48 protein-coding genes (2 of these 48 running past the window's edge) are annotated in these 57,671 nt (G+C 48.1%); 23 read left to right on the forward strand and 25 right to left on the reverse strand.

Annotated features, from left to right (window positions below):
* Positions 1 to 569 carry the 3' portion of a MalM family protein gene (locus BLS03_RS04205; protein ID WP_176765516.1) on the forward strand. The gene continues 259 nt to the left of window position 1, outside the view, so the window shows 569 of its 828 coding nt (coding positions 260-828); its start codon lies off the left edge, out of view; its stop codon occupies positions 567 to 569.
* A gap of 89 nt (positions 570 to 658) precedes the next feature.
* Here the strand turns inward: BLS03_RS04205 and malZ are convergent, their stop codons facing one another.
* From malZ to nagB, 3 genes are all read right to left on the reverse strand, one after another.
* Positions 659 to 2,509, reverse strand: a complete 1,851-nt coding sequence (malZ, locus tag BLS03_RS04210) for a maltodextrin glucosidase (protein ID WP_176765517.1) — start codon at positions 2,507 to 2,509, stop codon at positions 659 to 661.
* Positions 2,506 to 4,290, reverse strand: coding sequence for an alpha-amylase family protein (locus BLS03_RS04215; protein ID WP_093270134.1), 1,785 nt, complete (start codon positions 4,288 to 4,290; stop codon positions 2,506 to 2,508). The genes malZ and BLS03_RS04215 overlap by 4 nt, the downstream gene beginning before the upstream one ends.
* Before the next feature lie 189 nt (positions 4,291 to 4,479).
* Positions 4,480 to 5,280, reverse strand: coding sequence for a glucosamine-6-phosphate deaminase (gene nagB, locus BLS03_RS04220; protein WP_093270137.1), 801 nt, complete (start codon positions 5,278 to 5,280; stop codon positions 4,480 to 4,482).
* 443 nt (positions 5,281 to 5,723) lie between these two features.
* Here nagB and BLS03_RS04225 point away from each other — a divergent pair, with 443 nt between their 5' ends.
* Positions 5,724 to 6,914 carry a tetratricopeptide repeat protein gene (locus BLS03_RS04225; RefSeq protein WP_093270142.1) on the forward strand — a complete coding sequence of 397 codons (1,191 nt, stop codon included), beginning with the start codon at positions 5,724 to 5,726 and terminating at the stop codon, positions 6,912 to 6,914.
* A gap of 82 nt (positions 6,915 to 6,996) precedes the next feature.
* Here BLS03_RS04225 and sstT read toward each other — a convergent pair whose 3' ends face one another.
* The 5 genes from sstT to BLS03_RS04250 form a co-directional block, all read right to left on the reverse strand.
* A complete protein-coding gene (gene sstT / locus BLS03_RS04230) occupies positions 6,997 to 8,208 on the reverse strand; it encodes a serine/threonine transporter SstT (protein ID WP_093270147.1) in 1,212 nt (403 codons plus the stop codon).
* Between the two features lie 306 nt (positions 8,209 to 8,514).
* On the reverse strand, positions 8,515 to 8,979 hold the full coding sequence (locus tag BLS03_RS04235; protein WP_093270150.1) for a copper chaperone PCu(A)C: 465 nt from the start codon (positions 8,977 to 8,979) through the stop codon (positions 8,515 to 8,517).
* 23 nt (positions 8,980 to 9,002) lie between these two features.
* Positions 9,003 to 9,617: an SCO family protein gene (locus BLS03_RS04240; protein ID WP_093270153.1), complete on the reverse strand. Its 615-nt coding sequence runs from the start codon at positions 9,615 to 9,617 to the stop codon at positions 9,003 to 9,005.
* Positions 9,614 to 10,042 (reverse strand): hypothetical protein, encoded by a 429-nt coding sequence (locus tag BLS03_RS04245; protein WP_093270158.1) that lies wholly within the window; start codon positions 10,040 to 10,042, stop codon positions 9,614 to 9,616. The genes BLS03_RS04240 and BLS03_RS04245 overlap by 4 nt, the downstream gene beginning before the upstream one ends.
* 163 nt (positions 10,043 to 10,205) lie before the next feature.
* On the reverse strand, positions 10,206 to 10,838 hold the full coding sequence (locus BLS03_RS04250; protein ID WP_093270161.1) for a DUF2057 family protein: 633 nt from the start codon (positions 10,836 to 10,838) through the stop codon (positions 10,206 to 10,208).
* 526 nt (positions 10,839 to 11,364) lie between these two features.
* Here BLS03_RS04250 and BLS03_RS04255 point away from each other — a divergent pair.
* From BLS03_RS04255 to BLS03_RS04270, 4 genes are all read left to right on the forward strand, one after another.
* Entirely contained in the window at positions 11,365 to 13,908 is a 2,544-nt protein-coding gene (locus BLS03_RS04255; RefSeq protein WP_093270164.1) for a glycosyl hydrolase family 18 protein, read from the forward strand.
* Between the two features lie 179 nt (positions 13,909 to 14,087).
* The gene (locus tag BLS03_RS04260) at positions 14,088 to 14,459 is read left to right on the forward strand and encodes a GntR family transcriptional regulator (protein ID WP_093270167.1); all 372 of its coding nucleotides are present in this window, start codon (positions 14,088 to 14,090) and stop codon (positions 14,457 to 14,459) included.
* Positions 14,456 to 15,328 carry an ATP-binding cassette domain-containing protein gene (locus BLS03_RS04265; protein ID WP_093270170.1) on the forward strand — a complete coding sequence of 291 codons (873 nt, stop codon included), beginning with the start codon at positions 14,456 to 14,458 and terminating at the stop codon, positions 15,326 to 15,328. Before BLS03_RS04260 ends, BLS03_RS04265 begins: the two co-directional genes overlap by 4 nt.
* Positions 15,325 to 16,155 (forward strand): hypothetical protein, encoded by an 831-nt coding sequence (locus tag BLS03_RS04270; RefSeq protein ID WP_093270173.1) that lies wholly within the window; start codon positions 15,325 to 15,327, stop codon positions 16,153 to 16,155. Before BLS03_RS04265 ends, BLS03_RS04270 begins: the two co-directional genes overlap by 4 nt.
* Positions 16,156 to 16,242: 87 nt before the next feature.
* Here the strand turns inward: BLS03_RS04270 and BLS03_RS04275 are convergent, their stop codons facing one another.
* From BLS03_RS04275 to BLS03_RS04300, 6 genes are all read right to left on the reverse strand, one after another.
* Positions 16,243 to 18,687, reverse strand: coding sequence for a molybdopterin guanine dinucleotide-containing S/N-oxide reductase (locus tag BLS03_RS04275; protein ID WP_093270319.1), 2,445 nt, complete (start codon positions 18,685 to 18,687; stop codon positions 16,243 to 16,245).
* A gap of 21 nt (positions 18,688 to 18,708) precedes the next feature.
* Positions 18,709 to 19,803, reverse strand: coding sequence for a NapC/NirT family cytochrome c (locus BLS03_RS04280; protein WP_093270176.1), 1,095 nt, complete (start codon positions 19,801 to 19,803; stop codon positions 18,709 to 18,711).
* A gap of 303 nt (positions 19,804 to 20,106) precedes the next feature.
* Positions 20,107 to 22,248 carry a type I secretion system permease/ATPase gene (locus tag BLS03_RS04285; RefSeq protein WP_093270179.1) on the reverse strand — a complete coding sequence of 714 codons (2,142 nt, stop codon included), beginning with the start codon at positions 22,246 to 22,248 and terminating at the stop codon, positions 20,107 to 20,109.
* Positions 22,249 to 22,270: 22 nt separating this feature from the next.
* A complete protein-coding gene (locus tag BLS03_RS04290) occupies positions 22,271 to 24,181 on the reverse strand; it encodes a bifunctional diguanylate cyclase/phosphodiesterase (RefSeq protein ID WP_093270182.1) in 1,911 nt (636 codons plus the stop codon).
* An 8-nt stretch (positions 24,182 to 24,189) separates the two neighbouring features.
* Positions 24,190 to 24,849: a transglutaminase-like cysteine peptidase gene (locus BLS03_RS04295; RefSeq protein ID WP_093270184.1), complete on the reverse strand. Its 660-nt coding sequence runs from the start codon at positions 24,847 to 24,849 to the stop codon at positions 24,190 to 24,192.
* A gap of 48 nt (positions 24,850 to 24,897) precedes the next feature.
* The gene (locus BLS03_RS04300; protein ID WP_093270187.1) at positions 24,898 to 26,289 is read right to left on the reverse strand and encodes an HlyD family type I secretion periplasmic adaptor subunit; all 1,392 of its coding nucleotides are present in this window, start codon (positions 26,287 to 26,289) and stop codon (positions 24,898 to 24,900) included.
* A 199-nt stretch (positions 26,290 to 26,488) separates the two neighbouring features.
* Between BLS03_RS04300 and pdxH the strand changes: the two genes are divergently transcribed.
* Positions 26,489 to 27,124, forward strand: a complete 636-nt coding sequence (gene pdxH / locus BLS03_RS04305; protein WP_093270189.1) for a pyridoxamine 5'-phosphate oxidase — start codon at positions 26,489 to 26,491, stop codon at positions 27,122 to 27,124.
* A 22-nt stretch (positions 27,125 to 27,146) separates the two neighbouring features.
* Here the strand turns inward: pdxH and BLS03_RS04310 are convergent, their stop codons facing one another.
* The 3 genes from BLS03_RS04310 to BLS03_RS04320 form a co-directional block, all read right to left on the reverse strand.
* The gene (locus BLS03_RS04310; RefSeq protein ID WP_093270191.1) at positions 27,147 to 27,893 is read right to left on the reverse strand and encodes a helix-turn-helix transcriptional regulator; all 747 of its coding nucleotides are present in this window, start codon (positions 27,891 to 27,893) and stop codon (positions 27,147 to 27,149) included.
* A gap of 341 nt (positions 27,894 to 28,234) precedes the next feature.
* On the reverse strand, positions 28,235 to 30,058 hold the full coding sequence (locus BLS03_RS04315; RefSeq protein ID WP_093270194.1) for an SUMF1/EgtB/PvdO family nonheme iron enzyme: 1,824 nt from the start codon (positions 30,056 to 30,058) through the stop codon (positions 28,235 to 28,237).
* 138 nt (positions 30,059 to 30,196) lie between these two features.
* Positions 30,197 to 31,300, reverse strand: coding sequence for a PEGA domain-containing protein (locus tag BLS03_RS04320; RefSeq protein ID WP_093270197.1), 1,104 nt, complete (start codon positions 31,298 to 31,300; stop codon positions 30,197 to 30,199).
* Between the two features lie 431 nt (positions 31,301 to 31,731).
* Here BLS03_RS04320 and BLS03_RS04325 point away from each other — a divergent pair, with 431 nt between their 5' ends.
* The 6 genes from BLS03_RS04325 (at position 31,732) to BLS03_RS04350 (ending at position 39,187) form a co-directional block, all read left to right on the forward strand.
* Positions 31,732 to 32,559 carry an AraC family transcriptional regulator gene (locus BLS03_RS04325; RefSeq protein WP_093270323.1) on the forward strand — a complete coding sequence of 276 codons (828 nt, stop codon included), beginning with the start codon at positions 31,732 to 31,734 and terminating at the stop codon, positions 32,557 to 32,559.
* A 187-nt stretch (positions 32,560 to 32,746) separates the two neighbouring features.
* Positions 32,747 to 35,866, forward strand: coding sequence for a bifunctional proline dehydrogenase/L-glutamate gamma-semialdehyde dehydrogenase PutA (gene putA, locus BLS03_RS04330; RefSeq protein ID WP_093270200.1), 3,120 nt, complete (start codon positions 32,747 to 32,749; stop codon positions 35,864 to 35,866).
* Positions 35,867 to 35,890: 24 nt separating this feature from the next.
* The gene (locus tag BLS03_RS04335) at positions 35,891 to 36,589 is read left to right on the forward strand and encodes a 1-pyrroline-5-carboxylate dehydrogenase (protein ID WP_093270203.1); all 699 of its coding nucleotides are present in this window, start codon (positions 35,891 to 35,893) and stop codon (positions 36,587 to 36,589) included.
* Positions 36,590 to 36,659: 70 nt separating this feature from the next.
* Positions 36,660 to 38,150: a sodium/proline symporter PutP gene (gene putP, locus BLS03_RS04340; protein WP_093270206.1), complete on the forward strand. Its 1,491-nt coding sequence runs from the start codon at positions 36,660 to 36,662 to the stop codon at positions 38,148 to 38,150.
* A gap of 189 nt (positions 38,151 to 38,339) precedes the next feature.
* The gene (locus tag BLS03_RS04345) at positions 38,340 to 38,573 is read left to right on the forward strand and encodes a hypothetical protein (RefSeq protein ID WP_093270209.1); all 234 of its coding nucleotides are present in this window, start codon (positions 38,340 to 38,342) and stop codon (positions 38,571 to 38,573) included.
* 137 nt (positions 38,574 to 38,710) lie between these two features.
* Positions 38,711 to 39,187, forward strand: a complete 477-nt coding sequence (locus tag BLS03_RS04350; RefSeq protein WP_093270211.1) for an Lrp/AsnC family transcriptional regulator — start codon at positions 38,711 to 38,713, stop codon at positions 39,185 to 39,187.
* A gap of 81 nt (positions 39,188 to 39,268) precedes the next feature.
* On the opposite strand, the gene BLS03_RS04355 is transcribed toward BLS03_RS04350, so the two are convergent.
* Together BLS03_RS04355 and BLS03_RS04360 are read right to left on the reverse strand one after the other, a co-directional pair.
* Complete coding sequence (locus BLS03_RS04355; protein WP_093270214.1) at positions 39,269 to 40,036, reverse strand: siderophore-interacting protein; 768 nt, start codon at positions 40,034 to 40,036, stop codon at positions 39,269 to 39,271.
* 92 nt (positions 40,037 to 40,128) lie between these two features.
* Entirely contained in the window at positions 40,129 to 40,716 is a 588-nt protein-coding gene (locus tag BLS03_RS04360) for a LysE family translocator (RefSeq protein ID WP_093270217.1), read from the reverse strand.
* 124 nt (positions 40,717 to 40,840) lie between these two features.
* Between BLS03_RS04360 and BLS03_RS04365 the strand changes: the two genes are divergently transcribed.
* Positions 40,841 to 41,281 (forward strand): Lrp/AsnC family transcriptional regulator, encoded by a 441-nt coding sequence (locus BLS03_RS04365; protein ID WP_093270220.1) that lies wholly within the window; start codon positions 40,841 to 40,843, stop codon positions 41,279 to 41,281.
* 17 nt (positions 41,282 to 41,298) lie between these two features.
* Here BLS03_RS04365 and BLS03_RS04370 read toward each other — a convergent pair whose 3' ends face one another.
* Positions 41,299 to 42,636: an MATE family efflux transporter gene (locus tag BLS03_RS04370; protein WP_093270222.1), complete on the reverse strand. Its 1,338-nt coding sequence runs from the start codon at positions 42,634 to 42,636 to the stop codon at positions 41,299 to 41,301.
* A gap of 206 nt (positions 42,637 to 42,842) precedes the next feature.
* On the opposite strand from BLS03_RS04370, the gene BLS03_RS04375 reads away from it, so the two are divergent.
* Positions 42,843 to 43,823 (forward strand): sensor domain-containing diguanylate cyclase, encoded by a 981-nt coding sequence (locus tag BLS03_RS04375; protein ID WP_093270224.1) that lies wholly within the window; start codon positions 42,843 to 42,845, stop codon positions 43,821 to 43,823.
* A gap of 107 nt (positions 43,824 to 43,930) precedes the next feature.
* Here BLS03_RS04375 and BLS03_RS04380 read toward each other — a convergent pair whose 3' ends face one another.
* A complete protein-coding gene (locus BLS03_RS04380) occupies positions 43,931 to 44,542 on the reverse strand; it encodes an HAD family hydrolase (protein ID WP_093270227.1) in 612 nt (203 codons plus the stop codon).
* 40 nt (positions 44,543 to 44,582) lie between these two features.
* Positions 44,583 to 44,942: a glutaredoxin family protein gene (locus BLS03_RS04385; RefSeq protein ID WP_093270229.1), complete on the reverse strand. Its 360-nt coding sequence runs from the start codon at positions 44,940 to 44,942 to the stop codon at positions 44,583 to 44,585.
* 427 nt (positions 44,943 to 45,369) lie between these two features.
* Between BLS03_RS04385 and galE the strand changes: the two genes are divergently transcribed.
* The 4 genes from galE (at position 45,370) to galM (ending at position 49,838) form a co-directional block, all read left to right on the forward strand.
* Positions 45,370 to 46,380 carry a UDP-glucose 4-epimerase GalE gene (galE, locus tag BLS03_RS04390; RefSeq protein ID WP_093270232.1) on the forward strand — a complete coding sequence of 337 codons (1,011 nt, stop codon included), beginning with the start codon at positions 45,370 to 45,372 and terminating at the stop codon, positions 46,378 to 46,380.
* A gap of 84 nt (positions 46,381 to 46,464) precedes the next feature.
* Positions 46,465 to 47,544, forward strand: a complete 1,080-nt coding sequence (locus BLS03_RS04395) for a UDP-glucose--hexose-1-phosphate uridylyltransferase (RefSeq protein WP_093270235.1) — start codon at positions 46,465 to 46,467, stop codon at positions 47,542 to 47,544.
* A 72-nt stretch (positions 47,545 to 47,616) separates the two neighbouring features.
* A complete protein-coding gene (galK, locus tag BLS03_RS04400) occupies positions 47,617 to 48,771 on the forward strand; it encodes a galactokinase (protein ID WP_093270238.1) in 1,155 nt (384 codons plus the stop codon).
* Positions 48,772 to 48,785: 14 nt separating this feature from the next.
* Complete coding sequence (gene galM, locus BLS03_RS04405) at positions 48,786 to 49,838, forward strand: galactose-1-epimerase (protein WP_093270241.1); 1,053 nt, start codon at positions 48,786 to 48,788, stop codon at positions 49,836 to 49,838.
* Positions 49,839 to 49,943: 105 nt separating this feature from the next.
* On the opposite strand, the gene BLS03_RS04410 is transcribed toward galM, so the two are convergent.
* The 3 genes from BLS03_RS04410 to BLS03_RS04420 all read right to left on the reverse strand — a co-directional run bounded on the left by BLS03_RS04410 (position 49,944) and on the right by BLS03_RS04420 (position 53,401).
* The gene (locus BLS03_RS04410; protein ID WP_093270244.1) at positions 49,944 to 50,951 is read right to left on the reverse strand and encodes a substrate-binding domain-containing protein; all 1,008 of its coding nucleotides are present in this window, start codon (positions 50,949 to 50,951) and stop codon (positions 49,944 to 49,946) included.
* Between the two features lie 188 nt (positions 50,952 to 51,139).
* Positions 51,140 to 52,141: a substrate-binding domain-containing protein gene (locus BLS03_RS04415; protein ID WP_093270247.1), complete on the reverse strand. Its 1,002-nt coding sequence runs from the start codon at positions 52,139 to 52,141 to the stop codon at positions 51,140 to 51,142.
* 141 nt (positions 52,142 to 52,282) lie between these two features.
* Entirely contained in the window at positions 52,283 to 53,401 is a 1,119-nt protein-coding gene (locus BLS03_RS04420) for an ABC transporter ATP-binding protein (protein WP_093270250.1), read from the reverse strand.
* Positions 53,402 to 53,678: 277 nt separating this feature from the next.
* Here BLS03_RS04420 and BLS03_RS04425 point away from each other — a divergent pair, with 277 nt between their 5' ends.
* The 4 genes in view from BLS03_RS04425 to BLS03_RS04440 are tightly spaced (at most 59 nt apart) and all read left to right on the forward strand, a layout consistent with a single transcriptional unit that may run on beyond the window.
* A complete protein-coding gene (locus BLS03_RS04425) occupies positions 53,679 to 54,914 on the forward strand; it encodes an extracellular solute-binding protein (protein ID WP_093270252.1) in 1,236 nt (411 codons plus the stop codon).
* 59 nt (positions 54,915 to 54,973) lie between these two features.
* Entirely contained in the window at positions 54,974 to 56,284 is a 1,311-nt protein-coding gene (locus BLS03_RS04430) for a sugar ABC transporter permease (RefSeq protein WP_281241227.1), read from the forward strand.
* A gap of 9 nt (positions 56,285 to 56,293) precedes the next feature.
* A complete protein-coding gene (locus tag BLS03_RS04435; RefSeq protein WP_093270255.1) occupies positions 56,294 to 57,136 on the forward strand; it encodes a sugar ABC transporter permease in 843 nt (280 codons plus the stop codon).
* Between the two features lie 4 nt (positions 57,137 to 57,140).
* Positions 57,141 to 57,671 carry the 5' portion of a glycoside hydrolase family 53 protein gene (locus BLS03_RS04440; protein ID WP_176765519.1) on the forward strand. Its footprint extends 702 nt past the window's final position, so 531 of the gene's 1,233 nt are visible here — the first part of the coding sequence; it begins with the start codon at positions 57,141 to 57,143; its stop codon lies beyond the right edge, outside the window.

Genomic DNA, 57,671 nt, shown 5'->3' on the forward strand with positions numbered 1-57,671 from the left:
CCGTGGCTTTAATTCTGCGTAGTAAAATGGCAGAAGGTCATGTAATAGCTCCTTATGTGCAGTTTTTTGATCAAAAGTTTCAATTACAGAAAGAAATTGCACCGCAAGATTTTTTAATAAAACATTCGGATGCTCTGACCTATAACCGTTTTGAAATCCAGTTGGATATTGATGCTCAAAATACGCCTTATTTCGTTATTTTTACTAGAGATCAAAGTGTTGGGAAGAAAATTAGTGTCCCACATCCAGCTCGATTAAGAGCTCAGCAGTCGGGTGAGCCGATGCCAATGGTAACTGATCCGATTTATGTATCTGCAAATACTGGCCAATTTGAACTGACAGTAACGACGCGGACTTTTTCTAACCGTGCTGTTGCTAAGACCTCAAGCGATCAAGCGCAAAGTGCAATTAAGGTTCAACCTGATACGCAAAGTTATTATTTTAATGCCATTGAGCAAGCGGTGGCGGCCAATAACCTGCCAAAAGCCTTAAGTTTGCTTGATGAAGCTAAAGCGCTTGGTGTCGAAGGTGCCCAAGAAGTGTTTATCAAAGCGGTGAACAGTAAATAAGCTTATGAGTTTATTGGCTAAAAAAGGCGTTCATGATGAACGCCTTTTTTATTGGGCCGATGCTTTAGCTTGATTATTTCGGCACAGATTTAATCAACGGCGTGCCAAATTTCAAAACTGTGCGGTGCGAGGGTAAGTTCTAACTCACCGTCGATGACATGGTCTACACCGGGCTGCGCAAAGCGCGAAAATTGGCGGGCAGATGTGCCGATTTGCCAGATTGGCACATTATAAGTCACGGGTTTACTTGCCAAATTCATGGCAAAAATCACCCTATCCTCAGATGAGCGACAAACCCGGGCAAACGCCATACCTTGCTCGCCTTGAGCCAGCCATTGAAAATCGCCCTGTTGCAACGCAGGGTGAGATTTTCGCAGCCTAATCAACCGCTGAAACAGGGTGAAGTGCGGATTTCCTTCCACCTCATGCCAGGGCATGCAGCGCCGATTGTCAGGGTCAGCACCGCCCGCTAGCGCGACTTCCGTACCGTAATAAAGGCAAGGCGTTCCGACATAGGCAAACAGCAAAGCGCTGGCGATATGGAAACGCGTGACATCGTGTTTGACCATTTCGAAAAAACGTGGCGTGTCGTGGCTATCGAGTTGATTGAGCTGCGCCAGTTGGTTAGCCCAAGGAATGGTTGCGCGCGCCTGATCGAGCCAAAAGCAAAACTCGTGCATGTCGATTTCAATCGGATCGCTGCTGACATCCAAGTTCGCCAATAATGCGCGCAGTGGATGGGCAAAGCCAAAATAGTTCATCGAACCGTCTTCTTGCTCGCCTTGTAGCCACTGTGTGGCTTCAAAAAAGTGCTCGCCGAGAATGTAGCAGTCAGGGTTAACTTGCTTGGCTGATTGACGAAACGCTTTGACGTAATGGGCGTTATTTTTTGCCCCTTGTCCTTCGCCCAGCATATGAATGACGTCAAAGCGCCAACCGTCGATGTGGTATGGGGCTCTTAGCCAATGTTTGATGACCGCATCGTCACTAGCGTAAATAATGTCGCGAACGTCTTGGTTATGAAAGTTGAGCACTGGTAGGGAATCGATGCCTTTCCAACCGATATAGCGGTCCGAGTCGCCGTCAAAAAAATAATAATCGCGGTAGGGTGAATCCACAGCTTGATAAGCGCCGATGCTCGGCTGTTTGCCATCGCGATTAAACCAAGGGTGGTCGGTGGAGGTGTGATTAAACACCGCATCAAGCATCACCCGCATATCACGCTGGTGCAGGTCGGCGCACAAAGTGGCAAATTGCTGGTTGCCTCCTAGATGCGAGTCCACTTCGAAATAGTCGGTGGTGTCGTATTTGTGATTACTTGGCGCGCTAAAAATTGGGTTGAGATACAGCGCTGTGACGCCAAGGTCTTGCAGGTAATCCAGCTTTTGCTCTACGCCATACAAGTCACCGCCATAAAATTCACAGGCGCCACTGCTTAAGTGATTGCCAACCGGTGCGCCCCATGTTTTTGCGACCGAGGCTTTACCACCCAGCAGTGAATATTCGCCATCTTTTACTGAAATTTCAGCTTTACCATTGGCAAAGCGGTCAGGAAAAATCTGGTAAAACACTTGGTTTTTGACCCAGCTTGGCGGCTGCGATTCGGCGTTATATTTGAAATGAAATGCGCGCGCGGGAATTCGGCGATCGACCCCCTGACCGCTGAGCCAAAATTGCTTTAAGCCGCGCATCAGCTTAAACGTGTAATGGGTTAATGGACTATCCGTATTGAGGGCGATGGTGGCTTGCCAGTATTGGCAATGCTCGTCGTTGTCGATGGCAGACATTGCCACCAGATACTCTTCGTTATCCGGTTCATGACGAATCAATACGCGATCATAGTGATCTTCGCGAGCGGTCACTAGCGTCAGAGTCAAGCTGTGCTCGGAGCGTTTGACCCAGAAGTCACTTTGACCATGATAAACAAACGGTAAGCTCATAATGGTTCCTTGATAAGTTCGAGATAGCCACAGTAAAGCGGCGGTGCGCTTAGCGCAATGTCACCGCCTTGAGTGGTAACGATAAGTTGCTGCTGCGTATGATTGAGCGGATCGCTCAGTGCATAGGTTCCTTGGCCTAAGCCCCATTGGCTAAGCATTGTGCTGTTAATATGCAGCGCGAAATCCACGTGGCGTGACGGGTGGAAGTTGGCCACCACAATCACAACTTGTTCGCGGCTTGAGCGGGCAAATGCAAACAGAGAGTCTTGAATATCCAAGCGTTCGAGCTGTGGGTAATTGTCTGCGTAGAGATCATGATAATCGCCTTGGAGCGCGCTTGCGCTAACACTCAGATTCAGCAGGGTTTGGTAAAACTCGCGCAATTCGCGCTCAGCCTGGCTCAGCGCTTCGCCATCGAATTTGCCGTTGTTCATCCAACGCTGGTGGTTGGGTACGCCGATATAATCAAAAATCGAAGTCCGCGAGGGCTGGCCAAATCCCGCGTGTTCAGCGCCGGGTTCCCCCACTTCTTGACCAAAATACACAAGGTTTGATGAGTTGGATAAACAGCAACTGACCAACATTGCCGGCTTGCCAAGCGTTGGGTCGCCGGCAAAAGCTGGAGAAGCAATACGCTGTTCGTCATGATTTTCCATAAAATTGAGCAGATAAGGCGCGATCTCGCGTTGACGCCATTCAATATCACCGAGGTGGCGCGTCGAATCTCTGCCTTGAACAATGTCTCTAAGCAGGTCATATAGATCAACCTTGTTGTACAACAAATCCATTTTGCCGAGCTGAATATAATCGCGATAACGATCGGGTTGGTAGATTTCCGCAATCAGAAGCGTGTTGGGGTGGCGATGTTTGATTGTGCTATTGAGGTAACTCCAGAACTCGACCGGCACCATTTCCGCCATATCAAAACGAAACCCATCGACGCCTTGCGCTAACCAATACAGCGCAATATCGCGAAATTTCTGCCAAGAGTCGGGCACGGTTTGAGTCTGCCAAAATTGAAAATGCGCAGCGCAGTCTTGCACTCTAAATGTGTCATCGAGCTGAGTGAAATCGCAGCGACCATCTGGGCGCACGCCGTAATTGATTTTTACTGTCTCGTACCAGTCATCAAAATTTGGTCGCGCTTTGGCGGCGCCGTTGCCAGTCCATTTGGCGGGAAATTCGTAGTAAGGCGTATTGCTTAATGGGGTAGACGGTGGCTCAAAGCCTGTGGGAAACTGCGGCGGAGTAAAGGTTTGGCCGCCAAGATAGTAGAAATTGTTGTCGCGAGCATACTCTTGGCTGAGGTCGTCGCCTGCGCCAAAATCGCGCACTCCAGGTGGATTGTTAAGCCCTTGATACACGCGCGCGACATGATTGGGCACGATATCGATGATAACTTTTAGCCCGGCTTGATGGGTGCGCGCAATTAATTCGGCAAACTCTTGGTTGCGCTGAACGGGATTGGTGGCTAAATCCGGATCCACCGAATAGTAATCTTTTACTGCATACGGCGAACCGGCGCGGCCTTTCACCACGCTTGGGTGGTCGCAGCTGATGCCGATATGCCGATAATCGCTGAGCGTTGCGTGGTGCAGCACTCCGGTATACCAGATATGGGTCGCACCGAGGCGTTTGATGGCGTTAAGCGCTTGCGGGGTAAAGTCGCAAAACTTACCCACGCCATTTTGCTCTGGGGTTCCCCAAGCTTGGTTCGCGCAGCAGGTGTTACCAAATAGTCGGGTAAAGACTTGGTAAATCGCGTGTTTTGTTGCTGCCATGCGCTCGCGTACTCCTGTAGCCAATTTGCCATTCTGTTAGGTTAGCTGAGCTTGGCGTTGAAGTGGTCATCCTTTGAGCAACTTTTTGGGGCGTAGGAGTCAGGTGGTGAATATCTGGTGTTGAAACGTGAAAAAACCGAGCATTGGCTCGGCTTTTCATCTAATCAGTGAGTTAGCTTTTCGTAGTGATTAAAATCCAACAATATTTTGCGCTTCCAACTCAGAGAAGTATTTGACGGTTTTGACTTTCAATTCCTGAGTTGCTGGCTCGTCGCATACCATGATCGATTTTGGATGCAGCTGCAGCGCAGTGACTGTCCAAAGGTGGTTCACACAGCCTTCAACTGCGGCTTGTAGAGCCAAGGCTTTGTTATGACCTGTCACCAAAATGAGCACTTCTTCCGCTTCAAGTAAAGTACCAACACCGATAGTGAGTGCATACTTAGGAACTTGACTGATATCGCCATCAAAGAAGCGTGAATTCGCAATGCGTGTATCATGAGTCAGAGTTTTGATTCGAGTGCGTGATGACAGCGATGATGCTGGCTCGTTAAACGCAATGTGACCATCATTACCGACGCCACCCATAAACAGGTGAATTTTGCCGTAAGCTTTGATTTTCTCTTCATATTCACGGCACTCTTGGTCGTGATCCGCAGTATTGCCGTCAAGCAGGTTAACGTTCTGCTCTTGAATATCAACATGATTGAAGAAGTTGTTAAACATAAACGAGCGGTAAGATTCTGGATGATCCGCTGGCAAACCCACGTATTCGTCCATATTAAAAGTCACCACATGTTTAAAACTGACTTCTCCGGCATTATAGAGTTCAATCAAGGCTTTATAAGTGGTTAATGGGGTTCCACCGGTTGGCAAACCCAGTACAAAAGGGCGCTCAGCAGTGGGCTTAAACGCATTGATACGTTTCGCAATATGCGCTGCAGACCATTTACCTACTTGCTCGGCGTTGTTTAATGGGATAAGTCTCATGTGTTGCCCCTAATCGTTAAAATTGAACAATGCTATCTATTAATTCGCATTATAAAATAAGTTATCGTGCATGGCTAATATTTTTACAGCGTAACCGAATTTTTCTTCAGGATGAGGCTTTTTGTCGCAAATCTATGTGTTCAATTGGCTGTTGGTCTCACGTTTTCGTCATTAAATCGTAACGTAAATTTTTTATTCAAATTAAGCCCGTGTCGCGATGTATCAGTTAACAAGCTAAACTTTGCAGTGATATGACCGCCTTTGTATGTGACAGTGCTGCAAATTAAACCGATAGATGCTTGATGAGACTCAACGTGGGGCTTGAACCGTATAGCAGAATCGGGTTTAACTGAATGAATTCAAATCATAAAGCGGCGAATTTTGCTCAATTTTTTCACCTAAGTGCCGATAACTTAACTATTGCAGAGAAATAAGTATAAAGAATGGACATTATTGGAATGGCGATAGGCGCGACCGGGCTGGCATTACTTTCGATGTTTGCCTGGATGTTGGTGCTCTCGTTACGCAAAAAACGCCTTGAACAAGAGCGAAAAGAGCGCGAAGCTGCCTATCGTAAAACAATAGAAAAACATCGCCAAAAAGAGCGTGAAGAGCGCCTACTTAAAGCTGAAAACGGTCATGTTCCGACGATTCTATTTTTGGCCAAAGAAGCCGAGCGTACGAATATTCGCGAAGCGCTGCATTGGTATGGCCGCGCAGCGGCGCTGGATAACATCACTGGCATGTACGGTATTGTGCGTATCAGCGACAAAATGAAAGAAGATTTAGTCCTCAAAGAACAAGCCAAGTATTGGCGCACCTGCATTGCTGCTAGCGAAGGTAATCTCGATAAAAAATTTGAAATGGGTAAGTCGCTCTATTCTGGGCGCGGTACGGAGCAAAATGTCGAAAAAGCGGTGGAAGTGATCACCGAAGCCGCCGAGCGTGGTCATGTTGAGTCGATGCTATTTTTAGGCGATTGGCACCGTTCGAAAGAGAACCCGATGCCCGAGCATAGTTTATCATTGCAGTGGTACAAACGTGCCGCAACGCTAAAAAGTAATCCAGGGCGTTTGAAATATGGGCTGAATTTCCTTCAAGGTGTCGGAACGGCAGTCGATTTTAAACGCGGTATTTACTGGGTAGAGCGAGCTGCTGAAAAAGGCCATACCGAAGCCATGTATGAAGCTGGGATAGCATGGATTGACCAAAAACCGAATGGCAATGCGATTGCTTACATTTGGTTGTTTTTGGCCGCGCAGCTTGGTCACGACAAGTCGCGCCGCAGCCGTGACCAAGTCGCGTTAACCATCGGGGTCGACACCGTAGTGGGCTTGCAGTCGTTGTCCAAACCTATGTTGCGTAAGCTGCGTGAAAATAAAATTAACAAGCATGCTTTGATTCGCGCGTTGAACAAACTTTATAAGCGTGAGATTCCGCTATATGAAGCCACGCCGCTGAGTGGTCAACCTGCGCTTGACTTAGAGAGTGAAGAGGTTTTGCCGCAGACTTTGAATGAAGAGAATGTGCAGCCAATCAGCGAAGCCGAACAGCCAAACACCAAGCAAGAGATTCCCGCTGAAGCGAAATTGGATTTCTCCAATACGTCGATGGACAAACCTAAACTACCCTAGCATCGCGCGTTTGAAAGCAAGATCGTGAAAAAATAAAAAGGCTCGTCATTTGACGAGCCTTTTTAATCGAACCGACGGTTACTTACTTCAAATGCTCTGACTTACACACCGCTGCAGTAAAGACCACGTCGGTCGAGCTGTTAAGCGCCGTTTCCGCTGAGTCTTGAATCACACCGATAATAAAGCCAACACCCACCACTTGCATGGCGACTTCGTTTGGAATACCGAATAGACCACATGCAAGAGGAATCAGCAGTAGTGAGCCACCAGCTACGCCAGATGCGCCACACGCCGATACGGCAGCAACGATGCTAAGTAATAGCGCAGTAAGAATATCAACTTCAATGCCCATGGTGTTTACCGCGGCAAGGGTCAATACCGTAATGGTGATCGCTGCGCCTGCCATGTTGATGGTTGCACCTAGAGGAATCGACACTGAGTAAGTATCTTCATCAAGATCAAGCTTTTCGCATAGGTTCATGTTAACTGGAATGTTCGCCGCACTTGAACGGGTAAAGAAGGCGGTCACACCACTTTCACGCAGACATTGGAACACCAACGGATACGGGTTTTGGCCAATTTTGATAAACACAATCAGCGGGTTGACGATAAGCGCGATAATCAGCATTGCACTTAAAAGCACTGCTAGAAGGTGGGCGTAACTCGCCAGCGCTTCGAAACCTGTGGTTGCCAGTGTTGAAGCCACTAAGCCAAAGATACCAAACGGCGCAAGGCGAATGATGAAACGCACGATTTGTGATACGCCGTGGCTTAGATCTTCAAATACCGCCTTGGTGGTATCAGAGGCATGATGTAGCGCGATACCTAGGCCGATCGCCCAAGCCAAAATACCGATGTAGTTCGCATTCATCAGCGCACTGACTGGGTTATCCACCAGTTTAAACAGCAGGGTATGTAGAACTTCACCAATGCCTTGCGGTGGTGTCGCGCCTTGCGCGCCAGATACCAAGGTAAGCTCAGTTGGGAATAGGAAGCTCAGTACAACTGCGGTGACAGCAGCGCTAAAGGTACCGATAAGATAAAGCACTACGATTGGGCGCATGTAAGTGTGTTGGTTTTTCTTTTGATTGGCAATCGAAGCCGCAACCAAAATAAACACCAAAATTGGCGCGACGGCTTTGAGGGCGCCAACAAACAAGCTACCAAGTAGACCAACGCTGAGCGCAGTATCCGGAGAATAAGTCGCGAGTAATGCACCAAGTACAATACCGGCGAGGATTTGCAAAACGAGGTTACCTCGTGCAAATCGGGCGAAAATGTTGTTGCGTTGCATAGAATTATTCCTGCAGTGAATAGTTTTTCAATTTTTAGTTATCAGAGTCAGAAATGACTAAGGACGCTAATACTATCGTGCTGAAATAATGTGTCTAGATTTTCGTGATAATTAGTATGAAAAATTATCCAGTATTTAGATATCTGACAAATTGACCAAATGGAAAGTAATTATTGAAATCTAATTTTAATGCCTTAGTTAAGATTTTTATCTTATTGATATGCAGTGTTTGGCCGATTGTAAGTCATAAAAAAGCCGTTTGCAGTTGGCAAACGGCTTCGCATTATTAAGCACAGTGAATCTGTATTAATGGCTCATATGCATGTTGGAGTCCATCTTCATCCCTGCCATGACTTTTTTAATCGGCGCACTAAAGCGGTATTTCTCACCGTTGGCAAACGTCACTTCAACATTGACGGATTGGCCTTCTTTTAGCGCGTGTTTCAAGTCAAACAGCATGATGTGATGACCGCCTGGTTTGAGCATCAAACTGCCATGAGCCGGAATGGCAAAGTCGGCGATGTGACGCATTTTCATCACGTCACCTTGCTTAATCACATCATGCAATTCGGCTTTGCCGGCTACATCAACGTTCACGGCGACAATTTTGCGCATTTCATCGCTGCTGTTTTTGATCTCGCCAAATACGGCACTGGTGGCGGCATTCGGTGGAGTGGCGCGAGCATAAGGGCTGTGAACCATGATGTCCATGTGCGCGAACGCCAATGGGCTAATAAGAAGGCTGCTAAGTAGCAAGGCTTTAAGTTTCATTGACTTATCCTTATATTTTTTGCTTATTTTTCGGTAATGGTCTTAATTGCATCGATGATCGGCGCCGGTGTGAGCGTGTGCGGCACTTTAGTGATCAATGAACCATCGGGCTTTAGAAAGTAGAAATAAGAGCTGTGATCTAAGGTGTATTTCAGCTCAGAATCTTTGAGTTCAGTTTTACGAAAGATAACACCATATTGGTGAGCTAGCGGTGTGATGACATTAAGCGGTGCAGACAAGCCTTCAATCGCTTTATGAAAGTAGTGCGCGTATTCTGCTGACAGGTCGGCACTGTCGCGTTCAGGATCAAGCGTAATAAATACCGGTCTGATTTTTTCGATGGTCGCGGCGTCGAGTTGGTTTAAAGCGCCCGCCAGCATGGCGAGTTCGGTTGGGCAAACATCCGGGCAGTGAGTGAAACCAAAATAGACAATGCGCACGCGCGGGTCGGTTTCATCAAACAGTTTCACTGGCTGGTTATCTTTGCCAAACAAGGTGACAGACTCATCTTCTTTGCTGGTATCAACCTGTGCTTTATCTTTTGGTGCGTCAGTGTTTGGTTGAGTATCGAGATAGCTGTAAACGCCAAAGCCGAGTACGAAGGCGACGACCAAGATCAGAGACCAATTTTTACTCATCTTTCCATCCTAATTGCAGTCTTTACTGAGAGTGAACCATCGCTTAATTCACCAATCCAAGTCATTTCCCTGTTGGTGCAAACCGGGAGAGTAATCTTGCCGGTAAACTCTTGGTTGGCTGCGCGGTTCAATACAAACTTCACTGTTCCCATCTCCATCTCAAGTCCCTGCAGCGTTAACGTTAATTGTTGAGCTGAGTGTTGCGGCCAAGTGACTTGAAGTTGGGTAGGCACAAGCGGATGTACCCTAGCGGAATTTGCTTGAATGGTCACGTTTTGTTGTGTGCAAGCAGTATTTGATATTTGGCAATAGGCGCTTAAATCAATGGCATTTTGCGTTTGCCTAAGCTGTGAAAACCACTCAGCCGCAATAACGCCAAGTATCAGGGCAATAACAATGGAGCTTGTTTTGAAAAGGAGTGACATAGCTTTATCGCGCGGTAATTTAACTCGCGGCATTGTAGCATGACAGGTTTTGCGGTTAGGGCTGAGGCTTACAAAAATGAGCGCTAAGACAAATTGTAAATAAATGCTTAGTGAAGGTTCAAAACAGCAAAACGCCGGTCAATTCCGGCGCTTTGGCAAGCCATTATTGTTGATTAACAAAGCGTTTGAAGCGCGCTTTAGTATCGGCATCGGCTTTTTCATACCAGAAATGCAGCATCTCTTCGGCATCTTTAGCTGCGATTGGGGCGTTGGTCGCGGTCGTTGGTGTCACTGAACTGCTTGGCGCGGCAAATGCGGCAACGCCACCAGCTGCGTTATATTGCTGAGCTTCAGCGGCATAGTCGCGACCCACTTGTAAGCCATTTTTGATCAACTTATCTTGAGTCACACCGATTTCAAGGCCGGTTTGATCCACCAATTTCCAACTTAAATTGGCGATGTTTTGCTGTGCTTGCTGTTGGTTTTGATATTCAGGCAATACAAACTCGAGGTCGCTATCGGTGGCAGAAAACTTGGCAATGATGGCATTGCTGGGTACTACGATGCGTTCGTCACCTTGGTTGAAGTAGGCTTTATAACGGAACACAATTTGGTTTTCGCCGTCAGGCAAGGTTAAAGTTTTCGATGACGAAAATAGCCCGCCATCCAATTGAGGTTTTGCTTCGTTGGCGGCCAAGAGGTCGATTGAGTCTGGAACTTGAAGAGTGACAGCAGCTAGGCTCGAAAAGCTTAGTCCGCCAAGAAGTGCGCCAAGTACCATTTTTTTGATGTGCATCGCCTATTTCCTAGTAATAAATGAACTCGGCTCAAGAGTGCCTAGCTTAAATGGGCATTTCAACTGCCCAAAGTGAGAAGTTTGAAAAATAACGCTCAGCGGTTTACCCAAGCTTCGGGCGTGAGCCTATCGATCTTTCGCCTCTCAATACTAGTGGTTTATTCTTTTCGCGAATCAACATCCTTGTTGCGCAGAGTTGATAAGCACGGATGCTAGCATTGAATCGCTAAGTTATCCGGTTTAATTGATCGCGATAAAAGAGGTGTTTGGTGATTAACTTATTGATTACATAAACCATAAATTCGAGTTGTTCGACATTGTTTTGTCAATTTTGGCGAATTTTGACTGCATATCGAGTCTGCGATGTAACGGTGCGTACATCGGCATTATTTCTATTGAGTGACTCGAAAAAAGCTTTAATTTTTCGTGTTTAAAAAAAAGTCTCTTAAATACTAAGCAGCAAGTTCTTTCGTCATATCAAAGAGCTGTTTTCAGTAAAACCGATAAAGGAATGAGAGATAACAATATGAATCGTATGACTTTATGTGCTGCAAGTATCGCATTGGCGATAAGCGGTACAGCGCTGGCAGCACCCAGCGCACCGACCATTGACGTATCGGGTTCAAGCAATCTGATGTTTTCCAAAATTGAGTTAGCGATGGAAACCACCGCTGGCTACACCAGCATGGTGACTTATCACGACCAAGCGCCGATTGATATTATCTTCAATCAATGGAGCGGCGAAACCGGCGACACGTATAAGGTGTATTTGAATGGTGAGCAAGTAGCGACTGGCGCGATTTCTGGTGCGACGACGACGGCGAGTTTCACCTATCCCAATGGTGGTAAGTTTGATCTGGTGATCGAAGCGTGTGATGCGACGTCTTGTACTGCCAGCGCCAGCACCGAAATGGTGATCGCCGATACTGACGGTTCCCATTTAGATCCGCTGCCAATGAATATCGATGCTAATAATGGTAGCTACTCGACACCGGCGGATACTGTGGTTGGCGCCTATTTTGTTGAGTGGGGCATTTATGGCCGTGACTATACCGTTGATAATATTCCAGCCGATAATCTGACCCATATTTTGTACGGCTTCATTCCGATTTGTGGTCCAAACGAGTCGGTGCAGTCGGTTGGTGGTACCAGCTATTCAGCGCTGCAAACGGCCTGTCAAGGTGTGTCGGATTACGAGGTAGTGATCCATGACCCTTGGGCGGCGTTTCAAAAAAGTTTTCCCCAAGCTGGGCACGAATACGCGACGCCAATCAAGGGTAACTATGCGATGTTGATGGCGCTCAAGCAGCGTAATCCGGATCTGAAAATCATTCCGTCAGTGGGCGGCTGGACGCTGTCTGACCCGTTTTTTGACTTCACGACCAAAGCCAATCGTGACACGTTTGTCGCGTCGATGAAGCGCTTTTTACAGACTTGGAAATTTTATGACGGGGTCGATATCGACTGGGAATTTCCCGGTGGTGGCGGTGCAGCGACCGACCTCGGTGACCCGGTCAATGATGGCCCAGCATACGTTGCTTTAATGCGTGAACTACGCGCGATGCTTGATGAACTTGAAGCTGAAACTGGCCGCGTTTATGAGTTGACCTCGGCAATCGGTGTCGGCCACGACAAAATTGAAGATGTCGATTATGGTGAAGCGGTGCAATACATGGATTACATCTTCGCCATGACTTACGACTTTTACGGTGGCTGGAATAATGTGCTTGGCCATCAAACAGCGCTGTATTGCGGATCATTTATGCTGCCAGGTCAATGTGATGGTAGCGGCGTGGATGCCGACGGCGAACCGTTTAGTGGCCCAGCGTATACTGCCGATAACGGCATTCAATTACTGCTTGCTCAAGGCGTTCCGGCGAATAAGTTGGTACTTGGCGCTGCGATGTACGGGCGTGGCTGGGAAGGCGTCATGCAGGAATCGCTCAGTGATGCGAGCGATCCTATGACTGGCGTTGGTAATGGCAAATTAACCGGGACTTCAGCACAAGGTGTGTGGGAAGCTGGCGTTATTGACTACAAAGGTATTAAGGCCAATATGCTGGGGGACAATAATACCGGCATCAACGGTTTCGAATATGGTTACGATGCACTTGCCGAAGCGCCTTGGGTATGGAATCCAACCTCAGGTCAGTTGATCACCTTTGATGATAGTCGTTCAATCAAGGCCAAAGGCGCGTATGTGCGTTCACTTGGCCTTGCGGGGTTGTTTGCTTGGGAAATCGATGCCGATAATGGCGATATTCTCAATGCGATGCATGAAGGATTAGACAGCCAGCCGCCATCAAATTACGCACCAATAGCGCAAGCGGGTAGCGCGCAAAACGTCACCGCACCAGTTACCGTAACCCTAGATGCCAGCGCATCCAGCGACAGTGATGGTCAAATCGTTAGCTATGCTTGGGCGCAAACGTCAGGCAGTGCGGTCACATTGAGCGCGCCAGACAGCGTTCAAACTAGCTTTAGCCTTGATGACGTCAGTGAAGTGGAAACCTTAACCTTTACTTTGACCGTCACGGATGATGACGGCGCAAGTGCCAGCGATTCGGTCACAGTGACAGTCAATCCGGTTGGCTCTGAGCCTGAAAATAGTGCGCCAGTGGCAACGCTCACCAATGTAAGCTCGGCAAGCGCTGGGGATACAGTTGTCATCGATGCTTCAGGTTCATCGGATGCTGACGGCGATAGTTTAAGCTTTAGCTGGACAGTCCCCGCGGATATCGAAGTCAGTATCGAAGGTGCAACGCTAAGTTTTACTGCGCCGCAATATAGCCAAGATACGACGTTGACATTCACCGTTGAAGTCAGCGATGGGGTTGACAGCGCGAGTGCCACAACCACAGTGACGATCGCAGGTGAATCAAGCACTGGTGAGCTGTGTAGTAATCTTTGGGATGCAACGCTTGCCTACCCAACTGCGGGCACACAAGTCTCTTGGGCTGGGATTGTTTGGCAGAATAAATGGTATGCCAACCCAGGCGAGAATCCACTCGATTCTGGTGAATGGGGAGTGTGGGAGGAGGTTGCGACCGCAGAGTGTGCGACGCAATAACACCGATCAAAACATTTCATAACTCAGCGAGTATTTACTAAGTCAGACCCCGCCAGTTGGCGGGGTCTTTGTGTTTTTAACCTTGGTTGAGGGTTATCTCTTTGCGATTAATGACTTGCCGTTTGAATATTGTTATGGTGTTATACATAAATATAACACTAGTATGGCAGTGAGGCAGCGTGCAAGATTGGAGCGATGATCAGCCCATTTTTCGCCAATTGGCACAGCGGGTAAGCAAGCAGATTTTACAAGGCACATGGCCTGAAGGTAGCGCGCTACCTTCGGTTCGTAGTGTCTCAGCCGATCTCAAAATCAACCATCTTACTGTGCTAAAAGCGTATCAGCTGTTGGTCGATGATGGTCTGGTTGAAAAACGCCGCGGCCAAGGCATGTATGTGTGTGTTGGCGCGCAAGCGCAATTGCTCGCCGAGCAAAAACAGCAATTTATTGAAACACAGATTCCTGATATTGCCGCTACGCTGCGCCAAGTGCAGATGTCAATGGACGAATTTATCTCAAGACTTAGTCAACATATTGAAGGTGACGAATGAAGCCTGTAGTTCGTGTTCAACATGTCTCGAAACAGTATTCGGGACATCAAGCGGGCCAAGCCCATGCGCTGACCGATGTCAGTTTTGAACTTGGTGGTGGCCAAGTGCTGGGGTTGCTTGGCCATAATGGCGCCGGAAAATCGACCTTAATCAAAAGCCTGCTTGGCGCTCAAGCTTATCAAGGTCAAATCGAAATCAATGGTTGTGAGCCGCTTTCACAACGTGCCAAATTGATGGAAAACCTCGCCTGCATTTCTGATGTTAACGTGTTACCTGATTGGATGAGCGTTGAACAGCTGATTGACTACATCGCTGGCGTGCACCCCAAATTTCAGCCTTTGGTGGCACAGCAATTATTGGCACAAACCGATGTGACGCTTGGACGCAAGATCGGCGCTTTGTCTAAAGGGATGAAAGTGCAGCTGCATTTGGCGATTGTAGTTGCCACCGACGTGAATGTGTTGATCCTTGATGAGCCAACGTTAGGGTTGGATCTGGTTTATCGTGATACTTTTTATCGCCATTTGATCGAATGGTTGCAAGATGGCGAGCGTACGTTACTTATTGCCAGTCATGAGGTGGCCGAGATCGAACACTTGCTTACCGATGTATTGATCCTTAAACACGGTCAAGTGGTGTGGCAAAGCCCGATTGATGAAATTCAAAACGCATTCTTTATTCTCGATGCCAGCGATGAGCATCGCCAAGTACTGGATCAATGTCAGCCGCTAATGGTGCAACCAGGACTGGGCAGCAGTAAATGGCTATTGCCACGCGCCTGTTATGACCAAGTTTCAAGCCTTGGCCAAGTGATGAATGTCGGTCTGACCGAGCTATTTCTGGCGTTGCAAAAGGGAGTGCAATCATGAATCGTTATGTTGCGATGCTGAAAAAAGAGTGGATCGAATATCGTTACATTATGCGTATTCCTTTGTGGATTGGGCTATGTAGCTTGGCGCTGCTGGTGGCGTTATTTATGAATACCGCGCTGCAGGAAAATCTGTTGTTTGAAATGCGTTTTGGCGGCGATTTGACCAACTCTCATCTCAATTTTTCCAGTGGTATCAATACTCTGATTACTGGCGGGGCTGGGCTTTTGTCGATTCTGCTCTCAACCATGTACTTCCCCAAAACGCTGCGTAAACCGCGCCAAGAAGGCAGTTTGATGTTCTGGCGCAGCATGCCGGTTAGCGACGTCGAAACCCATATCATCAAGTTGGTTTTTGGTTTAGCCGTCATTCCTATGGTGTGCGCACTGCTGGTACTCGGCGCTGATATTTTGTTGTGGTTGCTGAATATGACATCCGGGCAGAAACTCACTTTGGCGCTTGAGCAAGCTTCGCTCTGTTACAGCTTGATTCACTGGCTGGGATTTTTGCTTCGAATGATCTGGGCCGGGCTGTTGTTAGTGCCGTTGGCTTTGGTCGCATTGGCGTTATCACAACGTATGAACTCGCCAATTTTGGTGATGTTTGTTGCTGTATATGCGCTGAAATGGGGGGCGATGGGGCTGTTTAATTACTACGGTGTCAGCGATTTCTTTTCGGCGGTGTTTGCGATCCCGATGAATGTGTTGCTTGAGGCGAATCCATTGAGCGTGTTTGCTTCTATGTCATGGCTTAGCTGGTTAATTTATATTGCGATTGGCGCAGGCGCAGCAATAGTTAGCCTGCATTACAGCAAAACATTAGAGTAGCGCGATTTACTCAAACTAGAGTCAATCAACAAAAAGGCGATGAGGATTCATCGCCTTTTCTTCTTGGAGCAGGGAGCGAGAAGTTAGTTAGCCGTTCTTTGGTGGATCAAACGCTGTTAATGTTAGCTCTGGACCGGTGTATTTTTCGATTTTAACCAGCGCTGAGTTAGCCGCGCAGCCATTGGCAAGCCTTGAGGTTGGAATGTCTAATGTCAGCACATTCGCGCCGCCGTTTTTACATATCCCTGTCGCTGGATCTAAATCAGGCCAGCCACCTTCGTGAATACACACCGAGCCTGGTTTAATGCGTTCGGTAATCAAAGCGCCAACCAAGACTTGGCCGCGTCCATTAAAGGCGCGCACCAAGTCACCATCGGCAATTCCGCGCGGTTTGGCATCTTGTGGATGGATCCAAATCGGTTCGCGATTGGCTATCGCATACCCGTCGCGAAGTTCGGCATAGTTAAATTGACTGTGCAGTCGGTCAGCGGCGTGAGCGGTCATCAGCTGCAATTCGTCTTGTTTGGCGCTGCCGGTGTATTCGGTTGGTTCAAGCCAAGTTGGGTGAGCAGGGCAGTCTGGCAACTCAAATCCAGCGATGGTTTTTGAGGTAATTTCAATCTTACCACTTGGCGTGCCAAGTGGGTTGACCACTGGGTCTTGGCGAAAATCGGCATAACGCACAAAGCCCGCCGCCTTGTCGTTATACTTCATTTCAATCAGCTGATTGTTAGCCCAAAATGTGTCAAAGTTTGGCATCGCAACACGTGCCGCGCGGCCACTTTTTTGCGCTGCAACGTAAAAGCCATAAAGCCACTCCATTTCGGTTTTCCCTTCGGTGTAAACGTCGTGCCCGCCGGGTTTTAGAAGCTCTGCCATATCCGCGAATACGTCAAAGTCGTTGCGCGCTTCACCTTGTGGCTCAACCACTTGTTTCATCGGCACCAAATGCTGATTACTGTAGTCGCCAGTCATGGTCAGGTCGTTGCGCTCAAAGGAGGTGGTGATGGGTAAAACCACATCGGCGTGTTTCGCTGCCGCGGTCCAATATGGCTCAGAAATCACCACTAATTCCGGTTTCTGCCAGGCTTTAATCAAGCGATTGGTGTCTTGGTGATGGGTGAAGTTTGCACCGCCTGCCCACCAGATCATTTTGATGTCAGGGAAGGTTAAGGTATGGCCATTGTGTGAATATTCGACGCCGGGATTTTCGAGTGCTTCGACGATACGCGCCACCGGAAAACTTTGTACCGCGCCGGAAATTGCCCAGTCGTTACCTGCCGATGAACCACCGCCAGGCGAAGCTGATATTGCTGGTAGTACGCCAGCATCACGAGTTGGGTTGCCGCCGTTTGAATAGTGATATGAGAAGCCAAAACCGCCGCCAGGCAAGCCGATTTGACCAAGCATGGCTGCGAGTGTTACCAGCATCCAATGGCGCTGCTCACCGTATTGCTGACGCTGCATGCCCCAACCCGCCATGAGCATGGTGCGATTTTCAGCGAAAATATCGGCGAGCAGATGCATCTGTTTGGCAGGTAAACCGCAGATGGTTGAAGCCCAATCCGCGCTCTTCTCAATGCCATCTTGTTTACCGAGCAAGTAGTCTTCAAAGGTTTGATAACCTTCGGTGTATTTTTGCAAGAACTCGATATTGTGTTTGTTGTTTTTGACTAAGGTATGGGCGATGCCGAGCATCATGGCCACATCGGTCATCGGGTGCGGCGCTACCCAAGTGGTATTATCACCGAAAAACTCTGCTGTTTCCGAGCGAATCGGGTCGATGATGATAACGGTTTTGCCTGATTTTTTAAGTTGGTGGAAAAACTCCAGCCCAGCGCAGTCAGTAGATGTCCAAGCGATTTTAAGGGTGTTGACCGGGTTAAGCCCCCAAAGCACCACCACATCACTGCTTTCTAAAATCACCGGGTAAGTAGTTTGCTGCTCATAGACTTCAATTGAGCCCACCACGTGCGGCATGATGATTTGTGCTGCCCCCGTTGAGTAGTCACCTAAATGGCCGGAATAGCCACCCGCCATACTCATATAACGTTGCAGCAAGGTTTGGGCTTTGTGCAGAATGCCACTTGAACGCCAGCCGTAAGAGCCTGCGAAAACCGACGCTGGTCCATATTGTTTGCGAATACGCATATGTTGCTCGTGGATAAGCTTATACGCCTCAGGCCAAGACACTCTTACAAATTCGTCACTGCCGCGAGTGCCTTGTGGCTGCTCTGGATTAGCGAGATAGCCTTTACGCACCATAGGGTATTTCACCCTTGCTTTAGTATAAACTTGGTCCGGGCCCGTCAGCTGTAAGCTATTAGGCATGGTTTGCGCGAGAGCATTTTTAGTCGCGACCAATTTACCATCTTTAACTTCACACAGTATTGGCCCCATTCGGCCAGCGGTTAGCACGCCAGAACCGCGTTCGTTGCTCGTTGCGGCCAACGGTGCAAACGAACTAAAAGCGACCGCACCAGCAGTGATACCACTGGTTTTTAGAAATCCGCGACGTGAAATATCAGTCATAGTCATAACCTTCTTAACTCCTTAGTGACTAACCACATCTTTGGCGTGGTGCTGGAAGAACTTGGTCAAAATTTCTAGGTTGGCATCCGAAATATCGGTACGACCACCCATACTTTTAGCCACTGGACCCCAAGCGTTCACGGTGAAATGCTCAGATGGAATTTTGGCGTGACAGGTTGAGCAGTAAACGTTGTCGAGCTCTTTGGCGTAATTCCAAATTGGCTCAAGTGTATCAAGCACTGGCTGATCGATACTGGCGTTTAAGCTCACCGCACGCCACTCGTTACCGTAACTGTCGGCTTCAAAATCATCGCCTTGAAGAGCTTGTTGGCCTTGCTCTGTAAGGGTTGCAACAATTGCGCGCTGACCTTTGCCCATATACAGCACTTGCTCAGCGCCTTTCATTTGGAAGGCATTGAGCGTGACTTGGCGTTTATCGCCGTCGTGGGAGGTCACACTCAGCTCAGTAGTTGGATTAACGCTGCCAAGTTCGCCCATGGCAATAGTGCTGATCGGATAAACCGTTTTAGCATCGGCTTTGGTACGTTTGGTAAAAGCAACCAGCGTGTCGTAGGCTTTGCTATCGAGTTCTGCTTCTGGCGCAAAATGCGCAACCCCTTTGTGACAGTCGATACAGGTTTGGTTGTTTTCTTTGCCGTAGGCGTGCATTTTGGCGGCATCTCGAGACTGAGCGTAGGTTTCCATCGCGTCACTGGTGTGACAAGAGCGGCAGGTGGCAGAATCGTTATCTTTCATCTGCTGCCAAACCATCTCCGCAAGCTCCTTACGATGCGCCTGATATTTTTCTGGCGTATCGATTTTGCCCGTCACAAACTCGTGATACACATCTTTAGAAGCACGGATTTTGGTGACTAAGTAGCTGACAGGATCTGAGGGAATGTGGCAGTCGGAACACTCGGCGCGAATCCCCTTAGCGTTACTGAAATGCACCGAACCTTGGTACTCTTCAAACGGGGTTTGCATGGTATGACAGGAGACACAAAACTCAGTGCTTGACGTGTAGTGCATCACTGCTGCAGTGCCGCCGAGTGTGAGCCAGCCGATACCAATACCGGCAGCCGCGATTAAGGCGATATAACGTTTTTTGATTGACATAGCTCAGAATCTTTTTGTTATGGGACGATGTCCGGGACTTCATTACCACTTTAGTGGTGATCTTGAGCTCTGTGGGCGTTACGCCTGTGTTTTGTATGCCTTTTCAACTATTGAGACAGGAGAGGCGGATTAAGTTGTAGAAACTTAGTGTTTTTATTTATTGATATTTATGAATAAATTACATGTTAATGATCACGGTGTTCAAAAGCGTGGCAGCCACTGCTTGCGTCACAGTACGTGTTACAAGCATCAGTTGTTATGCCTGATGGAACATTTAGTGGCTAGAAAAATTCACTTTGGTGATTATTTCACCGCTTCATGAGCGGATTGGCGTTTGACAGTGCGCAGCTTACCTTTTTTCAGATCGCCCAGCACCACAGATTTCGGTCCATCGGCGACGACAGCCCCTTTTTCCATCACGATAATGCGGTCCGCCAAATCGAGCATCGAAGGTTTGTGGGTGATAAGGATCAGCGTTTCACTTGGGCTTAACGAGGAGAGTTGCTGCTTGATGTGCAGCTCAGAGCGGTTATCCATGGCGCTGGTGGGTTCGTCCATGATCAATACTGGTGGACGACCCAGTAATGCTCGGGCTATGGTGATCGCTTGGCGCTGACCGCCGGAAATCAACATACCGCCTTCACCGACTTGGCGCTCAAGTCCGGCTGGATCGCTCTGAGAAAACGCGGTTACGCCAGCACGGTTGGCTGCATCAAGGATGTCACGATCGTCGGCCAACGGACGACCGAGGGTGATGTTGTCACGAATCGAGCCATAAAACAGCTGACTTTCTTGCGGTACACAACCGATGTTGCGTCGAATATCGATATGGTGGAGCTGCGAAATGTCAGTGTTGTCGATACGCACATGGCCCTCAGTGGGTTGATAGAGCCCCATAATCAGGCGCTCAAGAGTGGTTTTCCCTGAGCCAATGCGGCCAATGATCGCAACTTTTTCTCCCGGGCGAATGGTCAAATTCAGATTGCGAATCGCGGCTTGCTGGGAGTTGGGGTAATAGAAAGTGACGTTGTCGAGTTCGATTTTGCCGTGAATGATGGGGCGATGCAGATAGCGCTTGCCACTTTGCTGTTCATCCGGCATGTCCATCACCTGGTTGATGATGGTCATCGCCGATTTGGCTTGATTGTAGCGCGATGAAATTAACGACAGTTGAATCATCGGCGAAATTGCGCGGCCACTAAGCATGGTTGCGGCGATCAGACCGCCCATGGTCAAATTTCCTTCGGCAATCAGATACACGCCAAAAATAATAATACCGACGTTGGCCGACTGTTGCACAAACCCCGCAGCATTTTGAATGCCATCGGTAATTCGGCGACTTTTAATTCCCCAGTTCGCCATATAAGCCACGGCTTCTTCCCAGCGAAACTGAAACTGACTTTGGGCACCGAACAGTTTGACGGTTTCAAGCCCTGCTAAGCTCTCGATCAGGTTGGCGTACTTTTGTGAGGCGAGTCGCGAGCCTTCTTCAATCGCGCGGCGCAGCGGTTTTTGGATCAGTAGCGAATAGACCATCAATATCAAAACCCCGACGACCGGTACATAAACCAGCTCGCCGGCCATCAACCAAATGATCACCAAAAACAGAATCGAAAACGGTAGATCAATCAGTGCACTGATGGTGGCAGAGGTAAAAAATTCTCTTATGGTTTCAAATTCTTGCAAGTGACGTGCAAACGCACCGACCGATGGCGGTTTGGCTTCCATACGAATGCCCATCACTTTGCTGTAGATTTTGGACGAGATCAGAATGTCAGACTTTTTCCCCGCGACGTCGATGAAATAGCTGCGCAGCAGTTTCAGTACCAAATCAAACAGAAAGATCACCACAATGCCACTGGCTAGCACCCACAGGGTGTCAAACGCCAGATTCGGTATGACTTTGTCATAGACTAAGCGAGTAAACATCGGCGCCGCGATGGCAAACAGGTTAATCAGAATGGAAGCGATCAATACATCGCGATAAATGCGTTTACTTTGCCATATCGTGCCCCAAAACCAATGGCGATGATCTTGTTTGAGAATTTCAGGGGAACGTTCATCGTAGCGAAATTGCTTTTTGACCAAAAAGTAGCGACCAATGAAGAGATCGTCCAATTCGGAAAATGCCATGCTAATCGGCACAAACCCTGAGTCCGCGGTGACCACTTCCACTTGGTTATCATCAAGGTTGAGTTTGTTGAGCACGCAAGCGTCGCCATTACGCAGCAGTAAAACCACAGGCAATACCAAGGGTGAAATGGTTTTTAGCGCAGCGCGATTTTCTCTGGCAACCAAACCTGCTCGCTCGGCAGAACGCGGAAACAGAAATGGGGTTAATTTGCCGTCGCTAAGCGGCAAACCGTTGATCAGCGCCTCTGGAGAATTGGCCAATCCATAGTAACGACTAACATAAATAAGAGAATTGAGTAACGCGTCATGCATCATCGCACCCTTGGTTATTGAGTTATCTATCCACAATGAAACCTTGGAAAACATCGATAAAATGTTGAGACAAAAAGTTAAGTTGCGTCTGTGTTTCGACCCGCGAGGCGATAGTGACAATGCCAAGATCGTGCGCGGTACGGGAAATGGACGTTAGCGTGAATTTCTGTTTTTCATCGTCAAGGTGATGGGTAAACAGGTAATCGAGTTTGACGTACGCTGGACGAAATTCATTGATGTAATCGAGTGATTGGAAGTGGCGCCCGTAGTTGTCGACGCCAAAATCCGCCCCTGAGCTGCGCACCGCGTGGCAAAATAGCGCAGTGTGGTGTGGTGAGTGAATAAAGCTCGCCTCTGGGATTTCAAAGTGGAGTTGCTCGGCAACTTGGCTATGACCTGTGAGTAAATTGGTTATCCAGCGAATAAAACTGGGCTGAGAAATACTTGAAGGCGCGATATTAATCGCAAAGCGTCCACTCAACTCTTTGGCGGCCAATTTCTCGATTAAAGTGCGAATGACGTATTGGTCAAACAGATGGCTGGCGTGAAGCTGCTCAAGCGCAAACAGATATTGGTTGGCGCCGTAGGTTTTGCCGTCTTTGACTATGGTTGAAAACACTTCGCTATGATAGGACTGTCCTTGGCTGTTATTGGCGGACTGAAAACGAAACTCGACCCAGTCATTTGAGATCGCCTCTTCAACCAATTGACGCCACTGACTTTTACCCATCACTTGTTCTGACGCTTGGGCAGCGATAAATCCGTAGTCGAGTTCAGGGTTCGATTTCGATTGCGCTAAGGCGTTATCAAGTAAACTGAGAATCGCGCTACTTGAGTGGGTGTCTTTGGTGTACACCACGCCAAGTGCTAGGTTTTCAGAGACCACACCCAAGGGGTCTAAGTTGAGGTTATTGATGTAACCTTTGATATTGACCGCCATTTGCTTGAGCTGAGATTCGTCCATATTGGGGAAGATGAACGCAAATTCGTTCGCAGAAATACGCGCGATGATGGCATTGGGGGCGGTGATTGACACCATGAGTTGCGACGCGACTTCTTGAACTGTGTTATCTCCGGCTTCGTAGCCTTTGTCGTCATAAAGCTCTTTGATGAACATCGCTTCTAGAATGGCGACGCCGCCCATGCCTCTATCACCTAGCCAAGCATTCAACTGATTCATGTAGTAAGCGCGGTTACCGAGTTTTGACACCGGGTCAATATAGGCTCGTTCACGCAGTTGCTGCGCTTCTTGGGCTTGGGCTTTAAACGACTTTTCCACTTGGGCAGACATGCGATTAATGCCATCCACCACATAGATGAGGTCTTGAGTATTGGGCCGTGGCAGAGGTTGACCAAATTGGTTTTTCGCCACTTGCTCCATCTTGGTGACAATCAGTTGCAGCGGCTTTAGAGCGCGCTTTAGGATAAAAGCGATCGCCAAAATACCGATAACGAACACACCAATAAATGCGATACCTAAGCGAATAAAGGCAGTCCATAACTGACTATAGGCGCTGCCCGGGTGACTGACGATTTCGACTTCGGCTAACTGCATCCAGCCGCTGGTCACCACGCGGCGCTCATGAATTTTGCCAAACAGATTCAGGTTAGTGAACCACTTCGGAACGTTGCTTGGATGAATCGGATAGGTGCGGACGATTTCATCACCGCTATCAAGAAAGACCAACCTGACGACTGAATAGCTACTGCCATCAAATAGAGCGTTAATCACGGACTCAACCGCTACTTGGTCTTTCTTTTCTAAATAAGGGGCGAGAGCAAGCCCGACCGTGTTGATCGTGTTACTAACTTCCGAACGCTGTTGTTGCTCAAGGTTTTGGCGGGTGGTGTTAAACTCAATCACAAACACCGATGCCATTAGCATCAGAAACACCGCGACCGTACCTGCGACTAATTGTTTATATAACGTCATTATGCCTTTTAATCATAAGTTGCTATTGGTTTATTTAAATTCAGCGAGCGCTCACGATCTCTTAAGTCATTCCATAAGCTGAGTCTAGATGACTCTCCCGCTAACTGCCCCTGATTTGACTTCATTAACCACAAATTTTTACCGTTAAAGCTATAAATTGGCAGGAGATCTTTGCGCGTGGAGGCACGTTTTATTACTGGATTAATGTTATCCAAAATGACCGGTTCTGCGCTGGGCTTTTCATAGTACGCAAGAACCATATGGAATTGATTAAGCGTTATTGCCTTAACATACACTAGGCGAAGTTTATTATCTGAGACACCTAGCTCAAGCAACGAAAAGTACTTGGCGATGGTAAAATCTTCGCAGTCGCCGGCATTACTGCCTAAGAATTCTAGTGGAGTGGCCCAGTAATCGTTTTTACCCCAAAGGTTTATATCATTGACAAAGTTTAGCTGATTAAAAAATTGGTTCACTTTTTCCAGCTTTTGTTTCTCGCTTAAACTTTGATAATCGGCCATTTCACTGCGCCAAGTTTCGACGCGTTTTGCTGCGCGCTGCCCGTATACCGAGCGCACCGCTTCCACCCACTTTTGCTCTTGAGGACTGAGCGCAAAGGAAAGCGATGAGATGAACACAAACAGCAACCCTAACAGCCAATATTTCATATCAGCTGCGCAGGGTTTTGAAAGTTAATAGAGCCTGACTTGGCATGGTTATTCCTTTAAAGCATTCTGTTTGGCACTTAGAATCGGCGTAAGTAAATACTCCATCACAGTGCGTTTACCAGTAATAATATCGACCGATGCCGTCATTCCTGAAATGATGGGTAAACTGGTGTCGTGATTAAGCGAGGTTTCCTTGGTTCGAACTCGCACTAAATAGTAACTGTTGCCTTCTTCATCTTGAGTGGTATCGGCGCTAATGTGCTCTAAAGTGCCCGCCAAACCGCCATATTTAGTGAAGTCGTAGGCACTGAATTTGACCACCGCAGGCAGGTTGGGGCGCAAAAAGGCGATGTCTTGCGGCGCGATTTTGGCCTCGACCAGCAGCGTATCTTCGCTGGGCACAATTTCAACAATATCCATCCCAGGCTGAATCACGCCGCCCACGGTGTTGATGTTGAGCGTTTTCACCGTTCCAGTGACCGGTGATATCACCACAGTACGATTGACCCTGTCTTCCAAACCCACCGCCGATTCCGTCAATGCAGACAGTTTATCTTGGGTCTGATTGAGCTTCTCTTGCTGCTCTGAGCGAAACCGCTGCGCCGCTTCAATACGATTAAGCATGGCTTCGCGAATGGTTGACAGTAGCTGCGGAATTTTCAGCTCGCTCGAGGTTAATTCTCGACGAGTATCATTCGCCTGGCGCTGCAATTTGAGCAGTTCGATTTGCGGCACTACCCCTTCTTCTGCCAGCGGTTGTGTGATTTCAAGTTCGCGCTGAGCGAAATTGTAACTGGCTCTCAGATTACTGACTCGAGCTCGAATTTCAATCAGATCTTGTTGTTTTTGTTTAACTTGTTGGTCGAGTTGCGAGATTTTATTGCGCAGATTATTGAGATCTAAATGGTACTCAACCGTCTGACGCGACACCAAATCGGCGCGCTGCTGTTCAAAGTCTGGTGGAAACGAAAGTAGGGTATCGTTGATGATGACGTTTTGTTGCCAGTTTTTTTCGTCAAATTGATTGTTGATGATGACGCTGTCGATGGAGGCTGAAAGCTGATAGACGTTAGCCCGCAGGTTCGCCACTTGTTGCTCACGTTCGCGAAAATCGGAGCGAAAGCGGGTATCGTCGATCAACAGTAGTTGCTGACCTTTTTTTACTTGCTGGCCTTCGCGCACCAAAATCTCTTTGACGAGTCCACCCTCTAAGTTTTGTACTACTTGCACTTGGGAAGAGGGCACCACTTTACCTTGACCTTTGGTAACCTTATCGAGCTGCGCCCAACTTGACCAGGCCACTGCGGCTGCAAAAAATAGCACCATGATCCAAAGCATGAGCCGAGCGCTGGTTGGTGTATTGAGAAGCAGCGCGGCCGTTTTGTCATCGACGTAACCGAGTTCATTGGCAGACAGTTTGTTATAGCCATTTTTGCTCATAATGGTCCTTGCAGATAAGTAGCTTAACCAAATGCTTAGCGCTGTCTGCGTTTTGCAGCAGGCGGATACTTTGTATTTTAGAAGCAGTTGACGTGATACGAGAACTAATTGACCATTTCGCATCAGAATCCAATGGGTGGCGGCTTGTGTTATCGCCGAGATCGGCGCACAATCTAGCAAAAAATAGCTGGGAGTTAAGATGGAACTTGAAGACATTCGTCGCGAATACATAAAAGGTGGTTTGAGACGAAAAGATTTATTGGCTGACCCAATTAAGCAGTTTGATATTTGGTTGCAACAAGCGATTGCTGCGAAGTTCACGGATCCAACGGCGATGACCGTCGCGACCGTTGATGAGCATGGTCAACCGTTCCAACGTATTGTTTTATTGAAGCATCTTGATGATAACGGTTTCGTGTTTTACACCAATTTAGGCAGCCGTAAAGCGCAGCAGATTGGTCACAACAACAAAGTCAGTTTGCATTTCCCTTGGCACCCGCTTGAGCGTCAAGTTCATGTGACCGGCGTGGCTGAAAAACTGTCTATGGCTGAGAACATCAAATACTTTGCCTCACGCCCTAAAGACAGCCAAATAGCCGCTATTGCCAGCAAACAGAGCAGTCGTATTTCTGCACGTGGTGTATTGGAAGGTAAGTTTCTTGAATTAAAACAGAAGTTTGCTAACGGTGAAGTGCCAGTGCCAAGTTTCTGGGGAGGCTTTCGAGTCAAACCGCAGAGCATTGAATTTTGGCAAGGTGGGGAACATCGCTTACATGACCGCTTCCTATTTAGTAAACACGAGCAAAGCTGGGATATTGACCGTTTAGCACCTTAATTTCTTGATAGAAGCCAAGTGATTAAAGGTTGGTCATTGAGTACCGTTCGGGCGCGTTCTGAGCGGTGCTGGCCATATTTAACACCACGGAAAGTTGTGTTTTTAATAAGCTTTGCGGAATATGCGAACCAAAGCCATATTCTAAGGCTTTTTCTATCAGTTGCACCTTACTCAACACTTCAAACTTTTCTCTTAGCTTGACGATATAACCTTCAAACGTTTTCACCGAAATATTCATCACATCTGCGATAAATTGCGGCTTTTTTCCACATAGCAGCAAAAACAGGGTTTCTGCCTCGCGAGGGCTCAACTTGTCGCTCAATTGAGCGAATTTGGCTTGGTTGGATACTGGGCTGATGTTTGGGTTTGGCGCGCTTTGACATACCCAGTGGCCAATCTCAAGTAGCGCGGCATCGGTCAAGTCTTGGGCGAAAAAAATGGTGCCTTGTACTTTACCGTCGTAGTCAAACCAAGGCCGTTTAGTGAAAATATGTGCGCGCCAACGGCCATCTGGATAGGGATGAATATCCAGAATTTTCAGCTCTTGCCCGGTTTCCACCACCAAGCGATCTTGGGCTTTAAATGCCTCGGCACATTTGGCGGTCGGGCTTGGTAAATCGCAGTCACTTAAACCAATGCACTGTTCTGGCGAGCTAAAGCCAACCAGTTCAGAATAGGATTGGTTTACATACACGAAAACCGAATCCATATTTTTGCATCCCCAGTAACCGGGAATCTGTTTCAACAGCGAAACGAATTGGTTGTCCACAGTGAGCTATCCTGCCTTTGCAAATCGAGTGAGGGACGGGAAGTGTTCGTCTATGACTTTGTGCGACTTATGCGGCAAGAAAAGTAAATGCAATCAGAGGAAAAAAGAAAGCCAGTCGGGGGGAGCCGACTGGCGAATAAGAACACGAGTCGTGGAAGAGAGTCGGTTCTTACTAACAGCAAAGTGCTGCATTGAGACATATCAACAGAAGAACCATAGCTGTTAGGGATAGCGCTACGGCTCTAAAATTTAAATTAACGGGATTGTGAGAAAGGCAAAAGGGGGGATTTCCCTCCCCCTAAATGACACGCTGTGGGCTAAATTACCGTGTTTGGCTGAGATTATTTTAGCGTACGTACGACACGGAATCCGACGTAGTTTGCGGTCGCACTTGGGTCGATAAACAGTTGCTGATGTGAGGCCGACATTTCAGGTGAGAAGTTCCAAGCTCCGCCCTTAGCCACGCCACGCTCATCGCTGGTCCACTGCCACACATTGCCCACGGTATCGTAAATACCGATTGGGTTCGGAGAGAAGCTTTTCACTGGCGCAGTGCTGACATTTGACCACGGTGAACCACTCCAACCGGTATTGGCTTGTCCTGCTTTAAACTCGTCTCCCCACCAGTAGTGAGTATGTTTTCCGGCTCGTGCGGCGATTTCCCACTCTTCTTCAGTCGGAAGGCGGTAGTGGAAACCGGTGAATTTACTCAGCCAGGAAATATAGGCCTCAGCATCATTGCGGCTGACACACACAACTGGTGAGTCTGGGGTTTGTTTAAAGCCAGGGTTACGCCAATAACTTTGTGAAATCGCAGTAATATCAGAGTCTTTTATTGTGGTGCAGATATTTTTTAGCTCTGCATCGGATTGATATTGCGTGCTGTCGACAAAGGTTTCAAATTGGCGAACCGTGACCGGAGTGACACCAATTGCGAAAGCATGATCAAGGCGAACCTGATGCGAAGCGCTTTCGCCAATGTAGTATTGTCCTGGAGTAATCGTAACTAAATCAGGGGCTTTGAGCTTTCCTTTCACCGAATCAGCAAACTGATGACCCGGTTTGAGGCGATTTTCGTACTCATGTAACACCGCGCGCAGTGACTGATCTGAATGAATGGTGATTTCTTGGCTGAACGGGCGATAACCTGATTTTGAAATGGTGACTTGATGCTTTCCGGTTGGCAGCATGACTTCAACCGGAGTGCTGCCGTAAGAAACGCCGTCGATGACGACGTGATCGTCATATTGGTTAGAACGGACATTGAGACTGACCCAAGCCACTTCTTGCGGCGCGATCAACTCACTGTCGCTGACGCCCGGCGCAAAACAGTATTTGGTTTCGATGCCAAGCAGTTGGCAGGCCACGCGTTCGGCGGCCCGCGCTTCTAGTGTTACGTCTAAAATCGCACGGTAACGACTGCCATCGTAGAAACCGGATTCGGTGACATTATGGCTTAAGACATGAATATTCAGAGAGACATTCGCCGCGTGCTGGCGAACAATTGGCGCTTCACTGGTATTGCTTAATAGCTCGGCTTGGAACTGTTTGACCGCTTTTTGCAGGCTGAGGTCGCGCGTCTGTTGGTCACACTGGGCAAGGGTCATTGTCGCTTGGCAGCGATTGGTAAAACTGACTTTCAAAGTTGATTGAGGCTTGAGCTCATTTTTTAATCGGTCTGCACGAGCCCGTAATCTAGCGATAGATAATTCACTCATCGCCTGTTTTAAGCCATCGACTGTGGCTTGCTTCGTATCGTAGTCGCTTTTAAGCTCCGCCAATTTTTGCTGCGCTTCCAAGCGTAAGATTTGGCTTTGTTTGACGTCTGCCCAAGATTGTTGGTAAGTCTGCTGAGTGGCCGAGATATCCAAATTGGGATCGTCGATCATGCGTTGGTAATCGCGTTCAAGATTACTCTTGGCTTTGGCAAGCGCTTTGTCGCGGCTTTGCGCTTGTTGACTGAGCTGGCGCAGTAAGGTTTGTTGCGCGCTCACTTGAGCTTGCTGCTCATCAAGCGCTTTGCGCGCCGCAGTAAGTTCGGATTGTTTGCTCGTTAACGTGCTATCGATATCGGTCACTGTGGTTGGTAACACTTCAGCGAAGGCGGAAGACGTTACGACACCAGGCAATAAAGCGAGTAATAAAACGGGTAAACCTAAGCGCATTCTCATTCTACTTCAATCATTAATGAAAGGTTTCATCAGGCTAAAAACTCAACACGCCAAAGCAATCAAAAAGTGGTGACTATTGCAATGGCGTGGTTTAAACAGCGGTGGTTAAAACATCTAAACTGAATCGTGGCTTTAGCTGTCTTTATTCGGTCTCAATTTGACCCAAACCGTGTCATTTTCCGTCACCGTAATGGTGCGGTTATAGGTTTCGTAACCCTCTTTGGATACTGTGACTTGGTGATTGCCTCGTGGCAATACCACTTCAACAGGGGTACTGCCATAGTCAACACCGTTGATCACGACATCGTCGTTGTATTGATCAGAGCGAACCGTCACGTTGGCCCAAGATGGATCTTGCTTGCTATTTGGGGCCTTAGATTGCTCTTTCAGGCAGTAACGACTCGCGACGTTCAGCAGTTTACAAGCGGCAATGGCTTCTGGTTTTGCCTGTAGCTGAGCTTGCATTTGGGTGAAGTAATTGTTGTTGCCTTCAAATCCCGAACGTACAAATTGGCTTTCTTGCACATGAATATTGAGCTCAACACCTTGAGCATTGCGTTTAGCAATGGTCGATTCGGTTAGGCTGTCCATCAAGTTTTCACGAAACGCTTTAACGGCTTTTTGCTTAGTCAGATGTTTGCCTTGATTTGAACATTGGCCAAGAGTCATGGTCGCAGAACAGGTGGTTTGATATTGGGTTTCCACAACTTGGCTTTCGCGCAGCTCAGCATCCAAACGTTTAACGCGCGCTTCGACTTTTTGCTCGGTTAAGTACGAGAGCTCTGAGTTTAAGCGGGCTTGCTTTTGTTTGATTTGCGACAGACGCATTTCGTTTTCAGTGATCGCTTGCTGGTTTTCAAGCTGCGCGGCTTGGTTATCTTTTACCGCCGCCCAAGATTCCTGATAACTTTTTTGAAAAGAGACCAAATCAATATCGGGATCGTCTAATAGACGACTGTACTGTTTGTCCAGTGCCGATTTTGCGCGATTACGCTTGGCGTCTAAATCCTGCCCGTCACGTTTTAGCTTGGCTTGCTCATTCTTTAGTTGCTGAAGTTTGTCTGCCTCTAAGCCATATTCTTTGGCCATAGCATCCAATTCAGCATGTTTATTACTTAGCTTGGTATCGATCGCGGAAATCGGGTCCACTGGAGTGACTTCTTCCGCTGAAATCGCTACCGACGCCCAAAGTGGGCATAGCGCCAGTAACAGCGCTGGGGTTCGATGTAATATCATAGGTCCCTGCAATCAATTAACGTAGTTACATCACCAATGTGAATAGACAAACTTTTGACGGTCCTCAATATGAAAACGGTCTGTTATAGATTTTTAGTATTGGCTGGTCGCTTTCATAAAGTGTTAGACCCTAACTGCTTGTATGTAATATGAAAGTACCACTGTTCATTGTGAGCAGATAAATTAAATATGCAAGAAGATAAACCGAACTCCGTGCGTGATCTTGAGCAGAAATTGCATTCTCCGTAATTTCTGTGCGCTTGATCATTGTTCCAAGAAATGAAGCTAATCAAATTTCATATGGGTGTGATATTACGCATCGTGATGAGATATGCAACTTGGTGCAAAACGGTGTGGGTGAGTATACAAAATTTCGAAAAGGGCGCGTTTTGGTATACCATCACAGACTGTTAATTCGTGAACCATGAATGATGGAAAAAGAGCCTTTTATAACGCTGTTAAATAGTCATGCGGATGCCAAACTTTTGTCGCCTCGCCCTGCTGAGCTGATAACCTTGCCGTCGTATATGGATTGTCATGATCACGCTTATACGCAGATTGTTATCGGTCTAAAAGGCCAGGCTGAATTTGAAGTGCGTGGCCTTGGCAATATGGTTGGGCCAGGGCAGGGCTGTGTGGTGACGCCAGAAACGGATCATGCGTTTGGTGGCGTGCAGACGCAGTCGGATATTTTGGTGCTCAATCTGCCGCTACCAAGCGAAGATAATCCGTTGATGGTACAGCGAATCAATGAGCTTAATCGTTCGGATACCTACTTTAAGCTCGATAATCAAATTCAACGCATCATTCATATGCTGGTCTCTGAGATGTCTTCCCATCCTGATGATTTACTGCTGAGCCGCGCCTGCAACGATACTGTGATTGCGCTTTTGCAGCGTCATATCACCGCGTTTCAAACCACGCGCAAAGAGTCGCGCTTTGATCTTGATGCGATTGACCGCTATATCGAAACCCATATCGGGCATCGTATTAGCGTCGCGCAACTCGCTGGGAGCGTTTATCTTGGCGAAAGCCAGTTCCATATGTTGTTCAAAGAGCAAATGGGTATTACGCCTCATCAATACGTGTTGGGAAAACGAATCGATTTAGCAAAACTACTGATTGAAAAAGGCGAGTTGTCGTTTGGCCAAATCGCCGATATCACGGGCTTTTCAGGACAAAGCACTTTCACCCACTCTTTTTCTCGCCTGCAGGGCATGTCACCATCTCAATACAAAAAGCAATATTCTGTTAAATAGTAAAAATTTAGTGGAATAAAATATTAGTAACTTGAGTGTGATATTGTTTTTGCTTTGTTAATAAACAGAGAAATCAGCAAAAAGCTCGGAGTTTTTGACAAGTATTCCAAGCAACCTCACAATACACTGCTAGCCATTGTAGGAAAGTCCGGATATTCAGCTCCGGAAGTGAGATTGAGGAACACGCATGTTTACTGCGACCGATGTGTTGAAAACCGAGTTTGTCGAGCAACCGCTTGAGAAACTTTGGTCACTGATCTCGCCACTTTATATGGTGGACGAATCACAATGGCTAGAGCAACTTTTACCGCTCGCTTCGTCTGATGCTGCTGAGAAGCAGTTAGTGGAACAGAAAACCACGCAGTTAATCGAAGCGATTCGTGCCGATAAAAAATCGATTCAAATGATTGATGCGCTTTTGCTTGAGTACAGCCTAGATACTCAAGAAGGCATTCTATTGATGTGTTTGGCCGAAGCTTTAATGCGAGTGCCAGATGCCGCCACTGCCGATGCGCTGATCAAAGATAAGCTCGGTGTTGCTGACTGGAAATCTCACCTAAAGAATTCAGATTCTGTGTTCGTCAATGCGTCAACATGGGGGTTGATGCTGACCGGAAAAGTGGTCGGTCTTAAAGACACTCAACCACCAAGCCCGATTCAAGCCGTGAATAGCTTAGTGAATAAGCTTTCAGAGCCTGTGATTCGCAAAGCGATGCATCAAGCGATGAAAGTGATGGGTTACCAATTTGTGCTTGGTCGCTCAATCGAAGAGGCGCAGAAAAACGGTCGTTCAATGCGCGAGCGTGGCTTTACCTATTCATATGACATGCTGGGTGAAGCGGCATTAACCAGCAGCGATGCGCATAAGTATTTCCAAGATTACCTCACCGCCATTGAAGCGGTTGGGCGCAATACGTACGGCAATGACACCAGTCCAGCGCCATCGGTTTCGATCAAGCTTTCGGCGTTGCATCCTCGCTATGAAGTGGCCAACCATGCTCGAGTGATGAGTGAACTCTATGACACGCTTATCAAATTGCTTGAGCGAGCCATTGCACTGGATGTTGCCATCACCATCGATGCTGAAGAAGCTGACCGTTTAGAGCTGTCTCTTAAACTGTTTGAGAAAGTTTATCGCAGCGACTTAGTACGCGGCTGGGGTAAGTTTGGCCTTGTGGTGCAGGCTTATTCAAAACGTGCATTGCCAGTGCTGGTATGGCTCAATGGTTTGGCGCGTGAGCAAGGTGACTTGATTCCGCTGCGTCTGGTTAAAGGGGCGTATTGGGATAGCGAAATCAAATGGTCGCAACAAGCGGGCTACGATAACTACCCAGTTTACACTCGTAAAGAGTCGACCGATGTGGCGTACTTGGCCTGTGCACGCTTCCTGCTCAGTGAACCAGTGCGCGGTAATATCTTCCCGCAATTTGCCAGCCATAACGCTCAAACCGTCACTTCTATTGCCGTGATGGCTAAGCATAAAGATTTTGAGTTTCAACGTTTACACGGGATGGGCGATTCGCTCTATAACCATGTGATGGAGACTTACAAGCAACCAGTGCGTATCTATGCGCCTGTGGGGAGCCACAAGGATTTGTTGCCGTATCTGGTACGCCGCTTATTAGAAAACGGCGCTAATAGTTCGTTTGTTCACCGTTTGGTGGATGCGCGCTGCCCGGTGAGCAGTTTGACCCAACATCCGATTGATGTGCTCACCAGTTACAAAACGCTGCACAATCCACAAATCATGTTGCCGCCAGATGTGTTCCCAGAACGCAACAACTCGATGGGCGTCAATATCGATATCGAAAGCGAAGCGGCGCCATTTGAACAAAAAGTTGCGCATTTCATGCAACAAACTTGGCAAGCGAGCCCGTTCATCAATGGTCAGTGGCAACACTCTCCAGAGGCGGCGGCAACCAGTTATGTCGAAACGGTCACCGCACCTTATGATCGCAGCGTTGAAGTAGGGCAAGTGATGCATGCTAGCCTTGATCATGTTTCCGAAGCGATCGATGGCGCACAGCAAGCGTTCTCAACTTGGAGTGCGCTAGATAAGAGCAAGCGCGCCGCTTGTCTTGATCAACTGGCCGATCTTCTGGAAGCCAACTTGGCGGAATTGGTCGCGCTGTGTCACAAAGAAGCCGGCAAAACCATTCACGATAGTATTGATGAAGTGCGTGAAGCGGTGGATTTCTGCCGTTACTACGCCAAACAAGCCGATAAACTTGGCGCTATGGTTGTGACTGACTTTAACGATCAAACGCGTCAGGTATCGCGCATTGGACGTGGCGTGTTTGTGTGCATCAGTCCATGGAACTTCCCATTAGCGATTTTCCTTGGCCAGATTAGCGCTGCTTTGGTGGCAGGGAATACCGTGGTAGCGAAACCGGCCGAGCAAACCAGTTTGATCGCGGCGCGCGCGGTTGAGTTAATGCACCAAGCGGGCTTCCCAGCGGGCGTCATTCAACTGCTGCTTGGACGCGGCGCTGATATTGGTAGTGCGCTCACCTCACATAGTGCGATTGCCGGTGTTGCCTTTACTGGCTCCACCGCAACGGCGCAGCGCATTAACTTGACCCTTGCCGAGCGCGATGCTGCGCCAGTGCCATTTATCGCAGAAACTGGCGGCCAAAACGCGATGATCGTCGACAGTACTGCGCTGCCTGAACAAGTGGTGCGAGATGTTCTACGTTCAGCCTTCGCTTCGGCAGGTCAGCGCTGTTCGGCGCTGCGCGTCTTGTACGTGCAAGAAGACATTGCCGATCGCATCGTCAGTTTGATTCAAGGCGCGATGCAAGAACTCAAAGTCGGCTTGCCTTATCTGCATGACACCGATGTTGGGCCTGTGATCGATGCGAATGCACGTCACAAGCTGCAAGCGCATATTGACCGCATGACCAGCACAGAGAAAAAAATCGCCCAGTTAACCTTACCTGAATCATGCAGCAAGGGTGACTTTGTTGCGCCAAGCGCTTTTGAAATCAGCAGCATTAGCGCGCTGAACGAAGAGCAATTTGGGCCAATTTTGCACATCGTGCGTTATAAAGCCAAAGACTTAGCCCAAGTGGTCGCAGACATTAACCAAACCGGTTTTGGTTTGACCATGGGGATTCACAGCCGTAACGAAACCACTTACCGCTGGATTGAGAAACACGTGCGTGTAGGTAACTGCTACATCAACCGCGATCAAGTCGGTGCGGTTGTCGGCGTTCAGCCATTTGGCGGTCAAGGACTGTCGGGGACTGGACCGAAAGCGGGCGGACCACACTACCTGTTCCGTTTTACACAAACGCAATTTTCTTAATTTAGCCCAGTAAGGAGAAAAGTTATGGTACATCACGTTACACGTTTTTCAGATGCTTACTCGGCATGGGAAAATTGGAATCTAACCGACTTTAATTCTCGATGTGAGTGTTTACTTGCATTTAAGAATGCTCTTGTTGAGAGCAGTAACATCGCTGCATCGGTTGCTAACTATCATATCGAGCACGCCGCATCACTGTTGGCAGACTCACACCAGCTTGTTGGACCAACGGGGGAGACGAATGAGCTCTATACCGCAGGTCGAGGCGTTGCGCTGATCATTCAAGATGATCACAGCGAAACGGCGCAACTGGCGGTGATTGCCCAGGTGACAACCGCGCTTATCGCGGGCAACGGCGTGATTTTATGTAGTGACGACACAGCGCTTGCCACGATGCTGGAAAAGGCATTTGTGCAATCTACGATTCCGACTAACTTAATTCAGTTCGCATCCAACGACGCGTATCAACAGCTACTTGAATCGGACGTTCGAGTGTTGGGTTATGTCGGAACGCCTAAGGTTGAGGCTCAACTCAACCGCCAACTGGCAAAGCGTCACGGCGCAATTGTTAGCTTGGTTTCAGAAACGGACACCATCAACACACCTGTTGCTTTGGATCCGCATCTTTCGCTTCGCTTTATCACTGAGCGCACCAGAACCATAAATATTACCGCAGTGGGGGGGAACACCACATTGTTGGAGCTTGGTAGCGAAGCACATTAATGCTTCCCATATGATGCCCCAAGGTCGGGGCATCCAAGGAAGACGACTCATTATTAAGAGGACAAATTTCATGGAAAATAGCTTTGCTATTACAGCGACATTCGTTGTGTATCTGATACTGATGCTCGCCATCGGCGTCATCGCTTATCAACGAACGAAAAACTCATCTGACTACTTTCTAGGTGGACGCTCGCTTGGCCCTTGGCCTGCGGCTCTTTCTGCAGGCGCATCCGACATGAGTGGTTGGTTGTTACTTGGTTTGCCGGGTTATGCGTATGCCGCCGGTTTTGAAGCGTTCTGGCTGGCGGGTGGCTTGCTGGTCGGTACTTGGCTCAACTGGCTGATCTCGGCTAAACGTCTGCGTACCTACAGTATTACGACCGACGCATTGACCTTGCCAGAGTTTCTGTCACGTCGTTTTAACGACAAATCCAAACTTATCCAAACCATTTCGGCGTTCTTCATTCTTCTATTCTTCTTGTTCTATACCAGTTCTGGTCTAGTGGCAGGCGGGAAACTTTTTGAAACTGTGTTTGGTATGGATTACACCACAGCGGTCATTGTTGGCACTATCTGTGTGGTTTCATACACGCTATTTGGTGGTTTCCTTGCGGTATCTTGGACCGACTTAGTTCAGGGGCTATTGATGTCTGCTGCGCTGCTTATCGTACCGATCGCGGCGATGGAAAATGGTTTTGGCCACTTAGGCACTCAACTGAGTGAAATTAACCCTCAGCTGCTAACGCTTTGGAGCGATGTGAAAGGCGAACCGCTTTCGGCGATTGCGATCATCTCTTTGGTGGCTTGGGGCTTGGGTTACTTTGGTCAGCCACACATCTTGGCACGTTTTAAAGCCACACGCTCAAACCGCGATTTAACCACAGCACGTCGCATCGCAGTGGTATGGACAGCACTATCGATGGGCGGCGCATTGCTTGTCGGTATGGTTGGCCTTGTTTACGTGACCAACGCGGGCAGCGTTTCACTAGATGATGGTGAGAAAATCTTCATGCTTTTGGTGAACGCGATGTTCCACCCTGTGATTGCGGGTATTCTGCTGGCGGCGATTCTGGCGGCGATCATGAGTACTGCGGATTCTCAGTTGTTGGTTTCATCATCGGCATTGGCAGAAGATTTCTACAAACAAGTGATTAAGAAAGACGCCAGTTCTGAAGAGATCGTGATGGTTGGCCGTATTGCCGTGGTGGGTTTGTCCATCGTTGCTTTGATTCTGGCGATGACACCAGATAGCTCAGTTCTTGGCCTAGTATCTTACGCGTGGGCAGGTTTTGGCGCTGCATTTGGCCCTGCGATTCTGCTTAGTCTGTTCTGGTCACGCATGAACCGTAATGGCGCATTGGCGGGTATTATCGTCGGTGGTGTGACCATCGTGGTATGGAAACAATTGTCTGGCGGTTGGTTCGATGTTTATGAAATCGTCCCTGGCTTTATCCTCGCGACGATTGCGATCGTTATCGTAAGCCTTATCAGTGGCGAGCCAGAAGACGAAGTCAAGGCTCAGCACGCGACGTACCAAAAACATCTGCAAGAGCTCGATTAATCACTATTCTAGACTGTTAATTTCTCTGTAATTTTTGCCCTGCTTATACGCAGGGCTTTTTTATCGCTCAAGCAATTATTTTCTAGATGAATATTCCAAACTTTTGCAAAGCGATTGCACAGATGGAACTATTTTGCACATGATAGGTCAGTATCCAGTGTTGTATTAATAAAAAAGGAGGAAACCATCATGTCGCGTGCTTATTGTCAGTGTTGTCAGCGTGTAACGAGCCATAAAGTCGTTTTGCAACGTTGCGTAGGCGAAGAGCATTCACTCGTGCAACGTTTTTTCCATTCAATTGCTATGTTATTGCACGGCGACCACTATGTAAAAATGGAAGAGCGAATGATTTGTCGTGAGTGCAACACTCCAGCAGCTGCTAAAGCCGTGGCGCTTACCGATGCGCACACCCACTCAGCTTAACCGTTGAGCATCAAAGCTGAAATTGAATTCGCATCAGTCACGAATTCGTGAATCTGTTTTAGGATAAACACTCAATCTCGTTTACTATCGAAGGCGTTGTCTTATCGCTTTACGAGCATTTCTCAAATGAGTGTTTCATGGATTTAGATCGAATCGACAAAGAAATTTTACGCCTGCTGCATATGAAAGGCCGTCTGCCGCTCGTGGAGCTGGCAAAGCAGGTCAATCTCACCACCTCTCCCTGTTCTGACCGAGTGAAACGCTTGGAAAAAGAAGGCTATATCAAAGGCTACCACGCGGAGTTGAATGCCGAAAAGTTGGGCCTTGATGTTCAGGTTTTTATCCATATTCGCCTTGATCAAACCAGTTTTTCGATCTTTGAAAAGTTCGCCGATGCGGTGGCGGATATGCCGGAAATTGAGGAGTGTTATTCGCTGTCGGGCGACTTTGATACCATGATCAAAGTACGCGTCAAAGATATGAAATCGTATCAACATTTTATGGCGCGTAAACTCGGTACTCTGCCGGGGGTGATTCAAACGCGTAGCGAAGTGGTGATTGAAGAGCACAAGACCAACTTTGGGCTTAACCCTGAGCTTATTTCTACGCTTTAAACTTCGTTGTTTGAGCAATAAAAAAGCCACATTAATGTGGCTTTTTTGCATTTTGCTTAACGTTAATTGTGGTGCACCGCGTTAACCGTTTTGTTCCATATCTTGGCGCTTAATCACTTTGTGACCATCTTCAGTGACGCCTTGTTTCCAGTAGCTGCTGATGTAGATGTTATCACGTTCAACTTGGCGATCGTTTCTAAAGTACTGACGCATGGCGCGCATTGAATCAAACTCACAGGCGCACCATACCGACACCTCGCCTTCAAGCCATTCCAGCTTCGGCACGGCTTGGGCAATGCTTTGATCGGTCAGCCATGTGATCTGCATGTTGTCTGGCGCGTCGAGTGGTTGTTTGTCGGCATCCGATTCTATTTGAATCACTGCGTAGCCTTTGGCATCGCTTGGCAAGCGGCGAATTTTGGCGGATAAAGCAGGCAGCGCGGTCATATCCGCGACCATAAAAAACCACTCGGCTTGCAGATTCATGTTTTGAATCGTGCCAGGGCCGGCAATCTGAATCCCATCACCAACCTGCGCCGACATCGCCCAGCGCGCCGCAAAGCCACTTTGTGGGTCATCGCAAGTGTGGCGTACAAAATCCACTTCAATGGCGTTTTGCTGCGGCATAAAGCGGCGAATGGTGTAGGTGCGCATCGAAGGTCGTGCATCTGGCTCGAGATTTTCGATAGCAGTGCTACCTTGAGGATCAAACAACAACTTTATGTAGCCGCCCTCACAATCGTCAGGAAAGTCAGCAAACGCTTCAGACTCGAGCGTAATGCGTTGCATGTTCGGAGTGATGGTTGTGGTGTTGCTTACTTTTGCGGCTTTGGGCTGAGGCTTTTTCATCGCGTTACTTTCCGATAATTATTCTTGTTCGCATTGAGGTTAACACTTTTCGATCGGACCATAAAAGGGTCATTAAGCAAATTTACACAAGCTTACTGAATCATAGGTAAGGTCGATGCAAGCAGCAACACAGCCATAAAATAGTTGAAGCTGCGCACCCGCTTTGGTGTGGTCAAAAAGTTTTGTAATCGCTGGCCTGCAATCACCCAAACGCTGGCAGACGGAAAGTTAGCGAGCAGAAATACCAGCGAAATTATCATCAAACTCACCCAAGACGAGCTTGGGTTGTAGACACTCACTGCGGTCAACGCCATGGTCCAGCCTTTTGGATTTACCCATTGAAACAGCACTGCCGAGAAAAAACTCATTGGCTGATAATCGGCATTGCTATTTGCAGGCTGGCTGGTGGCAATTTTATACGCCAAATACACTAAATACAGCAAGCTCAAAGTGTTAAGCGCACTGTGAACCATAGGGTAGCGGATAAATACGCCCGTCAGCCCAATACCAACGAGCAGCACCATCAGCGCAAAGCCCAGTGTGACGCCAAGCATATGTGGCAGACTGCGGGTGAAACCGACGTTAGCGCCAGATGTCATCAACATGATGTTGTTTGGCCCAGGGGTAAAGGTGGTGACAAACGCAAACAGCGCAAGGGCGCTAATGTGTGTTAAATCCATAATTGGGTCTCGCAAAAGTGAAGGTTAAAGGGAACGATCGCTCGAGACCATAATAGATAGAAGTGCGAGCAATTTTGTGCTTCTATTTGTTCTATTCGAAAATTTTACGCAATAAAAATTAGCTATGGATAAATTTGACGAAAGAATCTTGCGAGAGCTGCGAGCCAATGGTCGAATCGCCAATGTGGAGTTAGCAGAGCGGGTGGGATTGTCCGCTTCGGCAACACTGCGCCGCGTTCAGGAGTTGGAAAAACAGGGTGTGATCAGCGGTTACAAAGCGCTAGTCAATAAAAGCGCGGTAGGCATTGGTTTTATTGCTTATGTGTCTATTGGGCTTGCAAGCCATAGCAAAAAAGCTCAGCTGGAATTTGAACAGCATGTACAGTTTGTTGATGAAGTGGTGGAGTGTCATAACATTACCGGCGCCAACGAGTACATGTTACGGGTCGAAACCGCTGACCTTCCTGCCTATAAACGCTTTCACGCTGATGTGCTGGGTGAGTGTAAACAAGTGAATGCCATCACCACCATGGTGGTGATGGGCTCGCCAAAAGATGATCGTTGATGCCTATTGGGGGGAGCTTAATTCGTTTGTTGAGTGTGGGTGTTAAGTTTTGCCAAAGCGCGGTGATACAAAAGCCAAGCGCAAACTCCGGCGGCGATATTGCCCACCAGTGCGCCAACAAACAGGCCTTTTAAACCGCCCCACTGCGCGCCAAGCCATAATGCCGGAAGAAAGAAAGCAAACAGGCGCAGCGCCGAGATACTCAGCGCGGTATAGGATTTAGCCAGCGCATTTGATACCGATACCATCAGCATACATACGCCCAGTGGACCAAGGCTGATTGGTACCACCATCAGATGCCAGTTAAGCACCGCTTTAACACTCGCATCGCTGGTCATCAACGTCGAAAGTGGCCCAGAAAGTAGCCAAGTAACCAAAGCGATCAGCAGCTGAAAACCGAGAATAAACTTCACCGCAATCGCTACGAGTTGGCGAATGTCTTGCAGCTGTCTTCCCCCCAACAAACGGCCTATCATAGGCGGCATTGACATAGTGAGCGCCAGCACCGACACAATGGCGAAAAACTCAAAACGCGAGCCCAGCGCCCAAGCCGCTACTGCGGTCGTGCCAAAAGTGGCTAGTAGCTTGGTTGCCAGCATCGAAGAGACGGGCGGCAGCAACTGGCTTATCATTGCCGGCCCCATAATATTGCTGATTGAGGCGACGCTGCGCCAGACGTTGAGATCGCTCCAATCCAAGCTCAACCAGTGTTTGGCGATGACACGTGGCGCGACCACTAAAATCCCTACGCTAAATGCCACAATGGTCGCCAGTGCGGCGCCATTAATGCCCATATCAAACACAAAGATAAACAGCGGGTCGAGAGCGAGATTGAGCACACTGGTGACCATCATCATGGTGCCGGGGAGCATAGTATTGCCGTTGGCGCGGCATAAGCTGTAAAAGAAATACAGCACTGCACCAGTCCAAGCGCTGAGTAGCCAATACAGCCAGTAGCTATCAATAATCGGCATCACGCTGCTTGGCGCACTAAGTAGGGTTAAAATCGGCTCGCGCAGCAGATAAATCAGTACAGAAAAGAGCGCGACACCAATGCTGCCGATGGCAACGACCAAACCACCGAGCTGCTTTGCATAACGCGTATCACCAGCGCCCAGTGCGCGTGAGATCACTGCGGTGGTGGCAATCCCAAGGCCAACTTGCAAACCGATGATCACCATCTGGATGGGGAGCGTAAAACCTTGTGTTGCGAGCGGCAGTACCCCGAGCTGACCGATAAACGCACTGTCGACTAGTTGAAAACTCATTAATGACAAGACGCCGAACAGCATAGGCCAAGTCATCGTAAACAGCTGGCGAGCAAGTGACGGGGAGGTAGAAGTGTTGGCAGACATACATTCTCGCAGATTGAAGAAACAGAAAAGTAAGCCGAAGTGCTGAACACTTCGGCTTAGTTGCCAAAGATTATTGGGGATCGATGTGCAGTTATCAACCGCGCGCCGCCAACTTGATCATTTTGTGATGGCTTTAATATGCATTGAGTTGCTATTAGATGTGGTATTGCCTAAGGTCAAATAAGGCATTTGGCTTGGTACTTATGATGGAAGCTCCACAAATCCCTGGTAATGAACAACAGCGGCTCGATACCTTATCTAGCCTTAAGGTGCTTGATACAGGCTCAGAAGAGCGTTTTGACCGTATTACTCGCCTCGCTCGGCGCCTGTTTGACGTGCCGATTGCGCTGGTGAGTTTGGTGGATGAAAACCGTCAATGGTTTAAGTCTTGTTATGGGCTGGATACGCGTGAAACCGGGCGGGATATTTCATTTTGTGGTCATGCAATTTTAGGTGATGAGCCGTTTATCGTCGAAGACGCCAGTAAAGACTCGCGTTTTTGGGATAATCCTTTGGTGGTTGGCGACCCTAATATTCGCTTTTATACTGGTGTTCCGTTGGTGCACGAAGATGGCATGAAATTGGGCACTTTGTGCATCATCGATTCGCGACCACGTCACTTAGATTCAGACGCGCTCCATGATCTGATTGATCTGGCTAAAATGGCAGAAATGGAGTTATCACTGACTCATCACGCCTCAATGGACGATTTAACCAATATTTCCAATCGTCGCGGTTTTATGCGTTTGGCGACCAAATCAGTCAATCACTGCCAATATGGCTCGATCCCTTATTCATTGGCCTATTTTGACTTAAATGGATTTAAGGCGATCAACGATCAACATGGACACAGTGCTGGTGATGAGCTGCTCAAGCAATTTGCCAATATTTTAAAAGTGAGTTTTCGCGATTCAGATGTGATTACCCGTTTGGGCGGCGATGAATTCGCAGTCTTGATGTCAGGCGCTGCGCAAACCGTGGCGCATATTGCAGTGCAGCGTTTGGAAAAAGCAGTCGAAGCCTTTAACCGAACATCAAGCTTACCTTATCGGTTGTGTTTCAGCTTTGGGGTGGCGTCGAGTTCTGTGCAAAAACATTTATCCTTGATGCAACTGCTCGAAGAGGCGGATAAAAAAATGTATCAGCACAAGCGAGAACGCAAAGCAAAGCTCGCCAATCAAGATTAACCCAGCGGCGATTGCGCGGGTTGACCGCTATTAATCTATAACCAGTTGAATTTAAATCATAACCTTTGTGAAGTTTAAGTAATAACCGTTGTGAGGGAATATCGCGGCTAGCGAGATTGGCGTAATGGTGGAATCAACTGTTGCAAATTGTCCACAGTGATTGAGGCGTAGCGGCGAAAATCTTGATGCTGAGGATGAAAATTGACCAAGCAACTGGGTGTTCCTGCGTTAATCGCCGTATTTAAATCGTGAATGTAGTCACCGACATACAGTAATTGGTGCGGCTTAAGTTGCCATTCATCCAGCAGAGCGAGTAAGGCATCTGGCTGAGGTTTTGGCGCAAAATGTTCGCGGCTAATCAACCTTTCAATATTCAATTGATGACGCTCAAGTTTGATTTGCGCCGCCTCTAAGCAATTACGGGTGACGATCGCGGTATGAAGTTTTAGCTCTGCAAGTGCTAAGATCAACTGCTGGGCTCCGGGCATTAAGTGCGAATGGCGCGCGTCATCCAGTTCATGATCGATGATCACCTGCATCGCGCGCTGTGATTCGGCGAGTGTCGCTTGATTGTTCGCATGCTCAAGCAAGTCGACCGTCGGCGAGCAGCCGATTTGCTGGCGCAGCCAGGCGAAATCGAGCGCCGAACTGACCAAGGTATTATCCAGATCAAACACCACCGCTTGAATACTGGGCCAATCAATCACAACAGGCTGCATAATTTTCTCACAACAAAGCTAGCGTTTCGCTGGCCTTAGGTTAGGCGAATTGTTTTTCTAAGTATGCGACGATGTCCGATGATTCATACATCCATTCGACGCGGTCGGCGTGGTCAATACGCAGGCATGGCACTTTGACTCGTCCGCCGCCTTGCTCTAGTTCGGCACGATGAGCCGGGTTATTTTTGGCGTCTTTAAGCGCGAAATTGACCGACTGGCGCTTCATTGCGCGGCGGACTTTGACGCAAAATGGGCAGGCTTCGAATTGGTACAAGGTATGATTTTTCGCTTTATTATCAACTTCTTGCTGTTGATCTTGACTGCGTTTAAGGCCTTTTGGTGACAATAGTGTACTGAGCAGTAGAATCAGTTTGCCGAGCACCCAACGAATGGCGGTCATGGTTATCCTTTTTAAAACGTTAATCATTGATGGTTTGCCATTGTAACTATCTGTTAACTCAACGCCAACCGCAGCAGAACAACAATGCGGAGTTTGCCTGCGCTGGCTTATTCACGCTAAGGCGTCAAACACGTCTTCGCGTGACGGGAAATATGCCCCGCTTCTCATCTCAATGTAAATCCATGCGCATTAAATCATTTGTTATAAAATTGCCAATTTTTGTAAACGTTTTCTAGATACTCATCCCTATTAAATTAGATATATATCACAAGTAAATTGCGTTTTTGGTATTTATGAGTTAACTTTGTGGAAACGTTTACATGTTGTGGTTTTTATCACAGAATTGATGGCGCTGGTGCTCTAGACTCTATGCCATTCAAGAAGAGTCACAGTAGCGCGTAACAGAAGTTAGCAGACGAGGTGAAACGTGGAAGTTCTTATCACAGGTGGAATGGGGTATATCGGCAGTCACACATGTGTCGAGATGATTGAGGCGGGAATGACGCCAATCATTATCGATAATTTGTGTAATGCCAAAGCGGAAGTGCTCAATCGAATCGAACAGATTACTGGTGTCAAACCGCTGTTTTTGCAAGGTGATATTCGTGATGAAGCGTTTTTAGACTCGCTGTTTGCTGCCCACGACATTCACTCCGTGATTCACTTTGCAGGTTTAAAAGCGGTTGGTGAGTCGGTGGCGAAACCACTCGAATATTACGACAACAACGTCAACGGCTCTTTGGTTCTCGCGCGAGCAATGCGCAAAGCGGGCGTGAAACGTCTGGTGTTCAGTTCATCGGCAACCGTATATGGCGACCCTCAGCAAGTGCCGATCACTGAATCTTCCCCTGTTGGTGAGACGACCAACCCTTACGGCACCAGTAAATTTATGGTCGAGCAGTGCTTGACGGATTTAGTGCACGCCGAGCCTGACTGGAGCGTGACGTTACTGCGCTACTTTAATCCAGTCGGCGCTCATCCATCGGGTCTGATGGGTGAAGACCCGCAGGGCATTCCAAACAATTTGATGCCGTTTATCGCTCAAGTCGCGGTTGGTCGCCGCGAAAAACTGGCGGTGTTTGGCGATGATTATTCCACCAAAGATGGCACTGGCGTGCGTGATTACATTCATGTCATGGACTTGGCATCCGGTCATATCGCAGCGTTAAAAGGCGTGGGTGAAAAAGCTGGGCTGCATGTGTTTAACCTCGGCACAGGGCAAGGCTCAAGCGTGCTGGAAATGGTGCAAGCTTTTAGCCAAGCGTGCGGCAAGCCAGTCGCGTACGAGATCTGTCCTCGTCGCCCTGGTGATATCGCTGAGTGTTGGGCGAGTACCGAAAAAGCTGAGCGTGAACTGGGCTGGAAAGCTACTCGTAGTGTTGCTGAAATGGCGGCAGATACTTGGCGCTGGCAATCCAATAACCCGCAAGGTTATTGATGTTTGGGTTTTCAATTTTTGGCTTATCGATTTTTAGCTTATCGGTTTTTAGCTAAGTAAGGTTTGAGTAATTGGATCATGACTATGTCGAATACAGAATTTAATCCGGTCGATCATCCACATCGACGCTTTAATCCATTGACTGGCCAGTGGGTGCTGGTTTCACCGCACCGCGCCAAACGTCCTTGGAGTGGTCAAGATGAAAAACCATCAACCCAACAACTGCCTAGCTATGATGAGTCGTGCTTTTTGTGCCCGACCAACAAACGTATTTCTGGTGATGTGAACCCAAACTACACCGGCACTTATGTGTTTAAGAATGATTTTGCTGCATTGATGACAGATTCACCCAATGCGCCGCAAAGCGATGACCCACTGTTTAAAATTCAAGGTGCACGAGGCCTTAGCCGCGTCATTTGTTTCTCTCCCGATCACAGTAAAACCTTGCCGGAGCTGTCGGTGCCAGCGATTCGCGGCGTGATTGATACTTGGAGTGAACAAATCGCTGAACTTGGCCAGCAGTACGTCTGGGTTCAGGCGTTTGAAAACAAAGGCGAAACCATGGGCTGTTCTCAGCCTCATCCTCACGGCCAGATCTGGGCGAACAGCTTTTTGCCCAACGAGATTGAACGCAAAGACCACAACTTGCGCGCCTACTATCAAGCTCACGGCAGTAACTTGTTGGTCGATTATGTGCAGTCGGAGCTCAAAAAAGCCGAACGTATTGTGGTGGAAACCGAGCATTGGGTTGCCTTAGTGCCGTATTGGGCGGCGTGGCCATTTGAAACCATGTTGCTACCGAAAACTCATATTCGCCGCTTCAGTGAATTGACTGGCGAGCAGCGCGACGATTTGGCGTTGGCGCTGAAAAAGCTCACCAGCCGTTATGACAACTTGTTCCAATGTGCGTTTCCATACTCGATGGGCTGGCATTATGCGCCGTTCTTTGAGGTTGATGCAGCGTTCTCTGATACCAGCACTGACCACTGGCAGTTACATGCGTTGTTTTATCCGCCACTGCTGCGCAGTGCCACGGTACGCAAATTTATGGTTGGCTACGAAATGCTGGCCGAAACTCAGCGCGATTTGACCGCTGAACAAGCAGCGCAGCGGCTACGAGATTTATCCGATGTGCATTACAAACACGCGTCGGCTAACCAATGATCGGCCCGCGGATTCGTCCCTATTTTGTTGATCGCTCAGTGCGATACCAACCCTAATTTGAGAGAGATTCCCATGTCTGACCCGAAAAACAATGTTTTGGCTTCGTTTGCTCACGTGTTTGATGCTGCGCCAGATTTCCTGCTGCAAGCCCCAGGGCGCGTTAACCTCATCGGTGAGCATACTGACTATAACGACGGTTTTGTGTTGCCGTGTGCGATTGACTATCAAACCGTGGTTGCAGCGCGTAAACGCAGTGATTCATTGGTGCGTGTGGTGTCGTCGGATTATCAAGACGCGCTGGATGAGTTTGACCTTAGCCAAGAGATTAAGTTTGTCGACGACAAAATGTGGGCGAACTACATTCGCGGCGTGGTCAAGTGCTTGTTAGACAGAGGTCATTCGCTGGGCGGTGTGGATTTAGCCGTCAGTGGTAACGTGCCGCAAGGTGCGGGTTTGAGCTCGTCAGCGGCGCTGGAAGTGGTGATAGGCCAAACATTTAAAGAATTGTTTTCGCTTGATATTTCGCAAGCTGACATCGCGCTCAATGGTCAGAAAGCCGAAAACGAATTCGTTGGCTGTAATTGCGGAATCATGGACCAGTTGATCTCAGCCAAAGGCGTTGAAAATCATGCCTTGCTGATCGATTGCCGCAGCCTAGAAACTCAAGCGGTGTCGATGCCTGAAAACGTCGCGGTGGTGATCATCAACTCGAACAAAAAACGCGGCTTAGTGGACAGTGAATACAACACACGCCGAGCTCAGTGCGAAGAAGCCGCGAGCATTTTTGGCGTTAAAGCGCTGCGCGATGTTTCGCTGGATGAATTTGAAGCGCGTCAGAGCGAACTAAGCGCTGTCGTGGCTAAACGCGCAAGACACGTGATTACTGAAAACGCGCGCACGCTTGAAGCGGCGCAGGCACTGACAGACGGCGACATGCAACGCCTTGGTCAATTGATGGCGCAGTCGCACGTGTCAATGCGCGATGATTTTGAAATTACGGTCAAAGAAATTGATACCTTAGTTGAAATTGTTCAAGGTGTGATAGGGGACAAAGGTGGGGTACGTATGACTGGTGGAGGCTTTGGAGGCTGTATCGTATCATTGATGCCGCCTGAGTTGGTCGACGACGTGAAAGCGGCGATTAACCAAAAATACCAAGCGGCCACGGGGCTTAAAGAAACAGTCTACGTCTGCCATGCCAAAAACGGTGCTGGCTTAGTTAAGTAATCAAGGAGCACAGAGTGACCCACCCACTATTTGAGCAAATGAAAGATGAGCCTGCCTATGACGGCCAGCCTGCAAAGCTGGTGGAATTAGAAAACGCCTCAGGTATGCGCGCGGTATTTATGGATATCGGCGCGACTTGGCTCAGTTGCAGTTTACCCTTGGCAAACGGGGAGAGTAGGGAAGTGTTATTGGGCGTTGACTCAATGCAAAACTTCAAGCGTCAGCAAAGTTACATGGGGGTAACTGTTGGGCGTTACGCGAACCGTATTGCCAAAGGGGCTTTTACACTCAACGGTCACGACTACGTGGCCGACATAAATCAAAATGGCAACTCGTTGCACGGCGGCGCGAAGGGGTTTCACGCCCTGCGCTGGGAGATTGAAAATCAGTCTAAAGCGAGCGTGACGTTTGCGATTCACTCACCAGATGGCGATCAGGGTTTTCCCGGCAATGTGGTGGTGAAAGCCACTTATACTCTGAGCGATGATAACGCGCTGCAAATTGACTATTTTGCTGAAACCGACAAGCCAACGCCGCTTAATATGACCAATCATGCCTATTTCAATCTTGATGGCACTGAGCACACTTGCCTTGAACACGAGCTGTGGCTTGATGCACCATGGTATTTGCCAATTGATGAAGTGGGCATTCCCAATCAAGATCCAACGCCGGTAACGGGGACGGGTTTTGATTTCACCAGTGCGAAAACGTTGGGGCAAGACTTACTCACCGATGCGCAGCAAAAGCCGCATCAAGGTTACGATCATGCCTACTTGTTTGATGGCAAGCGTGATGTGAGCCAAGCTGTGGCGCGTTTGATTGGCGCCGATAAGCAAGTGACTTTGCATGTTTACACCGACAAGCCTGCGATTCAACTGTATAGCGGTAACTGGTTGGCGGGTACGCCCGGTCGCGGCGGACAAGAGTATCAAGCCTATAACGGCGTTGCGCTAGAAACGCAGTTTTTGCCAGATTCGCCGAATCATCTTGATTGGCCGCAGCCAAGCTGCATTCTTGAGCCAAATCAGACATATCAGTCCAGCACTCGTTACGCATTTAGCTGCTAATTGTTAATGGCATAAATGTTGTTGATGGCATAAATGCAAAAAGGCTTACCAAGGTAAGCCTTTTTTAATCGGAAAATTTTGCTGCAACGTGCGATGGTTTGCGGTTTAGTCGTTAAGATTTTTCACCGAATCGCGTTTCACCATGGTTGGTGAATAGCGCATTGGCTCAGGCTCTGCGATCCCTTCACCTTTGGCCAACTCAAGCGCCAAATTTGCCGCTTTCTCTGCCATCATCTGAATTGGGTAACGGACCGTGGTTAACCGCGGTTTGACGTAACGCGCGATAAAGCCGTCGTCAAAACCGACGATGGAAATCTTGCTTGGCGCGTCAATGCCGTTCTCTTCGAGCACCGACAGTGCACCTGCCGCCATGTAGTCGTTGTAAGCCACGACTGCAGTGATATCAACCGCTTTGGTCAACAGATGGGTCATCGCGGTTTCACCGCCTTCACTGTTGGGTTCGCCGCTTTCGATGTAGGATTCTGGCAAGCTGATGTTGTACGCGCTAAGTGCATCACGGTAGCCGCTGATGCGCGCGTTGACGTCTTCGATCTCATGACTTGAGGTAATGCAGGCAATTTTACTGTGCCCTTGACGAATCAGAAACTCGGTCGCCAAATAGGCGCCTTTGTGATTGTCGAGAGACACGCAGCGATCCGCGAGTTCGGGAACATGGCGATTGATCAGTACCATGCCTTTGGATGCTTTAGAGAAGTCGATAAGTTCTTGATCAGAAAGTGCTTTGGAGTGAATAACCAGCGCGTCACAGCGGTTGTTGATTAGTAATTCAATGGCACGGCGCTCATCTTCGGCGCTGTGGTAACCATTGCCCACCAACAGGTGCTTGCCATTTTGATGAGCGATGGTGTCGACGGCTTTCACCAGCGTACCAAAAAAGGGGTCGGAGACATCGCCAACCAGCACACCCATGGTGTTAGTGCTTTGACTGACCAGAGCGCGGGCTGCGGCGTTTGGGCGATAACCCAAATCGCTCATGGCTTTACTCACAGAATCGATCGATGCTTGACTGGCTTTAGGGGATTTATTGATAACCCGAGAAACCGTAGCAACAGAAACGCCAGCGGCTTTTGCTACGTCTTTGATGGTAGCCATGCAGTTTACTTTCCTAAATCGACAATTTTAGGAGATTAAACACTGTATAACTGCCCAACGCAAATAATGAATCTTTTGAACGGATTAAATGAGATTAAACACTAATATTCGCTGCAATTGTGGCCGCTTTCACTGCGGTTTTTCCTACTTGGTCAGCTTCCCGAGCCCTTTAGTGATAACGATTACTGTTACTGGCGTGGTTTAACCGACATTCTCCTTACCATGGTTGGTACATAAATTCGCACTTCATCATTTACCGATGCACCACATGCCAATTTGAGCGCTAAATGTACCGCTTTTTCCGCCATCATTTGAATGGGATAGCGCATGGTGGTCAGTTTAGGGCTTAAGTATTTAGCGATGATACCGTCGTCAAAACCGATGAGGGAAATATCGTCGGGAACGGAGTAACCGTTTTCATCTAATACCGAAAGTGTCCCTGCGGCCATGTAGTCGTTATAGGTGGCAACCGCAGTGAGGTCGAGGTTTTTCGACAGCAAATTGGTCATCGCTTCCTCGCCGCCAATTTCAGTTGGCATGCTGCACTCAATAAATGCGGGCTGATGTTTGATGCCGTGCGCTTTGAGCGCGGCAAGATAGCCATTTTTACGTTGGATGGTGTCTTCAATTTCATGGTTTGAACACACGTAACCGATGCGGCGATGACCCATTTTGATCAAGTGTTCGACCGCCGCGTAAGAGCCGCGATAGTTATCGAGAGCAATACAACGCTCGCCAATTTCGGCAATATAGCGATTGATCAGCACCATCGAAGGCTTCTCTTGAGCGAAGCGAATCAACTCTTCATCACTGAGCGCTTTACTGTGAACCACCAAAGATTCACAGCGACTGTTGATCAGCAGTTCAATCACTTCGCGCTCAAATTCCGCGTTATGGTAACCATTGCCAATCAGCAGATGCTTGCCGTGCTGAATCGCGATTGAATCAATCGCTTTGACCATGCTGCCATAAAATGGGTCTGACACATCGCCTATCAATACGCCAATGGTGTTGGTTGATTGACTGACCAAAGCTCGCGCGTTGGCGTTAGGGCGATAGCCAAGCTTTTTCATCGCATTTTTCACCAGTTGCTTGGTACTGGCACTGGCGTGTGATGAGTTGTTCATCACCCGTGACACAGTGGCGACGGATACGCCCGCCTCTTTTGCGACATCTTTTATGGTTGCCATACTGGCCTCAGTTAAGTAGAGCCGCGCCTTGGCTTAGCGCGGAGTAAACCTTGCGCTAAGCCAAGGCGTTGCAAAAATCGAGCAGCGCATAGGCGCCAAACTAGGCGAGATAAGCAGAGCTATCCTCGCCGAGTCGATCACTTAGGCACTTTTGGCCAGATTGTTTTGATCGGTGACGATCTTGAGGCTTTCACCTTGCTCATCGAATAGGTGAATGTCCTTATAATCGGCGTACAGAGTTAAATCTGAGTATGGGCGAATGCGAAAATCGCCAGAGTTGAGGAATTTGAAATCGTCCACGCCATAGCTTTGGCCAAACACATAAGTGCTGCTACCCAAGCGCTCGACCACTTCGGATTGGAATGGGAAAAGGATGTCGCCGCTATCGGTGTTGAGGTGCTCAGGGCGAATGCCGACAGTGATCACTTGGCCAGGTTGAGTTTCATGCGCCGTGATCGGCAGAGTCAGAGATTGGTGCTGATTACCAAGTTTCACTGTCAATGCGTTCGGACTCCAACTTTCAACCAGTGCGGGAATAAAGTTCATTTTCGGTGAACCGATGAAACCGGCGACGAATTTGTTTTGCGGATGATAATAAAGATCCATCGGGCTACCCACTTGCTCAACGCGACCTAGGCGCAGCACCACGATTTTATCTGCCAAGGTCATGGCTTCGACTTGGTCGTGGGTGACGTAGACCATGGTTGATTTGAGCTCTTGGTGCAGTTTGGCGATGTGTAAACGCATTTCAACGCGCAATTCGGCATCAAGGTTAGAAAGCGGTTCGTCAAATAGGAACACATCTGGGTTGCGAACAATTGCTCGGCCAATCGCAACACGTTGACGTTGACCACCAGACAGTTGCGCAGGTTTGCGATCTAAAAGTGCTTCAAGTTGCAGCGCTTTGGCCACTTGGCCAACTTTCTGTTCGATCTCGTTTTTTGGTGTTTTATTGACCTTGAGCGCATAACCCATATTTTCTGCTACCGACATGTGCGGATAAAGTGCATAAGATTGAAACACCATAGCGACGCCGCGCTGTGAAGGTTGCACATCATTAACGATGCGATCTTTGATCGCAATCGTGCCTTCCGAAATGTCTTCCAGTCCGGCAATCATGCGCAATAAGGTGGATTTACCGCAACCTGATGGACCCACGAAGACGACAAACTCTCCATTTTCTATGGAAAGGTTTACATTGTGGATGGTTTTTACATCACCAAACCGCTTGATTACGTTAGATAATTCAATCGATGCCATAGGGCGTATCCTTCATGATGGTTCAATGTAAATAATTGAAATTCAATGGTTTAAATTGTTTTTTCGACGATAATGCTTAAGTGTTGCAGCCATTATAGAGGTTTAGTGTAAACGTATTCCATTTTTTGGGCTTTTTTTGTGTATGTTGTCACGAATGTGAGTAAAAAACGTAGTCAAAACGGTAAGTAAGGGAATATTTTAAATGGGTAATCGTTTTCCCCGGTTGCAAACAACAATAACGAGATTTGCATCCTACACCTCACATTCAGGAGACGTTATGAAAAAACGTACGCTCACAGCTATGACCGTTGCCCTTCTGGCAGCAGGTTCACTTACCTCACTTAATGTCTTTGCCGCTGGCAGTTTGCTGGTGTGGGAAGATATTCAAAAGTCAGTGGGAAATGACGAAGCAAAACAAGCATTTGAAAAAAAATACGACGTTACTATTAACGTTCAAGAGCTGCCATATGGCGGTCAGGTTGAGTCGTTGCGTATGGACGGTCCTGCGGGCACTGGCCCGGATATTATCAACCTGCCTCACGACCAAATCGGCAGTGCTGTCGTGCAAGGTTTGTTAACGCCCTTGCAAGTGGATAAGTCCGTATTGGATACGTTTACACCATCAGCAATTCAAGCCTTGACATATGAAGGTCAGCTGTATGGGATTCCCAAAGCGGTAGAAACCGTGGTGATGGTGTACAACAAAGATTTATTGCCAGAATTGCCAAAAACCATGGACGAGCTGTTTGATGTCTCAAAGCAGTTTCGTGCCAAAGGCGATTATGGCTTGCTCGCCAAATGGGATGAGATCTACTACAGCTACGGCATCATTAAAGCGATGGGCGGCGACATTTTTGGCAAGAAAGCAGATGGTAGCGACGATCCGAACAAGTTGTTGCTCAACAATGACGGCGCAGTGAAAGGCGCAGAGTACGTACAAAAATTCTTCACCGAAGGGTTGTTCCCAAGCGGTATCGTTGGTGATTCTGGCCTTAACGCTATTGATTCGCTGTTCACCAGTCAACGCGCCGCTGTGGTACAAACTGGCCCTTGGTCATTCCAGCCATATAAAGACGCGGGTATCAACTACGGTGTTGCACCGCTGCCAGTATTACCTAACGGTAAACACATGGGCTCGTTTATGGGGGTGAAAAGCTACAGTATTTCCACTTACTCTAAAAACAAAGACTTAGCGCTTAAATACATCGAGTTTATCAACAACTACGACAACGCAAAACGTCGCTTTGAGTTAACCGGCGAAGTGCCTGCGGTAAAAGCTCTGATTGACGATCCAATCATCAAAGACAACGAAGGCGCTCGTGCCGTTGCGATGCAAGCACAATACGCAACACCAATGCCTTCTATTCCAGAAATGAACGAAGTTTGGGGTCCGGCCAACAGCGCATTGCAGTTAATTGCAACCGGCAAACAAGCGCCTAAAGATGCACTTGATAACGCGGTAGATTCGATCCAAATGCAGATCGAAGCTAACCACGCAATGATGGGGCTATAAGTCGAGTTGGTCAGCCCCTTTACTGGGGTTGGCCTTTTGTTGTGTTTAGGAAATCTGCTATGCCTACCTTATCTCCCGACCTATCACCTAGTGATATGGATACTAAAACTCAGCACAGAATGTATGCGCTTTGCCTTGCTGTGATCCCAGGCGGCGGCCAGGTTTACAATAAACAGTTGGCCAAAGCGGCTATGTTTTTTGTCTTTCTCGTGAGTTTCATCGGCGTCTTTTATAACTTTTTGACCAATGGTTACTGGGGACTTTTTACTCTCGGTGAATCGTTGCCGCGTGATAACTCGGTGTTCCTGCTTGCGAAAGGGATCATCTCTGTCATCGTGTCGATTTTTGGCTTAGGTGTTTATGCGCTGTCGTTTTTTGATGCTTACCAAAATGGCAAATTGCGCGATGAAGGCAAAGAGCTGAATTCAATTCGTCGTCAATATCGCACCATTGTTGAGTCGGGTTTTCCGTATTTGATGGTCACACCGGCGTTTATTTTGCTGGTATTTGTGGTGGTGTTCCCGATTGTGTTCGGCTTTGCAATCGGTTTTACCAACTACAACCTGTATAACTCGCCACCGGCCAAATTGGTGGATTGGGTTGGGCTGAAAAATTTCATCAACATTTTCAAAATTAACTTGTGGCGTAAAACTTTCTTTGACGTGCTGCAATGGACGGTAGTGTGGACTATGTTGGCGACCACGCTGCAATGTTCGGTCGGCGTGTTACTAGCGATTTTGGTTAACCAAAAAGACCTAAAATTCAAACCTTTAATTCGCACCATTTTCATTTTGCCATGGGCGGTTCCAGGGTTTGTCACTATTTTGATTTTCACCGGCATGTTCAATGAAACCTTCGGTGTGATTAATAATGTGATTCTGAACTTTTTTGGCATCGATCCTAAGCCGTGGTTGACCGATCCGCTGTGGACCAAAACGGCGCTGATTCTGATCCAAACTTGGCTCGGATTCCCGTTTGTGTTTGCTATGACCACCGGGGTGTTGCAGGCGATTCCCAAAGATCTTTATGAAGCGGCAACCATTGATGGCGCAAGTAAATTTCAACAGTTGAAAACCATCACGATTCCGTTGGTACTGTTTTCGATTGCGCCGATATTGATTACTCAATACACGTTTAATTTCAACAACTTCAATATTATTTATCTGTTTAACAACGGCGGCCCTGCGGTGATTGGGAGTAACGCGGGCGGTACGGATATTCTGGTGTCGTGGATCTACAAATTGACCATGTCGTCTTCGCAATATTCGATTGCTGCAGCGATCACTTTGCTGCTGTCTATCTTTGTGGTCGGTATCGCGTTGTGGCAATTCCGTATGACCAATTCGTTTAAAGAAACCGATGAACGCTAAGGACAGATCATGAGTATCAAAAGAAGCAATGCGATTCGCCTGACCTTAAGCTACGCGCTGATTATTGTGGTCAGTATTATCATCATTTATCCGCTGCTGTGGACCGTTGGGGCGTCGTTTTACCCAGGTAACAGTATCATGGGTGAATCGATTTTCCCCGATCATCCTACTTGGAGCCATTACCTGACTTTGTTTGAAAACAGTAAGGTGTCTTACCTGACTTGGTACTGGAACAGCTTGAAGATCAGTGTGCTTACTATGGTGCTGACATTAATCAGCGTGTGTTGTACTGGCTATGCGTTTTCACGCTTTCGCTTTAAAGGGCGCAAAAATGGCCTAGTGCTATTTTTGCTGCTGCAGATGGTGCCGCAATTTTCGGCGTTGATTGCGATATTTGTTTTGGCACAAATGCTCGGTTTGATTAACAGCCATCTCGCGTTGGTATTGGTGTATGTCGGCGGCATGATTCCGATGAACACCTATCTGATGAAAGGCTATTTGGATGCGATTCCAAAAGATCTCGATGAGTCGGCACGTATGGACGGTGCGGGTAACTTTCGCATTTTCATCGAAATCATTATGCCGATTTCCAAACCGATCATTGCTGTGGTGGCACTGTTCTCGTTCACCGGTCCGCTTGGTGACTTCATTCTCGCTACCACGATTTTGCGCACCCCGGAAAATTACACTTTGCCGATCGGGCTTTATAACCTCGTGGTGGAAAAAATGGGCGCAAGCTACACCACGTATGCCGCAGGTGCGGTACTGATTTCCATCCCAGTGGCGATTTTATATTTATCCCTACAGAAATATTTCGTCTCTGGGCTAACTGCAGGTAGTACCAAAGGATAAAACAATGAAAATAACCAAACGCTTTACCCTATCCGCACTGGTTGTCGCCAGTGTGTTGGTGGCCGGATGTCAGTCAACTGAAAGCACTGACGCCCAGCCAGTAAGCAGTGCAGTCAATCAAATTGCACCCGCAAAAGTGAGTGATAATTTCATCAAAGGCGTCGATGTTTCGATGATTCCTGAATTGGAAAAATTGGGCGCCAAGTATTACCAAGATGGCAAGCAGATGGACCCTGTCGCTATTATGGCTGACCACGGCGTGAACTATTTACGCATGCGTGTGTGGGTCAATCCGCAAACCTTGCAAGGAAAAGCGTACGGCGGTGGCAATTCTACGCTTGAGCGTGCGATTGAAATGGGTAAACGTGCACACGATCACGGCATGAAATACCTGTTAGATATCCACTATAGTGATTTTTGGACCGACCCAGGTAAGCAGTTCAAACCAAAGGGTTGGGAAAAACTTAACTTTGACCAATTGGTTAGCAAAGTCGCCAGTTACACCGATGAGGTGATGAAAGCGCACCGTGATGCC

It is taken from the genome of Vibrio xiamenensis, assembly GCF_900100015.1.
GTDB classification, from domain to species: Bacteria; Pseudomonadota; Gammaproteobacteria; order Enterobacterales; family Vibrionaceae; genus Vibrio; species Vibrio xiamenensis.

Coding starts and splice junctions, on each gene's coding strand:
- BLS03_RS04320 (WP_093270197.1), bottom strand. CDS start 31,300: ATGATATTACATCGAACCCCAGCGCTGTTACTGGCGCTATGCCCACTT.
- BLS03_RS04355 (WP_093270214.1), bottom strand. CDS start 40,036: ATGAAAAAGCCTCAGCCCAAAGCCGCAAAAGTAAGCAACACCACAACC.
- BLS03_RS04425 (WP_093270252.1), top strand. CDS start 53,679: ATGAAAAAACGTACGCTCACAGCTATGACCGTTGCCCTTCTGGCAGCA.
- putP (WP_093270206.1), top strand. CDS start 36,660: ATGGAAAATAGCTTTGCTATTACAGCGACATTCGTTGTGTATCTGATA.
- BLS03_RS04295 (WP_093270184.1), bottom strand. CDS start 24,849: ATGAAATATTGGCTGTTAGGGTTGCTGTTTGTGTTCATCTCATCGCTT.
- pdxH (WP_093270189.1), top strand. CDS start 26,489: ATGGAACTTGAAGACATTCGTCGCGAATACATAAAAGGTGGTTTGAGA.
- galK (WP_093270238.1), top strand. CDS start 47,617: ATGTCTGACCCGAAAAACAATGTTTTGGCTTCGTTTGCTCACGTGTTT.
- BLS03_RS04410 (WP_093270244.1), bottom strand. CDS start 50,951: ATGGCTACCATCAAAGACGTAGCAAAAGCCGCTGGCGTTTCTGTTGCT.
- BLS03_RS04290 (WP_093270182.1), bottom strand. CDS start 24,181: ATGACGTTATATAAACAATTAGTCGCAGGTACGGTCGCGGTGTTTCTG.
- BLS03_RS04370 (WP_093270222.1), bottom strand. CDS start 42,636: ATGTCTGCCAACACTTCTACCTCCCCGTCACTTGCTCGCCAGCTGTTT.
- BLS03_RS04335 (WP_093270203.1), top strand. CDS start 35,891: ATGGTACATCACGTTACACGTTTTTCAGATGCTTACTCGGCATGGGAA.
- BLS03_RS04345 (WP_093270209.1), top strand. CDS start 38,340: ATGTCGCGTGCTTATTGTCAGTGTTGTCAGCGTGTAACGAGCCATAAA.
- BLS03_RS04360 (WP_093270217.1), bottom strand. CDS start 40,716: ATGGATTTAACACACATTAGCGCCCTTGCGCTGTTTGCGTTTGTCACC.
- putA (WP_093270200.1), top strand. CDS start 32,747: ATGTTTACTGCGACCGATGTGTTGAAAACCGAGTTTGTCGAGCAACCG.
- malZ (WP_176765517.1), bottom strand. CDS start 2,509: ATGAGCTTACCGTTTGTTTATCATGGTCAAAGTGACTTCTGGGTCAAA.
- BLS03_RS04430 (WP_281241227.1), top strand. CDS start 54,974: ATGCCTACCTTATCTCCCGACCTATCACCTAGTGATATGGATACTAAA.
- BLS03_RS04385 (WP_093270229.1), bottom strand. CDS start 44,942: ATGACCGCCATTCGTTGGGTGCTCGGCAAACTGATTCTACTGCTCAGT.
- BLS03_RS04325 (WP_093270323.1), top strand. CDS start 31,732: ATGGAAAAAGAGCCTTTTATAACGCTGTTAAATAGTCATGCGGATGCC.
- BLS03_RS04380 (WP_093270227.1), bottom strand. CDS start 44,542: ATGCAGCCTGTTGTGATTGATTGGCCCAGTATTCAAGCGGTGGTGTTT.
- BLS03_RS04250 (WP_093270161.1), bottom strand. CDS start 10,838: ATGCACATCAAAAAAATGGTACTTGGCGCACTTCTTGGCGGACTAAGC.
- BLS03_RS04435 (WP_093270255.1), top strand. CDS start 56,294: ATGAGTATCAAAAGAAGCAATGCGATTCGCCTGACCTTAAGCTACGCG.
- BLS03_RS04235 (WP_093270150.1), bottom strand. CDS start 8,979: ATGAAACTTAAAGCCTTGCTACTTAGCAGCCTTCTTATTAGCCCATTG.
- BLS03_RS04395 (WP_093270235.1), top strand. CDS start 46,465: ATGTCGAATACAGAATTTAATCCGGTCGATCATCCACATCGACGCTTT.
- BLS03_RS04365 (WP_093270220.1), top strand. CDS start 40,841: ATGGATAAATTTGACGAAAGAATCTTGCGAGAGCTGCGAGCCAATGGT.
- BLS03_RS04215 (WP_093270134.1), bottom strand. CDS start 4,290: ATGGCAGCAACAAAACACGCGATTTACCAAGTCTTTACCCGACTATTT.
- BLS03_RS04225 (WP_093270142.1), top strand. CDS start 5,724: ATGGACATTATTGGAATGGCGATAGGCGCGACCGGGCTGGCATTACTT.
- BLS03_RS04245 (WP_093270158.1), bottom strand. CDS start 10,042: ATGTCACTCCTTTTCAAAACAAGCTCCATTGTTATTGCCCTGATACTT.
- BLS03_RS04300 (WP_093270187.1), bottom strand. CDS start 26,289: ATGAGCAAAAATGGCTATAACAAACTGTCTGCCAATGAACTCGGTTAC.
- sstT (WP_093270147.1), bottom strand. CDS start 8,208: ATGCAACGCAACAACATTTTCGCCCGATTTGCACGAGGTAACCTCGTT.
- BLS03_RS04285 (WP_093270179.1), bottom strand. CDS start 22,248: ATGCATGACGCGTTACTCAATTCTCTTATTTATGTTAGTCGTTACTAT.
- nagB (WP_093270137.1), bottom strand. CDS start 5,280: ATGAGACTTATCCCATTAAACAACGCCGAGCAAGTAGGTAAATGGTCT.
- BLS03_RS04270 (WP_093270173.1), top strand. CDS start 15,325: ATGAATCGTTATGTTGCGATGCTGAAAAAAGAGTGGATCGAATATCGT.
- BLS03_RS04415 (WP_093270247.1), bottom strand. CDS start 52,141: ATGGCAACCATAAAAGATGTCGCAAAAGAGGCGGGCGTATCCGTCGCC.
- BLS03_RS04420 (WP_093270250.1), bottom strand. CDS start 53,401: ATGGCATCGATTGAATTATCTAACGTAATCAAGCGGTTTGGTGATGTA.
- BLS03_RS04280 (WP_093270176.1), bottom strand. CDS start 19,803: ATGTCAATCAAAAAACGTTATATCGCCTTAATCGCGGCTGCCGGTATT.
- BLS03_RS04350 (WP_093270211.1), top strand. CDS start 38,711: ATGGATTTAGATCGAATCGACAAAGAAATTTTACGCCTGCTGCATATG.
- BLS03_RS04255 (WP_093270164.1), top strand. CDS start 11,365: ATGAATCGTATGACTTTATGTGCTGCAAGTATCGCATTGGCGATAAGC.
- BLS03_RS04240 (WP_093270153.1), bottom strand. CDS start 9,617: ATGAGTAAAAATTGGTCTCTGATCTTGGTCGTCGCCTTCGTACTCGGC.
- BLS03_RS04315 (WP_093270194.1), bottom strand. CDS start 30,058: ATGCGCTTAGGTTTACCCGTTTTATTACTCGCTTTATTGCCTGGTGTC.
- BLS03_RS04375 (WP_093270224.1), top strand. CDS start 42,843: ATGGAAGCTCCACAAATCCCTGGTAATGAACAACAGCGGCTCGATACC.
- BLS03_RS04265 (WP_093270170.1), top strand. CDS start 14,456: ATGAAGCCTGTAGTTCGTGTTCAACATGTCTCGAAACAGTATTCGGGA.
- BLS03_RS04275 (WP_093270319.1), bottom strand. CDS start 18,687: ATGACTGATATTTCACGTCGCGGATTTCTAAAAACCAGTGGTATCACT.